The organism is Luteibacter sp. HAY1-4A, assembly GCF_056755355.1.
Window position 1 is genome coordinate 1 of sequence record NZ_JBNDHZ010000025.1, and the last position, 55641, is coordinate 55641.

Here is a 55641-nt window from a genome sequence, read left to right on the forward strand (position 1 = left end):
AGATGTGTATAAGAGACAGCTTCCCACACTTCCCACAGGGTCGCGTCTACCTTGCGACGATCTCGCGAGCGTTCCTCGCCGCCATGGCGGCTCCCACAGGGAGCGCGGCACGCACTCGCCGTGACTGCCCTACCGTAACGAAGACAGCGCGCATTCCCGGGCGTCCGTGAAGAACCAAAAAAAAGCCCCGGTCTGGGGCCGGGGCTTCGTGTGCTGTCGAGGTATCGCTGCCTACACCCTCGGCCCGCGACGCAAGCCGCCGAACAGCAGCGAAAGGATGAAGAGGATCAGGAAGACCACGAAAAGGATCTTCGCGATGCTGGCCGCGCCGGCGGCGATGCCGGTGAAGCCGAAGACCGCGGCGATAAGCGCGATCACGAAAAAGATGACGGCCCAATGAAGCATGGTGTTCTCCTTCTGCGAATAAGGGGTGGGGTCAGTGTTTCCGATCGTGCTGATCGTAGTGATCGCGGAATTCCTTCACCTGCCTTTCCGCTTCGTCCTTAGCCACGCCATAGCGCTCCTGGACCTTGCCTGCGAGGTATTCGCTGCTGCCTTCGGCAACCTTGAGGTCGTCGTCGGTGAGCTTGCCCCACTTTTCCTTCAGCTTGCCGCTCAACTGCTTCCATTGGCCCTTGAGGGTGTCTTCGTTCATGGCGTTTCCTCGATCGGTGTGGCCTGCACGGCGGCGATCGCCGTGCCGGGTCGGGGGCCATTCGAGCATCGGGGGGTTGAACGTCGTGTCTGTGACGGGTGAGGTGCCGGCTCACCGCGTCTTGCCGTCTCCTACACGGCCGGCGCCCGAATAGGCGCCCGAAAGGCAGTTGCGGACAGCGGCCGCATGATGGATCGTTCGCCTTTCCACCCTCCCAGGACACCCTTTGCATGAACGCTCAACGGTTCCGCGACCTGCATGCCGGATCGACCCTGCTCGTGTTGCCCAACGCCTGGGATGCCGCCAGTGCGGCGGTGGTGCAGCACGCTGGCGCCAGTGCGGTAGCGACCACCAGCGCCGGCGTAGCCTGGTCCTGCGGTTGGCCCGATGGCGACCATCTGCCGCCGGAGGAAATGCTGGCAGCGGTCCGCCGCATCGTGCGGGCGATCGACGTGCCCCTTACGGCGGACATCGAGGAAGGCTGCCATGACGATCCTTCCGAGGTTGCCTCGTTCGTTTCCGCTCTCGTCGATGCCGGCGTGGCCGGCATCAACATCGAAGACGGCACGAAGGACCCGGACGTACTGGCGGCGAAGCTTCGCGCCATCCGCGCGGCGCTGGGCTCGCGCGACCTTTACATCAACACTCGCACCGACGTGCTCCTGCGCGGGATGGCCTCGGGCGATGCGGGAGTGGAGGAGGTCCTTCGGCGCGCCGCTCTCTACAGGGAGGCCGGCGCCGACGGCCTGTTCGTCCCGGGGATCAAGGCGCTCGACGAGGTACGTCGCGTGGCCGGCGGCATCGCGCCCATGCCGCTCAACGTGATGCTGGTGCCGGGACTGCCTTCGCGCCAGGACCTGTTCGACGCGGGCGCGCGCCGGCTGAGCGCCGGCATCGCGTTGTCACTGGAAGCCTATGCCACCGCCGGACGCATGGCAGCCGAGCTGCTGGAACGGGAAGCGCCGGATGTCGGGTACGGCACGCTCAACGCGTGGCTTGCCCGCTAGCACGCTGCCGGGGAGGCATCGCTCCACGATGAGCATGCTTCCCGCCATCCGAAGCGTTCGAGAACGCGAACCCACGTATCGTCCAGGCCGGCGGCCAGGGTGAGCGGACGCCCGTCGGCCGGGTGGAAGAACGAGAGCGACGCCGCGTGCAGCAGCAAACGATGTGAGGCGAAGTGCTGCTTGAACAGGCGATTGTGATCCCCGCGACCGTGCTGGCTGTCGCCCACGATCGGATGGTGGATATGTGCGAAGTGCTTGCGGATCTGGCGGAAGCGGCCTGTTTGCGGCTCCACTGCCACGAGGGCGTAGCGCTGCTTCTCGTAGCGGCCCAGCGGGATGTCCACCTCGACGGTGGCAAGGCGGCGGTAGTCGGTACGGGCATCCTTGCGCGGCCCTGTTTCGCGTGATCCGGGAAGGGGATAGTCAACCGTCGCCTCCGCAGGCTCCGGCCAGCCGCGCACCACCGCGAGGTAACGCTTGCGCACGCTGCGCCCCATGAACTGCTCGCCCAGTTGCGCGGCGACCTCGGGCGATCGCGCCACCAGCAGCACGCCGGACGTGGCGCGATCGAGGCGGTGCGCGAGGTGCAGGCGTCCTTCCACCTGCTCCCGCAGGAGGTCGATGAGGAAGGCATCGTCCGGCCCTACGAACGCCGACCGGTGCACGGCGAGGTTCGCGGGCTTGTTGACGGCGACGATGTCGTCGTCCTGATAGAGGATCTCCAGCACGGGTCAGGGCAGGCGGCGGGGCCAGCCTGCGACGAAGGCGACGAGCCCCGCCACGGCGACCGCCGCGGCCGGCCACGCCGCGTGCGGTGCCAGCGTACCGATCAGCGCGGCGCAGACCAACAGGGCGGAGCCGAGCAGCCCGCACGCCACCAGGCGCCGCATGCGCCGCGCGTCCTCGCGCACGAGCGTCAGCGCCAATGGATCCGCTACCTGCACCTGCTGGCCGCTGGCTACCTGACGCAGGGCGTCGCGTACGAGATCCGGCACGCGGGGGGCGTTGTGCAGCCATTCGGGCAGGCGGCGGCGCACGTCGCGAAGCGTGGCGCGCACGCTGTAGCGCTCGCGCAGGATGCGCCGCAACACCGGATGCGCGACCGCCCAGATATCGATGTCCGGATCGAGCATGCGGCCGACGCCCTCGATGTTGAGCAGCGTCTTCTGCAACAGGATGAGCTGCGGTTGCAGCGTCAGTTCGAAACGGCGCGCGGTCTGGAACAGCTTCACCACCAGTTCCGCGATGGAGATCTGCGAAAGCGGACGGGTGAAGTACGGCTCGCACACGGTGCGCACGGCTGCTTCCAGTTCGTCGAGGCGGATGGTGGACGGCATCCACCCCGCGGCTACGTGCAACTGGGCGATGCGCGCGTAATCGCGTTCGAACAGCGCGATGAAGTTTTCCGCCAGCCAGTACTGGTCGGCCTCGGGCAGCGAACCCATGATGCCGAAGTCCAGCGCGATGAAACGCGGCTCGTCCACGCGCGACGTATCGACCCAGATGTTCCCCGGGTGCGCGTCGGCGTGGAAGAAGTTGTCGCGGAACACCTGTTCGTAGAAGAGCCTGACGCCTTTCTCCGCGAGGTGTTTGCGATCCAGGCCCGCGGCGTCGATCGCTTCGATGTCGTCGGCGCTCACGCCGCGCACGCGCTCGAGCGTCAGCACCCGTTCGGTGCTGTAGTCCCAGTGCACTTCCGGCACGTAGAGGTCGATGCCGCTGGCGAAATTTCGCCGCAGCAGGCTGGCGCTGGCGCCTTCCCGTTGCAGGTCGAGTTCGTTCGACAGCATCTTCTCGACTTCGGCGACGACGTCGAGTGGCCGGATCTTGTCGGCGTTGGGGTGCCAGCGCTGGGCGAGCCGGCCCAGCGCGTGCAGCAGGTCGATGTCGCGCGCGATGCGCCGGTCGATGCCGGGGCGCAGCACCTTGACCACCACCTCGCGGCCGTCGTGCAGCGTTGCGGCGTGCACCTGCGCAATGGAGGCGGAGGCGAGGGCGACCTCGTCGAACGACGCGTACAGGGTGCCGATGGGCGCACGCAGTTCGCGTTCGACGATGATGCGGGCTTCGCTGCCCGGAAAGGGCGGCACCTGGTCCTGCAGCAGGGCGAGTTCGTCGGCCACGTCGGTGGGCACGAGGTCGCGGCGCGTGGAGAGCACCTGTCCCGCTTTGACGAAGATGGGCCCTAGCTCGGTAAGCGCGAGGCGCAGGCGCGCGCCGCGTGGCAGCGCGCGCACCTCGACGGAAGGTCCTGGGAACAGCGGGCGTACGAGCTTCAGCGGGCGGAAGAGGTGCGCGCCATCCACGAGTTCGTCGAGCTGGTACTTGAGGAGGACGGCGGTGACGCGCAGCAGGCGCGGTGCGAGGCGCAACGGCGTCATGCGCCACGCTCCCTCAGTGCGCGCTCGAGCCGGGCCAGGCGTGCCTCCGCGCGCTCGGTGCGCTCGCGCACCGCGTCCACGCCGTCCAGGAAGCCGTCCATCTCACCTGGAGCGACCGCCACGCGGCCTTCGTCGCGCAGCCAGTCCGCCGTGTCTTCGCCGAGGTGCGCGAACGATTCCTTCGCATGCGCCAGTCCCTCGCGCAGCGCCTTCGCCAAGGGCACGCCGATGACATCGCCGAAGGTCCTGGCGAAGGCTTCCTCGACATCGGGAGCGTATTGCCGCGCGAGCCGTTCGAGACGGCGAGCCAGCTCGGCGTCGCCGGCAATCTCGACCTTGCCCGGGGCCACACCGTCCTCGTCGCGCCGAAGCGCCATGGCCAGCAGGCTGCCCGGTGAGGCATTCACCCGCAGGCTGCCGCCTTCTTCAGGCGGACCCACCCGGAGCCTGCCCTTGCCGACGGAGATGCGCAGCGCCAGCGCGGGGCCGTCCAGGTACACCTGGACGCTGCGGCCGTCGAGCGCGTCCAGGCGCGCGCGCGTGTCCGGATCGAGATCGACGGCGCGGTTGAGCGCGGCTTCCATGGCGCGTCCGGCAAGAACGCGCAGGGGGCGGGGCAGGAATCGGTTAGGGCCGGCAGGGGCCGCGGGGCGATCGGAGGTCATGCCCCGGATTGTAGCTTGGCCTTACGTGGCGGCGCCGTCGAATCCCGCCTGACGCCACGCCTCGAACACGGCGACCGCCACGGCGTTCGAAAGGTTGAGGCTGCGGTTGCCGGGCCGCATGGGCAGGCGGACGCGCTGCTCATCCGGGATCGCATCGAGCACGGCGTCCGGCAGGCCGGCGGTTTCGCACCCGAACAGCAAGGCGTCGTCATCGGCGTAGGCGACGTCGGTATGCAGGTGGCGGCCCCGGGTGGAGAACGCGAAGACACGCGGGTGGCCGATCGCGGCGAGGCAGGCCTCGAGGTGGTCGTGGACGGCGACGCGGGCGAACTCGTGGTAATCCAGTCCGGCGCGGCGCAAGCGGGTGTCGTCCAGCTCGAAGCCAAGCGGTCGCACGAGGTGCAAAGCCGCGCCGGTATTGGCGCAGAGGCGGATCACGTTGCCGGTATTGGGCGGAATCTCAGGTCGGAACAGGATGACGTGGGGCATGCGCCCATTATGAGGCCGCGAGGGGGCAGACGACGCCGTCCGGCGGAAGGGTGCAGGCCGTGGCGGTCGTGCTCAGGTTGGCGGCACCCAGGTGCGCGAGCTGGATCGGCTCGCCGGCGTAGGTGAGCATGTTGCCGAGGATCAGGCCGCAGACGAGCAGCGAGGCCACCAGCAGACTGCGCAGCATCAGGAGTTCGTGTTTCATGGTGTCGTTTCCTTGCGTCGTGGTATGCCTAGTAACGCAAACGCCGTGCCAGCCTTTAAGAGTGCGCAATCAGCTGATTCTCATGAGGTTTGTCAGGTCGCTTCGGCGCGCTTGGCTGTCCGCGGACACTGCCCGCACCCGAGCGGACACCGTCCGCGTCCCTGCCATGGGGCCGATTGCGCCCGACGGACGGTGCGGGCTAGCCTCGGCGGAGTCGAGGCCACGAAGGCCCTGAGGAGCCATAGATGAAGAAGCGCTACGCCCTGCTCGCCGCAGGGCTGATGTCCCTGGCCGGTGCCGTGTCCGCCACCCCCGCATCGTCAGACGCCATTCCCGATATCCCCTTTACCCGGTTCCAGCTGTCCAACGGCCTCACCGTGGTCGTCCACGAGGACCACAAGGCGCCCGTGGTCGCGGTCAGCATCTGGTACCACGTCGGATCAGCCGACGAACCCAACGGGAAGACGGGCTTCGCGCACCTCTTCGAGCACCTCATGTTCTCCGGTTCCGAGAACCGCAAGGGCACGTACTTCCAGCCCTTCGAGCTGGCTGGCGCCACGGACATGAACGGCACCACCTGGTTCGACCGCACGAACTACTTCGAGACCGTGCCCACCACGGCGCTCGACATGGCGCTGTGGATGGAATCCGACCGCATGGGCCACCTGCTCGGTGCCATCGGCCAGAAGGAACTCGACACGCAGCGCGGCGTGGTCCAGAACGAAAAACGCCAGGGCGAGAACCGTCCCTACGGCCGCGTCGACGAGAACATCCTGGTCAACACCTATCCGGCCGACCATCCCTACCACCACGACACCATCGGCTCGATGGCCGACCTGGACGCGGCCTCGCTCGCCGACGTCAAGAAGTGGTTCCACGATTACTACGGCGCCGCCAACACCACGCTGGTGCTTGCGGGCGACATCACGCCGGCACAGGCGAAGGCGAAGGCCGAGAAATACTTCGGCGACATTCCGGCCGGGCCGCCGGTACCGCGCCAGCAGCCTTGGATAACGCCGCTGCAGACGTCCACCCGCGGCGTGCAGCACGACCAGGTGGCGCAGGTTCGCATCCTGCGCACGTGGGTGGTGCCGCAGCTCGGCAGCGACGACGCCATCCAGCTCGATCTCGCCACCACCGTCCTCGGCGGCGGCAAGACCTCGCGCCTTTACCAGCGCCTCGTGTACCAGGACAAGCTCGCCGACGACGTCAGTGTGGGCATCGCCCCGTTCGCTCTCGCCAGCCAGGTGCAGCTCAGTGTCGACGTGAAGGACGGCGTGGACCCCAAGAAGGTCGAAGCCGCCGTCGCCGACGTGTGGAAGGACTTCCTCGCGAACGGTCCCACCGAAGACGAACTGGCCCGCGCGAAGGTGCTCAACAGCGCGGGCTTCATCCGCGGCATCGAGAAAGTGGGTGGTTCCGGCAAGGCCGCGATCCTCGCCGAAGGGCAGGTGTACCGCAACGATCCGGCCGCCTACAAGAAAGACCTCGAGCGCGCGCAGGCCGCCACGGTCGCGTCGGTGCTCAAGGCGTCGCAGACCTGGCTGGCCAAGGGCGACTACACGCTTACCGTCCTTCCCGCCGGTCCGGGCTTCGATCCCGCGGCGGAAGACAAGTCCGTGGCGGGCCTTGGACCTTCCGGCAAGAAGCCCGCGCCGGTGCTGCCGAAGCCGGGCCAGTACACGCTGGCCATGTCGGACGTGGATCGTTCGAAGGGCGTGCCCGCGGTCGACAGTTTCCCTGACCTCGTCTTCCCGGCCCTGCAGCGCGGCAAGCTGAAGAACGGGGTGGAAGTGGTGCTGGCCGAACGCCACACCGTACCGGTGACGCAGGTGCAACTGCTGTTCGACGCGGGCTACGCCGCCGACCAGGGCCGCAAGCTCGGCACCGCCAGCTTCACCTCGACCCTGCTGGAGGAAAGCACCACGTCGCTGGATTCGGTGGAGGTGGCGCGCCGCAAGGAACGCCTCGGTGCCTTCGTCGATGCCAACTGCTCGCTCGACACCTGCTCCGTCGGGCTCAACGCGCTCAACGCGCAGCTGAAGCCGTCGCTGGACCTGTTCGCCGACATCGTGCGTAATCCGGCGTTCAAGTCCGACGACATCGAACGCATCCGGGGCCAGTGGCTGGCCGGTATCGCGCAGGAAAAGACCGAGCCGACCGGCCTGGCGCTGCGCACGCTCCCGCCGCTGCTCTACGGACGCAACCATGCGTATGGCATCCCGTTCACCGGCAGCGGCACCGCGGAGGCCATCGCCTCGTTGAAGGCCGACGACCTGAAGGCCTTCCAGCGCGATTTCCTGCGCCCGGACAACATGCGCATCCTTGTGGCCGGCGACACCACGCTCGCGCAGATCCTGCCGCAACTGGACGCGGTATTCGGCGACTGGACGCCGCCCGCAACGGCGGTGCCGAAGAAGAACCTGGGCAAGGTGGCCGTGCAGCCGAAGCCGCGTGTCTTCCTCATCAACCGCACCGATGCGCCGCAGTCGCTCATCCTCGCCGGCCTCATCGCGCCGTCGACGAAGGCGAAGAACGCGCTCGACCTTGGCATCGCCAACGGCGCGTTCGGCGGCACCTTTACCTCGCGGCTCAACATGAACCTGCGCGAGGAGAAGCGCTGGGCGTACGGTGCCGGCAGCATGCTGTCGGATGCGCAGGGCCAGCGTCCGCTGCTCATGTATGCGCCGGTGCAGACGGACAAGACAGCCCAGTCGGCGGCCGAGATCCTCAAGGAAGCGAGGGAGGTCGTCGGCGCCAGGCCGCTGACCGACGACGAGATCGCGAAGATCCGCGCGCAGCGTATCCGCGCGCTGCCGGGCAGTTTCGAAACCACGGGCGCCGTGCTCGGCGCCATGACCGGCATCGTCGTGTACGACCGCCCGGACGATTACGTGCAGACGCTGAAGCCGCGTATCGAAGCCGTGGATCGACGTGCCGCGGAAACCGCATTGTCCGAAGTCGTGCACCCGGATGCGCTCACCTGGGTGATCGTGGGCGACCTGCGCAAGATCGAGGCCCCCATCCGGGCGCTGAACCTTGGCGAGGTGCATGTCGTCGACGCGGACGGCAACCCGGTGAAGGCGGCACAGGGCGGGCAGGGCAAGGCCAAGGCCGCCGCGGCGAAATGAACGGGAGCGAGGCGCGATCGCGGTTTGGATCGCGCCTCCACGCCCATCCCGCTAGCATACGTATCGATCGTTCTGCCGGAGCCACCCATGCGCAAGATCCTCTTCCTCCTCATCCCGCTCGCCCTTTCGGGCTGTGACTGGGGCATCAAGCTCGACGACAGCGCGCGCAACGTACGCACCGCGTGGAACGGCGACGTCGGCAGCTGCCGCGAGCAGGGCAAGGTCACCGTTTCGGTCACCAGCCGCATCGGCCCCGTCGATCGCAACGACCTGAAAGTTCGCGACGAACTCGAAGTCATGGCGCGAAACGAAGCCGCGAAGATGGGTGCCGACACGGTGAAGCCGCTCGGCGACCCGCACGATGGCTCGCAGGACTGGGGTGCCTACAGCTGCGGCAGCCGGACCGTCGCTCCCGCGCGCGGCAACAACACCCCACCGCCGGCGAGCACGACGCCGCAGGGTGGTTTCGAAACGGTTCCCCTTAAGAACTGACGCATTCTCTTACCGACGATAAAGGCCCGGGCCGATAGGGCGCCCGGGCCCCCGCACGTACCTTCCATGCTCCACCAGCATGGGAGTGTGTATGGAACTGTCAGCAGTCGGGCGCAATGCGGCACGGTTTCTCGTCGTCGCTTTTTTCGCCGGTAGCTGTGCCGGCGCTTCGGCCGGCGAGGTCGGTTACCGCAGGGTTCGCCTGCCGAACGGGCTCACCGTTATCGTGCACGAAGACCACAAGGCGCCCATCGTTTCGCTGAGCGTGTGGTATCGAACGGGCTCCGCCGATGAGCCAGCAGGCAAGAAGGGCTTCGCGCACTTGTTCGAACACCTCATGTCCTACGGGTCCGAACACCACGACGCGCCCCATCTGGACGCCATGGAAGCCATCGGCGGCACACGGGTCAACGCCCAGACGGGATTCGACTGGACGTCGTATTACCAGACAGTGCCGACGGCGTCCCTGGACCGGGCGCTCTGGTTGGAGTCCGATCGGATGGGCCACCTACTCGGTGCGCTGGGGGAGCACAAGCTGGAGGCCCAGCGGGGCGTCGTGCTCAACGAGCGTCTCGAGTTTCGCGACAGGGCCCATGGCAGGGCGCAGGCCAACGTCCTGCGAAACATTTTTCCGTCCAACCACCCTTATCACGTCGATGCCTTTGGCCTTCCAAACGACCTGAAGGGCGCGAGCCTGCACGATGTGCGGTCGTGGTTTCGAACGCACAACAGTGTCGCCAACGCCACGGTGGTCATGGCAGGCGACATCACGCCCGAGGTCGCTCGCGAGAAAGCCATGGCTTACTTTGCGGACATCGCACCCGGTCCGGACCGGGTGCGTCAGCAGCCATGGGTCGTTCCGCTGACAGCGCCCAGACGCGGCATCATGCATGACCACGTCGCCCGGCGGCGCATAGTCAGGGCCTGGCCGGTACCTGGGATCGCTTCGTCCACCACTGAGCGGCTCCAGCTCGCGGCATCCATCCTCGGCCATGGCGACAGCTCACGGCTCTATCGTCGACTCGTCGTGGCGAACGGCCTCGCCTCATCGATCGACGTGGAATTTTGGCCCTTCTCGTTGGCCGGTGGGTTTGAAATCGCGGTCGATGTCGCAGAGGGCGTCGATTTCGCCGCCGTCGAATCCGCCCTCGACGCGGAACTCACCACGTTCGCCACGCAGGGGCCGACCGAAGACGAACTGTCCCTGGCAAAGACACGTGCGGCGACCGATTTCCTCTTGGCGACGGAAACGAATTCCGGCAAGGGGAAGGCCCTTGCCAGGGGCCAGCTTCGTTTCGCGGACGCTTCGCGTGCCGACCCCACCGCCGAATGGGCGTTGCATGAGCGCATGGCGGACGTCAGCGTGACCCAGGTGCGTGAGGCGGTATCGTCTTGGTTGGACAAACCCGCCTATACCCTGACCGTTTTGCCAGCTCCTGAGGCGTTCGACGCCGAGGTGGAAGACGCGGCCGATGCCGGGCGAGGGGAGGCCGGGGGGAAGCCCACTCCGATCGTTCTCTCGACCCGCGATTTCGAAGCGACCGCCGGGTGGAGCGTGGACCGGAGCGCCGCCCCGGCGATCGGTACAGGCTTACCGGAATTGTCGTTCCCGCCATTGCAGCGCGGGCGCCTGGCCAACGGCGTCGAACTTGTGCTGGCGGAGAGAACGAACGACGAGTTCGTGCACATACGTTTCCATTTCGACGGCGGGACAGCATCCGATCAAGGGCGCCTGGCTGGTACGGCAAGCTTGGCCATCGCCGCGTTGCAGGGAGCCGGCGCATCCGACTTCGCCGAAAAAATCGACAGACTGGGCGGCACGGTCGACAGCGGATGCGAATCCGATGCGTGCTTCATCGACCTGTCGCTACCCCGTGGCCAGTGGACTGCCGGACTGGCGTCTGCTGCCGACGTTATCCGGCGCGCGGTACTTCGTCCGGATGACATCGAGCGTGTCCGCCTTCGACAGCGGGCCATCGCTGACGCGCGACAGGCCGACCCGTTCGTCATCTCGACCGGGCTCATGGCTCGTACTCTCTTTGGAAGTGAGCACCCCTACGCGCAGGCTGCATATGGCAGCGGCACGCGCGAGTCGATCGATGCCTTGGACGCCGGAACACTCCTCGCATACCGGGACGATTTCCTGCGCCCCGACAATCTCCGCGTCATCATGGTCGGGAACGTGGCCAAGGAAGACGGCATCGTGGCGCTGGACGCGGCGTTGGGTGACTGGCGCGCGCCAAACAAGCCCTTGTCGTTGCCGGCGGTCGATTCGACAGCAACCATGCAGGGCGAGGTTGCCTATCTGGTCGACCGCCCAGGAGCAGCACAGTCGATCATTTCCCTGGGTGTGCTCGCGCCACCTGCCATCGACACGCTGGATATCGAGCTTGCCAGCGACGCCGTTATTTCCAAACCGGGTTCACGCTTGGACGCGAATCTCCGTGACGCAAAAGGCTGGACTTATGGCATGCAGGAAATACTCGATGAGCATCGGGGACCGCGTATGTTGGCCGTCGGAACATCGGTGCAAGCCGAGCACACCGGGGACGCGGTGGCAGAAATTCGCCGGGAACTCGCCACAGTCGTCGACGGGAGTTCACCTCTTTCGGAAGCGGAAATCGATACGGTCAAGCAGGGCCTGACCCGTTCGCTGGCGGGTGATCTCGAGACAGGGGAATCAACCCTTCGCATGATCGCGAAATCGATGCGGCTGGGTCGCCGGGACGACTTCTGGCAGCGGTTGCCCGAAACACTCCGCCAGACTGATGCGTCGAGGGTAGGTCAGGTCTTCAAGGATCTGGTGCGGGAGGATCGTCGCGTCTGGGTCATCGTAGGCGACCGAAACCTCATCGAAGGACCGTTGCGCCGACAGTTCCCTGGTCTTCGCCTGCGCAATGCGGAAGGCCATGCCATCGAGTGACGGAGCCGATGGCGTCAGGGCATCCTGACGCCATCGCCGGCACGCGTCTTGAATGTCTCCGTCAGCCAGTCGATGAACACCCGTACGCGCGGCGACAATTGACGATTGTGCGGATAGAGCAGGGATACCGGTGAAGGGCTTGGAGGGAGGTCGGGCAGTACCTCGACGAGGATGCCCGCAGCAAGATCGGCGGCCACGTGGTACCGGGGCACCTGCGTAAGTCCCAGGCCCAGCCGAACCAGGGCCGTGTTGGTTTCCGCCCCGGTCACCGTCACCACCGACGGCAAGGTCACATGGCGCAACTCGCCGTCCTCCATGAATTCCAGGGGGAGGGTGCCGCCTGTCGCGGTCGACAGGAAGCCGATGGCCACATGGCCTTCGAGGTCCGCCAGCGACTGTGGTGTGCCGTGCCGCATGAGGTAGTCGGGGCTTGCGCACGTCACTTCGTCGAGCGTCGCGATGCGCCGGGCGACCATGCTGCTGTCGTTGAGGTCGCCTACGCGCAATACGCAATCCACGCCTTCACGCACAAGGTCCACCCAACGGTCGCCTTCGCCGATATGCAAGCGCAAGCCAGGATATCGCGCGAGGAAATCAGGGAGGTCGGGAAGCACGAACGTGCGAGCCAGAGTGCCCTGAACGTCGACACGCAACATGCCTGTAGGACGCGAGTCCCCGAACGCCGCCTCCGCGTCCTCGATGTCCGCCAGGATCGCCATGCAGCGGCGGTAGTAAGCCTCACCGTCCAGGGTCGGGCTCACCTGGCGGGTGGTTCGCTGGAGCAGGCGCACGCCAAGCCGGGCTTCCAGGCGCTTGATGGCCTGGGTGGCCGTCGACCGCGGCACATCGAAGTCGCTGGCGGCGAGGGTGAAGCTGCGCCGCTCCACGATCCTCACGAAGAGCCGCATGGTTTCGAAGCGGTCGAGGGCCACGACGTTTGTTCCGTTGGATGGAATAGTGTTCCCCGATTCTGCAAGATTATCCGGCGACGGACAACGAGCATGCTGTTCTCAGCCCGGCAATCGAGCCGGCACGGAGAACCGACATGAACGTGAATACCCAATCCAGGATCGCCATCGTCACCGGTGCCTCGCGCGGTATTGGCGCCGCGGTGGCGAAGCGCCTCGCCCGCGACGGCTTCACCGTGGTGGTGAATTACGCCGGCGGCACCCAGGCCGCGGAGAACGTCGTCCAGGAAATCGAAGCCGCGGGAGGCAAGGCCATCAGCGCGCAGGCCGATATTTCGAAGTCCGCCGACGTCCGCCGTCTCTTCGACACGGTGGAAGAGGTCTACGGCGGCATCGACGTGCTCGTGAACAACGCCGGTGTCATGGCCCTCTCCACGGTGGCCGAACTGAAGGATGAGGACTTCGACCGCCTCTTCGACATCAATGTGAAGGGAAGCTACAACACCATGCGCGAAGCGGCGCGGCGCCTGCGCCACGGCGGCCGCATCATCAATTTCTCTTCCAGCGTGGTCGGACTGCTGCAGCCCACCTACGCTCCGTATGCGGCAACCAAGGCCGCGATCGAAGCCACGACCATGGTGCTTGCCCGCGAACTTCGCGGCCGCGAGATCACGGTGAACGCCATCGCGCCGGGCCCTACCGCGACCGAGCTCTTCCTCAATGGCAAGTCCGATGAGCTGGTCGATCGCCTGGCCAAGCTCGCGCCGCTCGAGCGCCTCGGCACACCCGAAGACATCGCCGCCGCCGTCGCGTTCCTCGCCGGTCCGGATGGCGCCTGGATCAACGGACAAGTGCTGCGTGCCAACGGCGGCATCGTCTGATCCCCCTATAGATCGGAGCCATACCCATGAAACAGATCATCCTCATCACCGGCGCGTCCAGCGGCTTCGGTTTGCTGACGGCCCGCGCGCTGGCCGACGCCGGACATACCGTGTACGCGAGCATGCGCGACATCGCCGGACGCAACGCGGCCCAGGCCGAGGCCGTGCTGAAGGAAGCGAAGGAACGGAATGTCGATCTTCGCGTGGTCGAACTCGACGTAACCTCGGACGCCTCGGCGGAGCGCGCCATCCAGGACATCCTGAAGCGGGATGGCCGCCTGGACGTGCTTGTCCACAATGCGGGCCATATGGTGTTCGGCCCGGCGGAAGCCTTCTCGGCGGAGCAATACGCGCAGCTCTACGACGTCAACGTGTTGGGCACGCAGCGCGTGAACCGCGCCGCGTTGCCCGCCATGCGGCGTCAGGGTCGCGGCCTGCTGCTATGGGTGTCGTCGAGCAGCACACGCGGCGGCACCCCGCCGTTCCTCGCCCCGTACTTCGCGGCGAAGGCCGCGATGGACTCGTTGGCCGTGAGCTATGCGGGCGAACTGACCCGCTGGGGCATCGAAACGTCGATCATGGTGCCCGGCGCGTTCACCAAGGGTACGAACCACTTCGCTCATTCGGGCAAACCCGCCGACACGGCGCGTGAGGCCGAATACCTCGAAGGCCCATACGCCGGCATGCCCGACAAGATCCTCAAGGGCCTTGCGTCACTGGAACCTGCCGATGCCGACGCCGGCGACGTGGCAAGGAAGATCGTAGAAGTGGTGGACATGCCGTTCGGCAAGCGCCCCTTCCGCGTCCACGTCGACCCGTCGCAGGACGGCGCGGAGATCGTCAACGGCGTGGCCGACCGCGTGCGCCGCGAACTGTTCTGGCGTGCCGGCATCGAGGATCTACTGCTGCCGCGGTGAGTGCGCGTCAGGGAGCGCTGGCCGTCCGCAGTTTGGCCAGATCTTCCGCGGTAAGAGCGAGCGACGCGCTTTGCGCAATCTCGTCCAGTTGTTCGAGCGACGTGGCGCTGGCGATGGTGGCGGTGATGCCGGGTTGGGCCATCGTCCACGCCAGGGCCACCTGCGCGGGGGTGGCATTGTGCGCCGCGGCCACCTCGTCCAGGGCGGAAAGGACACGAGAGCCGCGGTCGCCAAGGTAGTTCTTCACCCGTGCGCCACGGGCCGCGCTCTTTCCGAGATCGGCCTCGCTCCGGTACTTGCCCGTGAGGAAGCCGCTGGCGAGCGAGTAGTAGCTGATGACGCCCACCTCTTGCTTCACGCAGAGCGCCTGCAACGCATCTTCGAAGCCGGCGCGATCCATGAGGTTATATTCGGGCTGCATCGATTCGTAGCGCGCGAGGCCTTTCGATGTGCTGGTACTGAGCGCATCGGCCAGACGGGTGGCCGCATAGTTGGATGCACCGATGACGCGCACCTTGCCCGCCGTCACCAGGTCGTCGAACGCGCGCAGCGTTTCTTCCAGCGGCACCTTCGGGTCGTCTTCGTGCGACTGGTAGAGGTCGATGCGATCGGTGCGAAGCCTGCGCAGGGAATCCTCCACGGCCTCGCGGATATTGGTCGGCGACAGGCCCGGATACCGCGCCCACTTGCCGACTTTGGTCGCGATCACGACTCTTTCGCGCTTGCCGCTGTGCGCAAGCCAGTTGCCGATGATCGTTTCCGACTCACCACCCTCGTTGCCGGGCACCCACGCCTCGTACACGTCCGCGGTGTCGATCAGGTTGAAGCCATGGTCGACGAAGGCATCGAGGAGTTCGAACGAGCGCTTCTCATCGATACTCCATCCGAACACGTTGCCCCCGAAGGCGAGCGGAGCCACCTGCAGGGGCGAACGGCCGAGTTGGCGAAGCTTCATGCGTCATCTCCCAAGGGGCGGAAACCCCCATGATGACGCGGAGCAGGTTGATGCCGCGTGTCCGTCAGCAGGTGACGCAGGCCGCGCCCAGGGGAGCTCGCGCAGGGGTTTCGCAGCACGGACGGGCCTTCGGCTCGGCGCCGCGCGCCGCGGCGGCGCTATCGGCATCCGCCCGGCCAAGGCGGAGCACCAGTTCGCGATCGACGATATGGCCGTGCATGAAAGCCAATCCGGTGAAAATCGATGCCATGACAACCCCTCCGGGAGAAACGCCGCGATGTCTTGCGACTACAGTGGAAGTAAAGGGTGCCCGTTCCGTGGGTGGCGAAAAAGCGATATGTTTGCAACTCGGTCTTGAGGATTTTTCACATGTCCCGCCTGCCGCTCGGTCTGCTTCAGGGGTTCGTCCTGGTCGCCCGGACGGGCAAGCTTTCCCGTGCCGCGGAGCAGCTGAACCTCACGGTCAGCGCGCTCAGCCACCAGATCCGCAACCTCGAGGAACGCCTGGGCCGTCCGTTGTTCGACCGGGGTCCCCGGGGCGTCACCCTCACCACCGAGGGCGCCAACCTCCTCGAAGCCATCGGGCACCACTACGAAGGCATCGAGCACGCGCTCGGCAAGTACGAAGGGCGGCACCAGGACGCGGTGACGGTGAGCGTGCTTCCGTCCGTGGCGTCGAGCTGGCTGGTGCCCCGCCTGCCGCGGCTCGTCGGCAAGCATCCTGAGCTGGAGCTCAGCCTGCATTCCTCGGTCTCCGTAATCGACTTCGACCGTGAGCCCACCGTCGACGTGGCCTTCCGCTACGGACTCGGTTCGTGGCCGCGCACGAAGGCGGAACGCCTGTTCGACGAATACATCGTGCCGATCGCCAGCCCCTCGCTGGTTCGCCGCATGGGCGGACTGCCTGGCACGTCGCTTTCCGGGTGGCCCCTGCTGGGTGATCCTTCCGGCCGCTGGAACGACTGGGCCGAAGCCTTCGGCATGCCCCTGCCGTCGCGCTACGTCGCCCGCTTCGACAACACGGAACACCTGCAACGCGCCGTGCTCGAGGGCATGGGCGTGGCGCTGGGCCGCCTGGTGATGGCGCGCTCGCTCATCGAATGCGGGGCGCTTACCGTGCTGTGCGAAGAGCGCCTGCGTGTCACCGAAGCCTATTACCTCGTCTATCCGAAACGCTCCGAGGCCCACAGCGGCGTATCGCGCTTCCGCGAATGGCTGCTGGCCGAGGCGAAGGAATACGAGGAAGGCCTCGGCGACGGCACGCGCCTGGGGGCATGGCGGTACCTCCCGTAGCATCGTGAACCGCGCGCAACGCGCGCCTCATGGCCGGTTCTTGCCCTTGACCGATCCACGCTGCGGCGCGACAATTTACCGGCTGCCTCGCTGCCTCGCTGCGTATCGCGTGGCGGCACCTTCCTTACCTTATCCAGGCATATGGACGTCTACCCTAGTCGACGCGCCGGCTCCCGCAAGCATCGGGTCCCGGCGCTGGCAAAACTCATCGCCCGCGGCGACCGCACCCGGTCGGCCGGCGCTTTCCTCCGCTAGGGAAAGTCCGGCTCTCCTCGTTCGGAAGCCGTGAGCTTCCGTTATTCGAGGATTGAGCCATGAACCTCCAGCTCGAAAAGACCGGTCCGCGCATGTTCGGCCGCCGTCTCGCCTTCGCACTCGCCCGCCGCCGCGCCAGCGGACCTGTGCCGGCCAAGCGCACGATCACCGTGCCGCGTTCGCTCGAAGCCGCCGAAAGCCAGGCGAAACCGGCGGATGGCAAACTCCCGCGGCCATGAACTGCGACATAGACACGACGGCGCGGCCCACGCCGCTCTCCGCCCGATCCCCTAGCGACACCGAACGTCGGCTCCGCGCCGGCGCGCCCGCTCTCGGCTGACACCGACGACCGCTCGCGCCCCGGACCTGCGTCCGGAAAGGCAGCGAGCCATGAAGATCCACACCTCGCAGGCGGCCGTAGCCGCCAGGACCAACAGCATCGCCAGTGCGGACGCCTATCGTCCCGCGGACGAACTGCTGCGTGCCCTCGACTCGCGTCTCGACGGCCTGGACGAAGCCGCCATCGCGGAACGGTTGGACCGCGACGGTATCAACGAGGTGGGCCACGAGAAGCCGCCGCACTGGTCCATGCAACTGCTGCACGCCTTCCGCAGCCCGTTCATCGTGGTGCTGCTCGCACTCGCGGTGGTGCAGATATTCACCGAGCCCGGCGACTACACCGGCCCGATCATCATCGCGGCGATGGTGGGCATCAGCGTGGTGCTGTCGTTCACCCAGGAGTTCCGCTCGTCGCGCGCCGCCGAGGCGCTGAAAGCCATGGTGCGCAACACGGCTACCGTGACGCGCCGCGCCGACGACGGACATGCCGAGCGCATCGAGGTGCCGGTGGAGGAGCTCGTCGCCGGCGACATCGTGCACCTGGGCGCCGGCGACATGGTACCGGCCGATCTGCGCCTGCTCGCCGCGAAGGACCTGTTCATCAGCCAGGCAATCCTCACCGGCGAATCCATTCCGGTGGAGAAGGCCGCCCCGAACGCGACGACGGCAGCGGGGAACGCCGGCCCGCTCGACCTGCCGACGGTGTGCTACATGGGCACGAACGTGGTGTCCGGTACGGCGACGGCAGTAGTGCTCGCTACCGGACCGCGCACCTACCTCGGGTCGCTGGCCCGCACCCTGTCCGGCGAGCGTGTGCAGACGAGCTTCGACCGCGGCATCTCCTCGGTGAGCTGGCTGCTGATCCGTTTCATGGCGGTGATGGTGCCGATCGTGTTCGTGATCAACGGGATCGACAAGCACGACTGGCTCGAGGCCTTCATGTTCGGCCTCTCGGTGGCCGTCGGCCTCACGCCGGAAATGCTGCCGCTCATCGTCACCGCGAACCTCGGCAAGGGCGCCATCGCGATGTCGAAGCGCAAGGTGGTGGTGAAGCGCCTGAACGCCATCCAGAACTTCGGCGCGATGGACGTGCTCTGCACAGACAAGACCGGCACCCTCACGCTGGACAAGATCGTGCTGGAGCGCCACGTCGACCTCGCCGGCGACGACAGCGACGAAGCGCTGGAATACGGCTACCTCAACAGCCGTTTCCAGACCGGCCTGCGCAACCTGATGGACAAGGCGGTGCTGGCCCACCGCGACCTGGAGCCTTCCGCGGGGCGCTACCGCATCGTCGACGAGATTCCGTTCGACTTCCAGCGCCGCCGCATGTCGGTGGTGGTGACGGACGGGCAGGGCGAGCAGCTCCTGGTCTGCAAGGGCGCCGTCGAGGAAATGCTGGCGATCTGCACGCAGGCACGCACCGGCGACGTGGTCGAGCCGATGACGGAGGAAAAGCGCCTCGCGATCCGTGCCATGACCAGTCGCCTGAACGAGGACGGCCTGCGCGTGCTGATCGTGGCGATCCGGCGCGATCCGTCCAGCGACCGCGCCTACGGCGTCGCCGACGAATCCGGCCTCACCGCCGTGGGATGCCTGGCCTTCCTCGATCCGCCGAAGGATTCCGCGGCGACGGCCATTCGCGCGCTGCACCACCACGGCGTGGCGGTGAAGGTGATCACCGGCGACAACGAAGCGGTGACGCGCAAGATCTGCACCGAGGTGGGCCTGGGCGTGGAAGCGTCCGCGCTGGGCCGTGACATCGAGCAGCTCGACGACGCAGCGCTGGACGCCATGGTGGAGCACACCACCGTGTTTGCGAAAATGTCGCCCGTGCAGAAGGCGCGGGTGGTGAAGTCGTTGCAGCGGCTTGGCCATACCGTGGGTTTCCTCGGTGACGGCATCAACGATGCGCCGGCGCTGCGCGATGCCGACGTCGGCATCTCGGTGGATACGGCCACGGATATCGCCAAGGAGTCGGCGGACATCATCCTGTTGGAGAAGAACCTGACGGTGCTCGAAGAAGGCGTGGTGGAAGGCCGCGTCACCTTTGGCAACATCATGAAGTACATCAAGATGACCGCCAGCTCCAACTTCGGCAACGTGTTCAGCGTGCTGGTGGCCAGTGCCTTCCTCCCGTTCCTGCCGATGCTGCCGTTGCAGATCCTGGTGCAGAACCTGCTGTACGACCTGTCGCAGCTGTCGATTCCCTTCGACCGCATGGACGAGGAATACCTGCGCCAGCCGCGCAAGTGGGACGCAGGCGACATCGGTCGCTTCATGGTCTGGATCGGGCCCGTAAGCTCCGTGTTCGACATCACCACGTTCTGGCTCATGTGGCATTACTTCGGGGCGAACGACGTGGCGCACCAGTCGCTGTTCCAGTCCGGCTGGTTCATCGAAGGACTGCTTTCGCAGACCCTCGTGGTGCACATGATCCGCACACGGCGCGTTCCCTTCCTGCGCAGCATGGCGTCGGCGCCGGTGTTGGCGCTGACCGGCGCGATCATGATCGTCGGCATGCTCATTCCGTACTCCGGCCTGGGGGCCCGCATCGGCATGCAGCCGCTGCCGGGCATCTACTTCGCCTGGCTTGCGCTCACCCTGGTGAGCTACTGCGCACTCACGCAGCTGGTGAAGACGCTTTACATCCGCCGCTACGGCCGCTGGCTATAGCGCGTAACGCTACGCGTCGACGCGGGCGTCTTGGGACAGACGCGGTGCCGCTGGCGAGAGTTCCATACGTGCTCCCCACACGGAGACACGTCCATGCGCTACGCCATCCTCGTCCTCGCTTCGTCCGTCGCTCCCGCCGCCTGCTTTGCGCAAGCGGCGGGAGAAGTGCCCGCGCGCTATGTCGATGCCATCGACTGGCCCACGAAGGAAGCGGGCCTGCAGAAGTTCGCCCTGGCCGAGGAGATGCTCGCCATGAGTTTCGACAGGCTCTGCAACGACACGTTCTGCGAAGGCCCGTATGCGAACCTGCGCCCCATGCAGATGACATGTTCGGTGGACACGGGCAACGGCACGTTGAAGCGCTGCCTATGGATATTTGCCGGCAGCGACACATCGGTGGATCCGTCGACCGGTGCCGTGCGCGTGTCCGCCAAATTCTATAGGTGCAACCTGCGGCTGGCGCGTAACACGCCGGTGGATGCGTTTTACGAAGTGATGCACGGCGGGCACCTGCTCAGCGAAAAGATGCCGATGACACGCCACACGGTGTATGACAGCCTCGTCGGATGCCTGCCATGATGCAACGGACTACAAAAGACCGTGGGCCGCGTCGGGCAGACCGGCTCGAGCGTTGAGGGTTTCATACCTGCTCCCCCAACTGGAGCAACACGCATGATCCGAAAGACTCTCGCCGCCAGCTTTTTCGCCGTCACCGCGGCCGGCTTCGCAAGCGCTGCTTTCGCAGCCGAACCCGTGGCGGATCGCTACGTCGACGCCGCCAACTGGCCGGCCCACGAAGCCGGCATCGACCGCTTCGCGAATGCCGAGGCGAAGCTCGTCGCGGGCTTCGACCGCATCTGTGGCGACACGTTCTGCGAAGGCGAATACGCCAACCTCCGCCCGATGGAACTGCGCTGTTCGGTCGATGCCACGAAGTCCACGCTGAAGCAGTGCCTCTGGACCTTCTCCGGAAGCAGTTCCAGCGTGAACGGGAAAACCGGCGCGGTGAGCACCAATGCGCGGTTGTTCAAGTGCAAGCTCATGCTCGCCAAGAACACGCCGATCGAGGCGTTCTACGAGATGATCGACGGCGAAGACCCGCTGGACGCGAAGCTCCCGATGTCCCGTCATTCCGTGTACGACAGCATCAACAGCTGCCTGTACTGATACTGGGCCGGGCCTTCCGTGCACGGGGGCCCGGCCTTCGGGTAGCTTTCAGGAGCGGGCCAGCCCGAGCGGGCCCGCTGCCATGGACGCTACTGGCGCCGGTGCCTTGCTTGCCTCCGACGGCGTCACGGCCACGACCACCCGGTCGCGGCCCGCCGACTTGCCCTCGTAGAGCGCTTCGTCGGCAACCACGAGCAGACGATCCAGATCGGCGCCATGGCGCCGCGTGCAGGCCATGCCGAAACTCGCCGTGACGCGTGCGCTCGACGGGCCCCCCGCCGGCGGCGATGCGATGGCGGCGCGAATAAGTTCGGCGCGCTTCGCGCCCTCCACTTCATCGGCGCCTGGCAACAGGATTCCGAACTCCTCACCGCCAAGCCGGCCGAAGACGTCGTCCTGCAGCAGGTGGTCTCGACATTCGGCCACAACGCGCAAGAGCACCCAGTCGCCCTCCGAGTGACCGTACGTGTCGTTCACCAGCTTGAAGTGGTCGAGGTCGAACAGGATCAGGCACGACGGCTTGCCGGCTTTCTGGCAGGCGAGCAGCGACTGTTGCGCCTGGTCCACGAAGTGCTGGCGATTGGAGATGCCGGTGAGGCTGTCGCGGCGCGCCATGCGCATGAAGCGCAGCTGGGCGCGCTTCGTTCTTATCAGCCACAGCGCAATGCCCGCGGCGATGGTCAGCAGCAGCACGATGTACAGGCGGCTCGTTTCGATGGAGCGCCTGTCCACCTCGCGCTGCAGGTGCAGGATCTGGTTCTGCCGGTCGAGCGCGTCTGCCTCCATGCGGCTGGAGACGACCTGTTGTTTCACCATCTGATAGGCGAGGGCGCGCGCGCTCACGTCATCGAGATAACCCTTGTCCGCCTGCATGTATCGTTCGAGCCATTGCGTCGCGGCTTGGTAATCGCCGCGCTGCCGCGCGATGAGGTACAGGGTGCGCAGTGCGGCCGCGAAGGGTTCCGAATAGTCGCCGCCCGGTGCGCTTTTCACCGCGGCGTTGGCGTACTTGCCCGCGGCGTCTATGTTTTCCGCGTCCCAGTAAGCCTGTGCCAGCAGCGATTCGACTTGCGAGGTCAGGCTGGGATAGCTGTCGTTGAGTACTTCCGCGTAATGCTTTTCCAATACCTCGATGGCGTCCTTCGGACGTCCACTGCGTATAGCCGTATCGGCGACATCGGCGCGCAAGGCGTTGGCGATGAGGTTCTCGCCGGCCGCTTCGCAATCCGCGATGCCCCGCCCGTAGCGCCTGTCGTTTCCATCGATGCGCTTGCCGCGGAACAGCGCATGGAGCTTTATGAAAGTGCCCTTGCAGGCGCTGTCGCCGGCCGGCGTGCTCTGGATCATGCGATCCGCGTAGTCGGCGGCCAGGTCGTACTGGCCCGCCGTGGCCAGCATCTGCGCGGCTTCTCCCAGGCCCTGCAGCCGGGCCTGCGGATCCGTGACCCCCGGAAGCATATCGGTGAGTTCCGTCAGCCGGGAGAACGCCTCCTGGTAACGGTGCGCGATACCGAGGATGTTGATCAGCGTGGCCGTGGCGCGGAACCGCAGCACCTTGTCTGGCGAACTGCCGGCGACCGTCTCCAGCAAGGGCGTGGCGGCATCGTAATCGCCGGCGTACGCCACCTGCCACGCTTCGAGATAGCGAAGGTGGGCCAACTGTTTTTCGGTCAGGTGCGCCGAGCCGTCGCCCAGGCGGGTCAGCGTTGCCAGGAATTTCGGATGGTCGGCCGTCTTGTTCGCGTCGGCCCAGGCGAGGGCGGCCGACGCGTCCTCGCCGCTTCGCAGCTGCGCGACAGCCGTGCCGGCCTGGCCGGCGAGGGCAAGCAGCACGACCGCCACGCGGCAACCATGCGCAAGGCGGCCTGCGATGCCCATCGCACGGGACTCCTTACGCCTTGCGCTGCGCGAAGCGGATCGATGCTTCGTCTTCCTCGGGCTCCTGTTCCTGCTTTTCCGGCTGCTCTTCGAGCTGGATGCCGTAGAACTTGCCCGGCGCGAGCCTGACGCGCAGCGAGGTATCGTCGCCGGCGAGGATGGCGGCAGCCAGTTCGGCATCGACCGAAGCGGCGGTCAGTTCCTTGGCGAGCTGGTCCGGGTTTGCGGTGCGCAAGGCCGAGCTGGCGCCCATGCGCTCGAGAAAATCGATAACGTTCGACATCTGTGTCCCCTGGTTTGGTGGCGCCGTACACCTCCCCGGTGGCCGCACGCCTTTCGATCATAGCGCGACCGGAACGCCAGCCGGTTAAGAGGTTTCGTTCAGGTTTCGGCATCCAACGCGGCCAGGCGCCTGCGAACCTCGGGGTCGGGCTGCAGGGGGCGGCATGGCGGCACCGCCAGCGTATCCGCCATGCCAAGGGGCACCCCGGGCAGGGCAGCAAGCGTCACGCGATCGATCCGTGCTTCCTGGAAGGGAAGGGTGGCCGCCCGGTACACCACCACTTCGTGCTCAGGCGCATAGTGCCGGGACAGCACGTCGACAAGCACGGCTATGCGGCGCGCATCGGTTTCGAACCGTCCACCGCTGAGGTCGCCGGCGATGCCGACCTGCCAGAGGATCAGCCACGCGGACGGATCGACCGCGCGGCGGTTGAGCATGAACTGCGTGGCCTCGAAGTGCTGGCAGCCGACCCGGCCCGGATCGACGCCCAGGTCGGCGTACAGGCAATCCTCGGAAGACACCCCCGGTTCCATGCGCGCGGCATAACCCTCTTCGCGCGCGCGTGCGACCGCCTCGTGCGGCGCCTGGGCGAAGACACCCGGATGGCCGTAGAACACGCCGCAGACCCGGCGTCCGGCACGGACCTCGGCGAGCATGGCATCCACCATCTCGCGGTACGTGGCCTGGCGCGGCTTGCCGTCGGCGTAGAAGGCCTGCAGGCTGCGCACGTCGCCATGCATTCGTCGCACCCATTGTTCCACCAAGCCGTCGGAGACGCCGACGAAGACCACGTCGGCCGACTCGATATGGCTGCGCGCCAACGGCGTGAGGTGGGAGCCGAGGGTCATCCCGACGCCCACACAAGTGAGCGAGCCACGCACCGCGTCCGTCATTGTCATACCCCCGCGATTCCCTCCCGGGATCTTACCGGTTCGCGGAGAGACGGACGCATTGCCCGGAAAACGCCACGATCCGCGCCTTGGCGTGTCCCCAGGAGGGCCGAACATCGCGCCACCGACAGGGGAGGACACCGATGCGCAGGACACCAGGACTGGACACGCTCCGCGCCATCGCGATCGTGTGGGTGATGCTGTTCCACAGCGTCTACGTCGGTGGGCTCGGCGACGGGTTCGGTGCCCTCGAGCGATCGGGATGGATGGGCGTGGACCTGTTCTTCGTGCTCAGCGGTTACCTGATCGGTTCGCAAGTGATGAAGTCGCTGCGCGACACGGGCCGCATCGGCGTCGCCGATTTCTATCGACGACGCGTCGTGCGCATCCTGCCGGCGTTCTTCGTCGTGTTCGCGATCTATGCCCTGGCGCCGGACTGGCGCGAAACACCCGGCATGCAGCCGTTGTGGCAATTCCCGACCTTCACCTTCAACCTCCTGTTCGACAACAGCGACAACTACGCCTTCTCGCACGTGTGGTCGCTATGCGTCGAAGAGCATTTCTACCTTGCGTTCCCGTTCCTTGCCTTTGTCCTCATGCGGCGTCCTTCGGCATGGACGTTTGCCGCCGTGTGCGCCGTCGTGGTCGTCGGCGGCATGCTGCTGCGGGCCTGGCTGTGGACGCACGCCGTCGCTCCTGTCCGGGCGAGCGGCGGCAACGATGGGCTGGCATACCTACGGCATCTCTATTACCCGACGTGGTCGCGCCTCGATGGCCTGATGGCCGGCATCGTCCTCGCGGCATGCCGGGTGTACCGGCCGGCGGCGATGGCATGGATGCAGGCACGCGCGGCCGCCGTGCTGGCGATCGGATCGATCCTGCTGGTCGCGTCGCTCGTGCTGTTCGACGGAGCGCGCACGGCATTCTGGCCGTGCGTGATCGGCTACCCGCTGCTCTCGCTGGCGATGGCCGCGTTCGTGGTGGCGGGCAGCGGCGGTACCTGGCTGACGCGGCTCGACATTCCCGGTGCCGGCTGGCTGGCGCGTGCCTCTTACAGCCTCTATCTCAGCCATAAGCTCGTCTTCGCCCTGGTGGAAAGACATCTGGACGGCTATCTGCTGGACCACCGCTACCTGCGTTTCGGCATCTTCGCCGCAGCGACCCTCGCCGGGGGTGCGCTGCTGCACTACACCGTGGAGCGCACGTTCCTGCGGTGGCGTGACCGCCGCGCCCCCGCTTCGGCTACACTGTCGCCGCCCAAGGTGATCCAAGGCGTCAGCGCCGCGGATTGAAACGGGAATCCGGTGACGCGCGCGGTCTCCATGCCGCCGCCATTCCGGAGCTGCCCCCGCAACGGTAGGCGAGCAAGAGGTCGGCATCCAGCCACTGTGCCCATGGGCATGGGAAGGCGCCGTCCGGCAGGCAATCCCTGCGCTCGCAAGCCCGGAGACCGGCCTCGAGGTACACCGGACAGGCGGAGGGCCATGTCGTGGGTGGCCGTCGCCTCTCGCCGCCGGCATCCCGCGTTTCCCTGCACCCGTCCCTCGCCATTCATGCCGCGCGGGTTGGCGCGGTCAGCAGGGAGTCACCACGTGTCGTTTCGTTCTTCCATCCTCGCGGTCGCCATCGCGACGGTTTTCCTCGTGCCGGCCGTGTCGTTCGCGGACGCCACTTCCACCGACATGGATTCGGTAGTGGTTACCGCCAGCCGCACGGAGCAGTCCCTGAACCAGGTACTTGCCGCCTCGACGGTGATCGACCGCGCCGAGATCGAGCGCCTGCAGCCGCGCTCGCTGGCCGACCTGCTGGGCCGCACGCCCGGCGTCTCGATCGCCAACAACGGCGGCCCCGGCAAGGCCACCTCCGTGTTCATGCGCGGCACCGAAGCCGACCACGTACTCGTGCTGGTCGATGGCGTGAAGGTAGGTTCGGCAACGTCCGGGACCGCCGCTTTCCAGGACATCCCCGTCGACCAGATCGAGCGCATCGAGATCGTGCGCGGTCCGTACTCCAGCCTGTACGGCTCCGATGCACTCGGTGGCGTCATCCAGATCTTCACGCGTCACCCGCAAGGCGCCTTCGTGCCGAACTTCTCCGTAGGTGTGGGCAGTTACGACACCTTGCGCGGTTCCGCAGGTTTCGCGGGCCGTGGTACACAGGGCTGGTATTCGGTGGAAGCCAGCCACGACCAGACCGACGGCATCAATGCCTGTCGCGGCAAACCCAGTCCACGTGGCGGCGGTTGCTTCACGTACGAACCGGACAAGGACGGCTACCGCAACAACGCGTTGTCCCTGAAGGGCGGCTGGCGCTTCGACGAGCAATGGGACGCCGACGCGAGCGCCACGCGCACCGAAGGCCGCAATCATTACGACGGCACCAGCAGCAACTTCGCCGAATCGGCAACGCAGGTACTCGGCGGGCGGGTGCGTTACAAGCCGGCACAGGATGTGGTGGTCACAGCCAACCTGGGTCGCAGCGAAGATCTCTCCACGGATTACGAAGACGGCACCTACGCCGATACCTTCAACACGCACCGCGATGTCGCCTCGGTCCAGGCGGACATCGGCCGCGTGTCCGGTGGCGCCGGGCTCACCACGTTGGGCTTCGACTGGCAGCGTGACCGCGTGGTCGGCAATACCGACTACCTCGTCGACGCGCGCCGCAACCACGCGCTGTTCGCGCAGTGGCAGGGCGAATTCGGCGACAGCTCCGTGCAAGGCAGCCTGCGTCGCGACGAGAACAGCCAGTTCGGCGGCAAGACCACCGGCAGCCTCCAGTACGGCTACGCGCTGACGAAGACCCTCCGCGTAACCGGCAGCTACGGCACGGCATTCAAGGCACCCACGTTCAACGACCTGTATTACCCCGAGTACGGCAATCCGGAACTTGGCCCCGAGACCTCGCGCAACTGGGAACTCGGGCTGCGCGGCACGCCGGGCTGGGGCAGCTGGTCGGTCAATGCTTTCCAGAACAAGATCGACAACCTGATCGTCTTCGATTCGAGCCTCAGCGGCCCGCTTTTCCCTTTTGGCGGTGCGAACAACATCGCGCAATCGCGCATCCGTGGCGTCGAACTGGCGGGGGATACGACGCTGGGCGACTGGCGCCTGTCGGGCAACGCCACATGGCTGCAACCGGAGGACGAGAGCGACGGCCCGACGCACGGCAACCTGCTTCCGCGCCGCGCGCGCCGCACGGCGCACATCGATGTGGACCGCAGTTTCGGTCCTTTGAGTCTCGGTGCGAGCGTGTCGGGCTTCAGCTATCGCTACGACGACACCGCGAATGCGAATCGCCTCGGCGGTTACGCCCTCACCGACCTGCGCGCCGCCTATGCCTTCGCGGATGCCTGGAAGGTGGAGCTGTCGGCGAACAACGTGTTCGACCGCCACTACGAGACCGCCCGCTACTTCAACCAGCCCGGCCGCAACTGGCTGCTGACGCTGCGCTACCAGCCGCGTTCCTGATCCGCCCACCCTGGGAGATTCCGCCATGAAACCTCTGTCCCGCCCGATGTTCACCGCCGTCGCCGCGATCTTCGCCATGATCATGATCGCGACCCGTTTCAACCACTTCGGCGATGCCCTGCACCTGCCGGATGCCTCCATGGCGCTGTTCTTCCTCGGCGGTATTTATCTGCGCAAGCACCTGGCCTTCCTTGGCTTCGTCGTCCTTGCGGTGCTGATCGACTGGTATTCGGTGAGCTATGCAGGGGTGAGCGACTTCTGCATCACGATCGCGTATTCGTTCCTGCCTCTCGCCTATGCCGTGCTCTGGTACGCCGGACGCTTGCTTGCGCCGCGCTATGACGGAAGCCTCGCATCGCATGTCTTGGTGTTCGCCGGATTGCTGGTGAGTGCCACGCTGTCGTACGCGGTGTCGAACGGTGCTTTCTATTGGCTGGGCGGGCGTTACACGGATCCCAACGTGACGCAATACGTGCAACGCTTCGCCCAGTGGGCGCCGTTGTTCGTCCGTGCCGCGGCGGGCTATGTCCTCGTTGCGCAGGTGGTCCAGGCTCTGGTGTTCCGTTTCGCGCCTCGTGCAGACGATCGGACCGCGCGGGCATGACCGGCACCACGCCGTGGCAGGATATGGACGAGGACGCGCGTCATCGCGACCGCATGCGCCGCAAGAAGGAGTTGATCGACCGCCGCATCGCGCGGGCCACGATCGATCGCGGCGTACTGGTCGTGAATACCGGCAACGGCAAGGGCAAGAGTTCGTCGGGCTTCGGTATGCTGGCGCGGTCGCTCGGTCACGGCTTCCGCTGCGGCGTGGTGCAGTTCATCAAGGGCAGTTTCTCCACCGGCGAGGAGGCGTTTTTCCGCATGTTCGAGGACGGTCCGCTGGACTACCACGTGATGGGCGAGGGCTATACCTGGGAAACCCAGGACAAGGCGCGCGACATCGAAGCGGCCATGGCCGCGTGGCGGCAGGCGGAGCGCATGCTGGGGGATGCGTCATATGACTTCGTGCTGCTCGACGAACTGAATATCGCCCTCGTGAAAAACTACATACCGCTCGACCGTGTGCTGCATGCGCTCGCCACGCGACCCGAACGACAGCACGTGGTGGTCACCGGCCGCGGCGCGCCCGATGCCCTCGTCGAGGCGGCCGATACGGTTACCGAGATGCGCGTGGTCAAGCACGCCTACCAGGCGGGCATTCGTGCACAGAAGGGCGTGGAGCTGTGATCCGCCATTGCCCCGCGCTGCTCGTTTCCGCTCCCGCCTCGGGGCAGGGCAAGACGAGTGTCACAGCGGCGCTGGCACGCGCGCATTCGCGACAGGGACGCCGCGTCCGCGTGTTCAAGACGGGTCCCGATTTCCTCGATCCGATGGTCCTCGAGCGTGCGAGCGGTGCACCGGTGTACCAGCTCGATCCCTGGATGGGCGGCCAGGATGACGTGCGCCTCAGGCTGTATGAGGCCGCCGGCGAAGCGGACCTCATCCTGGTCGAGGGCGTCATGGGCCTGTTCGACGGATCGCCGTCGAGTGCCGATCTCGCGGTCACGCACGGCCTTCCGGTGCTGGCCGTGATCGATGGCAGCGCCATGGCGCAGACCTTCGGCGCGCTCGCCTATGGGCTCGCCGGCTATCGCACGGATGTGTCGCTGAGCGGAGTCCTCGCCAATCGCGTTGGCAGCACGTATCACGCCGGCCTGCTCCGCGACAGCCTGCCCCCGGGCATCGACTGGTATGGGGCGCTGCCGCGCGATACCGCCATGGCGTTGCCGGAACGGTACCTCGGCCTGGTCGCGGCGGGCGAACTGGTAGATATCGACGCTCGCCTGGACGCACTTGCGAATGCGTGGATCGCGCAAGGCGTGAGGGTGCTTCCGCCGGCCGTGGCGTTCGCCGCACCGCCGGTCGCGACGTCCCAGCGCCTGCTTGAAGGAGTACGCATCGCCATAGCACGCGATGCGGCGTTCGCCTTCATCTATCCGGCCAACCTCGACACTCTGCGCGCGGCTGGCGCGTCGCTGGCGTTCTTCTCGCCGGTCGCCGGTGAGTCCTTGCCTGCATGCGATGCCGTGTGGCTGCCAGGCGGCTATCCTGAACTGCACATCGGCGCACTCGAGAACGGCCAGGGGCTGCGCCGCGACCTGCACGCGCATGTCGCGGCCGGGAAACCCTTGCTAGCCGAATGCGGCGGTTTGCTCTATGCGCTGGACAGCCTGGCCGATCGCGACGGCCGCCAGGGCGCGATGGCCGGTCTGCTGCCGGGCAACGCGAAGATGCAACCGCGCATGGCCGCGCTAGGCATGCAGGAAGTACGGCTTCCCGAAGGCACACTGCGGGGCCACTCTTTCCACTACGCAAAAGCCGACGTGCATGCCGAGCCCCTGGCCGTGGCCACGAATCCGCACGGCGGACCCACGGCGGAAAGCGTGTATCGGCGCGGTCGCATGACGGCGAGCTTCGTGCACTTCTACTTTCCATCGAACGCAGACGCCGCCTCGCGCCTCTTCCTGCCATGACGATAGCGCTGGGAATGCTCGCGGCGCTCTTGCTGGACGCGATCCTGGGCGAACCGCGCCGTTACCACCCGCTGATCGGATTCGGTCGTTTCGCCATTGCGCTGGAACAACGGCTTTACGCCGATGCGCGCGGTGCCGGTGTCCTTGCATGGGGTGTGGCCGTACTCGTTCCCGTGACGTTGTTCTGCCTGCTGCGCTCTGCATTGCCCGCGGCCGCGGTCTTTGCGATCGACGTACTGGCGGCCTATTTCGCCCTCGGCCGGCGCAGCCTCGGCGATCATGCGCGGCCGGTGGCGCAAGCGCTGGCCGATGGTGACCTCGATGCCGCGCGGTGTGCGGTGGGTCGTATGGTGAGTCGCGATACCGAAGCGCTCGATGTCACGAAGGTCGCCGCCGCCGCGACGGAATCCGTGCTCGAAAACGGACACGATGCGGTATTCGGCGCGTTGTTCTGGTTCGCGCTGCTGGGCGGCCCCGGCGTGCTGCTTTTTCGGCTGGCCAACACTTTGGATGCGATGTGGGGTTACCGCACGCCACGCTATGAGCGCTTCGGTTGGGCGGCCGCGCGCGCGGACGATGTGCTCGGTTATGTGCCGGCGCGTCTTACGGCATTCACCTATGCGTGCATGGGCCACTTCACGACAGGCATTCGTTGCTGGCGCAAGCAGGCACCATCGTGGGACAGCCCCAATGCCGGCCCGGTGATGGCGGCGGGCGCGGGTGCGCTCGACGTGCGGCTGGGTGGCGCCGCGCCGTACCACGGCCGGTGGGAAGCACGGCCCGACCTTGGCGAAGGCGATCCACCCGATGGAAACGATATCGTGCGGGCGCTAAGGCTCGTGGACCGCGGCGTCGTTGCGTGGGTTGCGGTTGCGGCTGCGATCGCCGGCGGAGTGGCGGCCCATGCTTGAGCACGGCGGTCGGCTCGGCCGCGCGGTTCGCGAATATGGCATCCCGCGCGAGGCATGGCTGGATCTCTCCACCGGAGTGAGCCCGCATGCGTGGCCCGTGCCGTCGATCCCCGCCTCGGCCTGGCATCGCTTGCCGGAAGACGACGATGCCCTGGCCGAATCGGCACGCGCCTACTACGGCGCGCGACATGTCTTGCCCGTCGCCGGTTCGCAGGCGGCCCTTGCCGCGCTGCCGCGCCTGCGGGGGCGATCGCGCGTGGCAGTGGTCGAGCCGGGATACGCCGAACATGCACACGCATGGCGGCTGGCAGGGCATGACGTGACGACGTTGCCGATGGACGGCCTGCTGGCTCGCGTGGACGAATTCGATGTCGTGGTGCTGATCCGTCCGAACAACCCGACGGGTGACTCCGCGGACATTGCATCCCTCCTGGCACTGCAAGCCCCCATCGCCGCTGAAGCGGCTCCCACAGAAAGGCCGTGGCTCGTCGTGGACGAGGCGTTCATCGACGTGCGGCCGGAGCAGAGTCTCGCACCCCACGTGTGCGACGGAATCATCGTGCTGCGTTCGGTCGGAAAGTTCTTCGGGCTGGCCGGCGCGCGGGCCGGCTTCGTCGTCGCGTGGCCCGGTTTGCTCGACGCATTGGCGGAAACGCTTGGGCCCTGGACGCTGACGGGTCCCACACGCCATGTCGTGGCGCAGGCGCTGTCCGACCACGCGTGGCATGCGTCGGCGCGCGCGTGGCTGTGCGAGGCTTCGTCGCGACTGGCGAAACTCCTGACGAAGCATGGCCTGTCGCCTGCCGGTGGCTGCGAGTTCTTCCATTACTGCGTGCATGCCGAGGCACGCGCGCTGCAGCGCGCACTGGCCGAGCAGGCTATCCTCGTACGCCACTTCGATTACCCGCAAGCCCTTCGCTTCGGCCTGCCTGGCGATGACGCCGCCTTCTCGCGCCTCGACCGCGCCCTCGCGGAGGTGCTGGGATGAGCGCGCGCGTCGTCATGGTTCAGGGCTGTACCTCGGACGCCGGCAAGAGCACCGTCGTGGCCGCTCTCTGCCGGTGGCTGCGCCGCCGTGGCGTGGCCGTCGCTCCGTTCAAGCCGCAGAACATGGCGCTCAATTCCGCCGTGACCGTCGACGGCGGCGAAATCGGCCGCGCGCAGGCCGTGCAGGCGCACGCGGCGGGCGTCGCCCCGCACACCGATTTCAATCCCGTGCTGTTGAAGCCCAACAGCGACACGGGCGCGCAAGTGATCGTGCATGGCCACGCGGTAGGGAACATGGATGCCGTGGGCTACCACGCGTACAAGCGCGTGGCGATGGACGCCGTGCTGGCCTCACACGCCCGCCTGGTCGAGCGGTATGACGCCGTCGTGGTCGAGGGCGCGGGCAGCCCCGCGGAAATCAACCTGCGCGACCGCGACATCGCCAACATGGGTTATGCGGAGGCGGTCGACTGTCCGGTGATCCTCGTCGCCGACATCGATCGCGGCGGTGTTTTCGCTCACCTGGTCGGCACGCTGGCCCTGCTGTCGGAGAGCGAGAGGGCGCGGATCGTCGGCTTCGTCGTCAATCGCTTCCGCGGCGACATCGCGCTGCTGCAGCCGGGACTCGACTGGCTCGAACGGGAGACCGGGAAGCCGGTACTCGGCGTGCTTCCCTACCTGCACGGACTGGTGCTCGAGGCGGAGGATGCGCTGCCACGGTCCCGCGAAGCGAAAGAAGGCGCGCGCCTGCGCGTGGCCGTCCCGGCGCTGCCGCGCATCAGCAATCACACCGACCTCGACGCGCTGCGCCTGCATCCGGATGTGGACTGTCTGTTCGTTGGCCCCGGAGAGACGTTTCCCGCCTGCGACCTCGTGGTGCTGCCGGGTTCCAAGTCGACGCGCGCGGATCTCGCATGGCTTCGCGCCCAAGGCTGGGACAAGGCGATCCTTCGCCACGTTCGTTACGGCGGCAGGGTGATAGGCATCTGTGGCGGCATGCAGATGCTCGGCCGCGCCGTGCACGATCCCGAGGGCATCGAAGGCGCTGCCGGTTCGGAGGAAGGCCTGGGCCTGCTCGAGCTTGAGACGACGCTGGCGCCGACGAAACAACTGCGCAACGTCCGAGGCCGCCTTGCATCCGGTGGGGCGGAGGTCTCCGGTTACGAAATCCATTGCGGCGTGAGCACCGGGACGGGCATGGGTTGCCCTGCGGTGCAACTGGACGACGGCCGCAGCGACGGCGCGCGGTCCGAGGACGGCCGCGTGCTCGGCACGTACCTGCACGGCCTCTTCGACCGACCGGAAGCGCTTGCAGCCCTGCTCGGCGAAGCCGGCCTCGACCGCGCGGCACCGCTGGACATCCACGCCCTGCGCGAGGCCACCCTCGATCGTCTCGCCGACACCGTCGACGCCCATATGGACACCGCGATGCTCGCCACGCTCTTCGGACTGTCGGCATGCTGAGCCTGATCCTCGGCGGCGCACGCTCGGGAAAAAGCGCCCTGGCCGAACGTCTCGCCATCGAGAGCGGCCGTGACGTGCTCTACATCGCCACCGCGCAGGCGCTCGACGGCGAGATGGACGCGCGCATCGCGCACCACCGATCGCGCCGTCCGGTGGCATGGGGCCTTGTCGAAGAACCGCTCGCGCTCGCCGACACGCTGATCCGCCACGCGCGCGACGATTGCTTCCTCCTTGTCGATTGCCTCACCTTGTGGCTTTCCAATCTCCTCGGCATGCGGGAGTCATCGCGCTTCGACGCGGAGCGCGACGCGCTGCTGAGTGCGATCGCGACGCTTCCCGGCGAGATCTGCTTCGTAAGCAACGAAGTCGGCCTCGGCATCACGCCGCTGGGCGAACTCACGCGCCGCTTCGTCGACGAAGCGGGACGTCTCCACCAAGCCCTCGCGCAGCGGTGCGACCGCGTCGTGTTCGTCGCCGCGGGCTTGCCCCTCACCCTCAAAGGAACGCTTCCATGAACGACTGGCTCGCGGCGCCTTGCCGCGTACCGGACCAGGCCGCCGCCGATGCCGCCGCGGCACGGCAGGGAACGCTCACTAAGCCGCCGGGCTCCCTCGGCAGGCTCGAGACGCTGGCGATCCAGCTCGCTGGCCTGCAAGGCAGCGTGCGGCCATGGGCCACGCGAGTGCGCATCGCCGTGTTCGCGGCAGACCATGGCGTGGCGGCGGAAGGCATCTCGGCATTCCCGCAGGCGGTAACGGGCGAGATGCTGCGCAACTTCGCGGGAGGCGGTGCGGCGATCGCCGTCCTTGCGCGCGAACTGCAAGCCACGCTCGAGGTGGTGAACCTCGGCACGGTGAACGATCCGGGCGAGATACCTGGGGTACGCCGCCATGTCGTCGCCGCTTCCACCGCCAACTTCTGCATCGAACCTGCGATGACCGAGGTGCAACTCGATGCCGCATTGGCCGCGGGTGTCGCAAGCGTCGCCGATGCGGTCGCCGCGGGTACGGACATCTACATCGGCGGCGAAATGGGCATCGGCAATACGACCGCCGCCGCCGCGCTTGCGTGTGCGCTGCTCGGCGAGGCGCCGGAGGCCTTGAGCGGGGCGGGTACGGGTCTCGATGCCGATGGCATTGCGCACAAGTCGCGCGTGATTGCCCGGGCCCTGGAGCAGCATGTGGACGCCGCCACACCGCGCGAACGGCTGCGCCGGTTGGGTGGATTCGAGATCGCGGCTCTCGTTGGTGCGTTCGTCGCCGCCGCGCAGCGCGGCTTGCCGGTCGTCGTCGACGGCTTCATTGCCAGCGTGGCGGCTCTCGCCGCGGTGGCGCTGCGTCCCGACGCGCGACCATGGCTGATCTTCGCGCACCGCTCGCACGAGCGTGGCCATGCGCGCGTGCTCGAGGCATTGGCGGCCGAGCCCCTGCTCGACCTGCAGCTACGCCTCGGGGAAGCCAGTGGCGCGGCAATGGCGGTTCCGCTGCTGCGGCTCGCCTGCGCCCTGCACGGTTCGATGGCGACGTTTGCCGAAGCGGGAGTGTCCCAAGCATGAGCATCCACCTGTTGCGGCATGGTGACACGGCCCAGCGCAGCTATCGCGGACAACTGGACGATCCGCTGTCGGAACTCGGCTGGCGGCAGTTGCGCGATGCGGTGGAAGGGACGACATGGGACCGCGTGGTGTCGTCGTCGCTTTCGCGTTGCGCGGCTTTCGCGACGGAGTTGTCGGAACGGCGCGGCCTGCCGTTGCGCGTGGATACCCGACTCGTCGAATACCATTTCGGCGTATGGCAAGGCGTGCCCATCGAGACCATCGCGGAACGCGACGGCGAGGCACTGGGGCATTTCTGGCGTGACCCGGTCGCCTGTCCACCGCCGGGCGGCGAAACGTTCGCGGCGTTTCGCGCACGGCTCTCGGAAGCGCTCGACGACATTGCCCTGGAAGCGGCGACGGCGCGCGTGCTGGTCGTGACGCACGGTGGCGCAATCCGCCTGCTGCGCTGCGTCGCCGAAGGGCGCGATTTCGGCGACATGGCGGGCATCGACGTGCCGCATGCCTCGCTGCATCCGCTCGCATGGCGGTCCGTCGCCACCGCGCCTGAAGCGTCGGCCACGTAATGCGGGGCCTCGCCATCGCCTTCGGTTTCCTGACGCGCCTCCCGGTCCCCCGGATCGAAACCCTGCCGGGTACGCTGGCCGGTTCGCTCAAGTGGTACCCCCTGGTGGGTCTCGTGCTTGGCATGCTGTTGGTGGGAGCCGCAACACTGCTGTCGGGCGTGCTTCACGCGCTTCCGGCGGCGGCCGTCGTGCTCGTTGCCTGGGTCGCCCTGACCGGCGCGCTGCATCTCGACGGCCTGGCCGACAGCGCAGACGCCTGGATCGGCGGCCTCGGCGATCGTGCACGCACGCTGGCGATCATGAAGGACCCGCGCAGCGGACCGGCCGGCGTCGTCTCGCTCGTGCTGGTGTTGCTGCTGAAGTTCTCGGCACTCGCGACGCTGGCCGATCCGTGGCTGCTGTTGTTGCCGCCGTTGCTGGGCCGTACCGCGATCGTCGCGTGGTTCCTGACGACGCCTTACGTGCGCGCCGGCGGTCTCGGCGATCCCTTGCGAGGCGCGCCCGCGGCCGGCTGCCGTGTGGCGATCGTGCTGGCCGCGTCGACGTCGCTCATTTTCGGCGCGGCCGGCATCTTTGCACTCGCCGCCGCCGTCGCCATGGGCTGGCTATGGCGACGTGCCGTCGTGCGCAGGCTCGGAGGCTTTACCGGCGACACGGCCGGCGCCCTGGTCGAACTCGTGGAAGCCGCTACCCTGATCGTCCTCGTCTCGCGGCAATGACCGAAAGCGCCATCGGCCATCCTGCCGATGGGCACGCGTGCGGGACAGGCGTACATTCCAACGTTCCGCGGGCACGCGACGCCCATCAAACGGAGTCTGGCATGACCGGTTTCCTGCGCATCCTCGCCGTATCGCTACTCGTGGCATCTGCCGCCCAGGCCCAGGAGATGCACGACCATGGCGTCCCCGAGAAGCTGGGCGACGTGTCGTTTCCCATCACCTGCGCACCCTCGGTGCAGAAGCCCTTCGATCGCGGCGTCGCCCTCCTGCACTCCTTCGCCTATGCCGCGGCCGGCCAAGCCTTCGAGGACGTCGTGGCGAAGGATCCGGCATGCGCCATGGGTCATTGGGGCATCGCGATGGTTTTCTTCCATCCGGTGTGGTCGCCCGCTCTTCCGCCGGAAACCTTCGCTCGCGGACAGGCGGAAGCCAAGACGGCGGCGCGCCTGGCGGCGAATGCGTCGCCGCGCGAGCGGGCATACATCCAGGCGCTCGGACAGCTCTATGCAGGCGGCAACGTCAAGGCCGCGCAGCGCACGCTCGCCTACGAACAGGCGATGGCCGGTGTCGCGCGCCACAATCCCAAGGACGTCGAGGCGCAGGTGTTCTACGCGGTGGCCCTGCTGTCCAACGCTTCGATGACCGACAAGACGCACGCGAAGCAGAAGCAGGCCATCGCCATTCTCGACCCGCTGTTCCGCGCGCATCCCGATCATCCCGGCATCGCGCACTACCTGATTCATGCCTGTGACAGCGCCGAGCTGGCGCAACGCGGTCTGCCAGCGGCGAGAAAATACGCGGGCATCGCGCCGTCGGCGCCGCATGCGTTGCACATGCCGTCGCACATCTTCACCCGGCTCGGACTGTGGGACGATTCGATCCGGTCCAACCTTGCTTCGAAGAAGGCTGCGCACGAGCGAGGCGACACCATGGGCCAGGTGCACGCCATGGATTACCTCGTTTACGCCTATATGCAGACCGGCCGCGACCGTGAGGCGCGAGAAGTCATCGGCGAACTGAAGACCATGCGCGGCCTGGACATGGACGACTTCGGGGTCGCCTATCCGGTGACCGCCATGCCGATTCGCGAAGTGGTCGAGCAAGGGCGATGGAACGAAGCGGCAGAGATAGCACCACCCACGGGCGCTCCGTCGTCCGTCGTCGCCATTGCGGTATGGGCCAAGGGGATCGGCCTCGCGCGCACCGGCCATCCCGACGAGGCCCGCTCCCAGGCAACCCGCCTCGACCAGATCGAGGCCCAACTCAAGACATCGGGCGACGACTACTGGTCAGTACAGACCGGCGTCCTCGCCTCCGAGGTGAAGGCATGGGCCGCGCAAGCCAGCGGCGACGCCTCGGCGGCTGTGGCCCTGATGACCGACGCCGCCGAGCGGGAAGACAGGGTCGAGAAACGTCCGGTAACGCCGGGACCTATCGTCCCGGCGCGCGAACAACTCGGCGAACTGCTGCTGGCGCAGAAGCTGCCGGGGCCGGCGCTTGCGGCGTTCAAGAGCGCGCTCACCCAGTCCCCCGGCCGCGCCGGTGGCCTGCGCGGTGAGAAAGCGGCGGAGGCCGTACGGTAGCGGAGGGTGGGCGCTTACGCGCCTACTTCGCGCATCCACGCATCCATGCCGCCTTCGACATTGAACAGCTGCGTGAAGCCGTGCGCCGCGAAACGCTCGGCCGCGGCGCGGCTGGAGGCGCCGACGTTGCAGATGAAGGCGATGGGCGTGTCCTTCGGCAACTGGGCCAGGGCCTCGTAGCCTTCGTTCTCCAGGATGCGCGCACCGTCGATGGGTGCGACCACCGCGCGGTGGTGTGCCTGGCGCGTGTCGACCAGCACCACATCACCGGCATCGAGCTTGGCCTTCAACTCGTGCACGCTCAGCGAGCCGATCTCGACGGCACCGGGGAACTTGAGGCTGAGGCCTTCGCCCTGCACGGTGGAAACCCAGTCGATGACGATGCCCTTGGCGCGCGCCGCGCTGCCCGGGTCGAAATGCACTTCGATGCCGCTTGCGACGGTCACGATGTCGTGGTCGCCGGCGGGAGCGAGCTGGAAACCCGCGCTGTGGTCCGGGCCGATCTCCAGGTGCAGTGCCATGCCCTGCGCGTTCGCCATGCCGCCGCGGATGGCCTCGGCGGCCTTCTCGGTGATGGTGATTTCCGGCGGAGTGCGGTCCGGCGCCGGGGCGCCGAACAGGGTGTAGAGCTCACCGCTGGTGTACATCTGGCGGATGATGTCCGAGCCGCCCACGAGTTCGCCCTTCACATAGAGCTGCGGAATGGTGGGCCACTGGCCAAATTCCTTGATGCCCTCGCGGATCTCGGGATCTTCCAGCACGTTCACCGTGTGGTAGGTGGGAACCACGTCGTTCAGGGTGTTGATCGCCGCGGCGGAGAATCCGCACATCGGCTGCTGGCGCGTGCCCTTCATGAACAGCACGACGTCGTGCTGGCCGAGCAGGGCTTCAATGCGCTCGCGGGTAGGTGTATCGAGGGCCATGGGGTTCACCGCGGGAGGGAAAGGGGCCATTTTACCGGCATCCCTCGCACATGGGCCCGTTCCCCCGGGATTCAACCGGGCACGGGCACCCGGGCGCCCCGCAGTCCCGACAGGTCGGCCCGGCAGTCGGCCAGCGGGGCGAAGCCCAGCACGGCCTCGGGCGAGGGCAGCACAGTCTCCCGGCTGGCGCGTCCCAGGGGCGTCACGCGGTCGGTCCAATGGATGAGTTCCATGGCGCCTGTGAAGTCCTCGACGAGCGCGGTGCAATGCTCCACCCAGTCGCCGTCGTTCAGGTACAGGATGCCGTCCATCGGCCGCACGTGGCCGAAGTGAATGTGCCCGCAGATGTGACCGTCCAGCCCGCGCTCGACCGCGTCGCGGGCCACGCGCTGCTCGTAGTCGCGGATGTACGCCAACGCGGCGCCCACATGGGACTTCAGGATGATCGACAGCGGCAGGTAGGGCAGCTCCAGGCGCGAGCGCACGGCATGCACGCGGCGGTTGGCCCAGCAGATGAAGCGGTGCAGGGTGTCGCCCAGCCAGGCGATCCAGCGCCGGCCCACGTGTTCGGGGTCGAACTCGTCGCCGTGGCTCACCCGGTAGCGGCGGCCGTCCGCGCCCTCGTGGATGGCGTCCAGTTCAACCCGGACGCCCGCGATACTGGAGCCGACGAGGCCGCGCATCTGGCAATCGTGGTTGCCGGGGATGTAGACCACTTCGACACCGCGTGCCGCCATCGCGACGAATTCCGCGAGAACGGCGGTGTGGTCCGGATGCCACCAGTGACGTTTGGCGAGCGCTTCCAGGTCGACGATGTCGCCGACGAGGTAAAGCCGCTCGCAATCGACGCTGCGAAGGAAGTCGAGGAGGTATGCAGCCTTGCAATCGGGCGTGCCGAGGTGCACGTCGGAGATGAAGGCGCTGCGGCAGGTGAGCTTCGCCATGGCGTCGGTTCCCGGGGTTGTCCCGGGTCGTCAGTGTCGGGACGCGAGGTAACCGCGTCATGGCGCGCGCATTGCAAAGATATTGCGAAGCCGCCCTGTAGGAGCCGCTATAGCGGCGAGGGTTTTGCCTCGGGCTAACTAGCGGCTACACCGCTTCGTGGGCTTCTCGCCGCTATAGCGGCTCCTACGGGAGCGTGGACAGCGCGGCCTCGGCTTCGGGCAGGATGGTATCCGTCCAGTTGGCATACTGCGCGGCAGAGGGATGAAGCCCGTCGTCCACCAGCATCCCGGGCTTCGCGCCGGCTTCGCGCGAGGCCGGCGTCACGTCCGCCCAGCGCGCTCGCATGCGCAGGGTTTCGTCGTGGGCGACCGCGTTGAACGCGTCGATGTCGCGGGCGATCGCTGTCCGGTCGCGGCCTTCCGCGAAGGCCGTGACGCCCCAGTCGGGAATGGAGACGACCACCACGCGCTGCGGACCGCCGGCAAGCGCCACGGCGCGGTGGAGCAGGGCGACGAACTGCTCGCGGTACTCCGCCGCCGATCGCCCGCGATACTGGTTGTTCACACCGATCAGCAGGGTGACGAGGTCGTAGCGGGGAAGCAGCGCGGCGGCATCCATCGCCGCCGAGAGTTCGTCGGTGGTCCAGCCGGTGGTGGCGACGATCGACGGCGTTTCCACGGCGACGCCGTGCTGGCGCAGCCGCGCCGCGAGTTGCATGGGCCAGCGGCCTTCTTCCGCCACGCCTTCGCCGATGGTGTACGAGTCGCCCAGGGCAAGGAACGTCGCCGCCATGGATCAGGCGACCGCGCTGGCGGCAGGAGCCGTTTCCGCGGCCATGCGGCCGAGCACGCGATCGATACGGACGAACACTTCCCTGAGCTGCGCGGGCTCCGGCAGCAGCGTAAGGCGCAGGTGCCGGCTGGCGGACAGGTTGAAGCTGGTGCCGGGAACGAGCAGCACGCTTTCCTCCTCCAGCAGGCGCAGCGCGAAGGCGGTGTCGTCGAACTGCGCGATGGCGTCCGCCCGCACCTGCGGGAACGCGTAGATGGCACCGCCCGGCGCCACCACGTCGAGGAACGGACTTGCCGCCACGCCTTCCAGTACGATACGGCGGGCTTCATGCAGGCGGCCGCCGGGTGCCGTGAGTTCGCCGATGGTCGGCTTGTCGAGCAGGGCGGGGCGCACGGCCCACTGTGCGGTGACGTTCGCGCACAGGCGCAGCGCGGCAAGCAGCTGCAACGCGTCGCGGTATTCGGCGGTGCGTGCGGGGTCGCCGGAAAGGCTCATCCAGCCCACGCGATAACCGCAGGCCCTGTGCACCTTGGACAAGCCGCCGAAGCTTACGCACGGATGGTCGCCGGCGACGGCGGCAAGCGGCTGGAACGGAGCGCCGTCGTAGAGGATCTCGTCGTAGATCTCGTCGCAGAGCAGCAACAGGCCGTGCCGGCGCGCGACCTCCACGATGCGTTCCAGGAGCGCCGCCGGATAGACGGCACCGGTGGGATTGTTCGGATTGATGAGCACGAGGGCGCGCGTGCGCGGTCCGACGAGGGCGTCGATTTCATCGGGATCGGGAAGGTGGCCGTTCGCCGCGGGGCAGCGGTAGTAGCGCGGGCTGCCGTCGTTGAGGATCGTCGCCGCGCTCCACAGGGGGTAGTCAGGGCTGGGGAGCAGCACTTCGTCGCCCGGCTGGAGCAAGGCGCGCAGCGAGATGTCGATCAGCTCGCTGACGCCATTGCCGATGAAAACGCGCTCGGCGTCCACGTGGCTGGCCCCACGCGCGCGCTGCTGGGCCACGATGGCTTCGCGGGCTTCTTCCAGGCCTTGTTCGTGGCCGTAAGCCTCGCTGTCGATCAGGTGCGCGCCGATGGCCTCGCGCAGGTGCGGCGGCGTGGTGAAGCCGTAACGGCCGGGATTGCCGATGTTGAGCTTGATGATGGGCTGGCCGGCCGCTTCCATGTCGCGTGCGCGGCGGGTGAGCGCCCCGCGGATTTCGTAGCGCACTTCCGCGAGATGCGCGCTGGGCTTGATCGGTGACACGTCGTGCATCCACTGGCTGCGCCGGGCCCTTCCCGGCGTTCGTGCCCCGATCCTAGCAGCGTCACCACGAGGCCGCGACCGGGCATAATCGCGTCATGAGCCTCCCATGTTGACCGACACCCCCGACCTGGCGCGCCTGCGCCACATCGGCTGGCGCGACGCTGCCTTGCCTGACGATCCACGCCGCCTCGCGCGCGTGGTGGCCCAGCATCGCGCCGGCTACGAGGTGCATGACGGGTCGACGGCCTTCAACGCACAGCCCGCGGGCCCGTTCCTCAAGCGGGGGCTCGACCCATCGCTGCGGCCGGCGGTGGGCGACTTCGTCTTCCTCGACCACGCTAGCCATCCGGTGATCGAAGCCGTGCTGCCGCGTCGCTCGGTGCTCACCCGCGCCGCGGCCGGCGAGCGCTACGAGCGGCAGATCATCGCCACGAACATCGACTACGTGCTGGTGCTGACCGGCCTGGACGGCGACTTCAATCCGTCGCGCATCGAGCGCTACCTCACCCTGGTGGAAGGATCGGGCGCAAGGCCGGTGGTGCTGCTGGGGAAGGCGGACACCGACGTGGACATCGACGGCGCGATCGCCGCGCTCGTTCCACGTTTGCCAACGGACGCCGCGGTTCATGCCATCAACGCGAAAGACCCCGCCACGGTCGCCCTCCTCGCGCCTTACCTCGGCCCCGGCATGAGTGCCGTGCTGGTCGGTTCGTCCGGCGCGGGCAAGTCCACGCTCACCAACACGCTGCTGGGCGAGGAGCGCATGGCCACCGGTGCGGTGCGCACGCACGACAGCCGCGGCCGCCATACCACCACCCACCGTGCGTTGCTCAGCCTGCCGTCCGGCGGCTGCCTCATCGACACGCCGGGCATGCGCGAACTGAAACTCACCGGTGAGGAAAACCTCGACCTGTTCGCCGACATCGAGGCGCTCGCCGCGCAATGCCGCTTCGCCGATTGCAGCCACGGCAACGAGCCCGGTTGCGCGATCCAGGCGGCACTCGCATCCGGGGAACTGTCGCCGCAGCGCTGGCGCAATTACCTCAAGCTGCACGACGAGCGCGAGGAGCAGGCAGCCACGCTCGAGGCGCGCCTGAAGCGCAAGGCCGGGCCCAAACCCGGCGGCAAGCCGAAGCGCGGCGGCTGGTCTCGCGACGAGGATTGATTCCTTCGTCCGACATACGCGTTCTGCGGCCGTGGCTAACGTTTCCTGCTCCAATCGCAGAGCAAGGAACGCGGCATGGTCACGACTACCCCGGCATGCGGCGCGATCGCCATGGCGATCGCCGCCGTCCTGGCGACACCTGCCTTCGCTTCATCGCATTCCGCGCGTCTTCTCGTAGAAAGCGAAACTGCTGAATCGCTCGATCCTGGCGACACCTTGCGCGCGGCGGGCCCTGGCACGATGGCCGTACACGTGGAGGCGCATGCGACGCTCGATGCCGAAGGTTCCCGTTTCCTCAACGACGGCGGCGGCACGCGCGGCCAGCGCGCATACGGCGTGTTCGTTTCGGACGGTGGCGGGCTTTCGCTCGATACCAGCGAGGTGAGGGTGAGCGGGCTCTGGGGTATCGGCGTGCAAGCACAGGGCAAGGCCCGTGTCGACCTGACGGCCACCCGCGTGGAGGTATCGGACGGGCCGGGCATTGCGATCATGGCGCGGCGCGAGAGCGAGTTCGCATTCGACGGCGCGCGCCTGCGGAGCGAAGGCCGCCACGGCACGACACTGTCTCTCGCCGGCGACTCGCGCATCTCGGCCGTGCGCAGCCACGTGCTCGCGGCGGACGGTGCGACAGCGCTCGCTATCGACAGTGGCCAGGCGAGCTTGCGCGAGAGCCTGCTCGAAGCAACGGGCGGCTACGCCATCCGCACGCCTGCGCGAGGCGAAGGCGCCGCCGTCGTCCGCCTGGAGCACTCGCGTGTCCATGGCCGGATCGAGACTGGCGCATCCGGCCTGACGATCGATGCCACCGGCGGCCGCATCGACGGCGATATCGTGCGCGGCGGCACCGGCAGCCTGGACCTGCGCTTCGTGGACGCTGCATGGCGCGGTCGGGCCGATCGATTGGGCACGCTGGCGCTTGAAAGGTCGACATGGGCACTCACGGGCGACAGCGACGTGGACTCCATTCGGCTCGAGCGTGGCGGGCACATCGATGTCGGTGGCGGGCATTCCGCCTTCGGCACACTGCGCGTCGGTTCCTGGCACGCGGACACCGGTGCCGCCGGTGTGTCCCTGGGTACCCGCCTGGACGCGGGCGGCGCACTGCGGCGACAGGCGACGGATCGCCTGCTCGTCAGTGGCGACGCCACAGGACGCACCACGCTGCATGTGTTCCATGCGGGCGGACAAGGCGCCGACACCGCCGGCCGCGGCGGCGTGAACGGGCCGCGCGACGGCATCAGTGTCGTGCAGGTTGGTGGAACGGCGGACGTCGGATCCTTCCATCTCGCTGGCGACTACGTCGCCGTGGGTCCGTGGCAATATCGGCTGCACGCCTACGGGCCGGGAGAGAGCGACCCGGCGCAACGGCTCGTCGAGGGAAACGGCGGATTCTGGGACTACCGGCTGCAAAGCGTGCGCAACGCCGCGGCGACACGCGCCGCGCTGGTGCCGCAGGTACCCGCCTATCTCGTGCTCGGCCACGCGCTGTTCGGCTATGGTCGCGCCGCCATCGAGGCGTTGCATCCCGTCGATGTCTCTCCCTCGGACGCGCCGGCCCTTCGCGTACGTGCTTTCGGCGGCGACGCCACGTACCGCAGCGGCATGCCGCACGCCGCCTACGGTATCGATTACCGCCGCGCCGATCGCGGGCTGCAGGTGGCGGGCGACCTGCTCGTTCACCGCACCGGCGATACGACGCTGCGTACCGGCGCCGCACTTTCCACGGGCACGACGCGGGCCACGCCGCGGGCCGTGGACGGTCGGAGCGACCTGCGCGCGGTGGCGCGAGGCGCCGCATGGCACGCATCGCTCGCCAGCGAAGGGGGATGGAACATCGCATCGTCGTATGCCCATACCCGCTATCGCGTCGATGTGCATACGCCATCGCGGGGACAGGTGCTGCCGCGCATGCGCGCGACCACCGACGAGGCGATGGTGTCTTCCGCGTTTCGCTGGCGGCCAGCGGCGAGCGTGCTCATCGAACCTGGCGCCTCGATCCTGTGGCAACGCCTCCGCGCCGCACGCATGCGAGACGGCGACGGCATCGACGTGTCGATGGGCACACCTCGCCGCATCACGCTCCGTGCCGGAGCCAGGGCATCCGTATCGTTCCGCCCCGAGGGTCGCATGCTTCGCGCATGGTCTCCCTATCTGGATGTTCGCTATGGCATGGCTCGCGATGCCAGCGCGCACGTGCGCTCGGGTGGACAGCGCCTTCCCACGGCGCGAGCCGGGCGTTCTGTGGCGGCCGCTGCCGGGGCCTTCTTCGAGCTGGGTTCGCGCTGGACCGCGCATGCCGACACCACGATCGACCTGGGCAGGGGAAAGGGCGCAGAGTCAGGGCGCAGCGCGCGCCTCGGGGTGGCGAAAACGTTCTAATGCGATGTAAAGGACGCTTGACATAAGCGGCAGCCTGCCCCAGGATGATGTAAAGCGAGCTTGACATGGCTCGCTCAGGCTCAATCACAGGGGTGGTCATGCGTACCGTGCACAAGCGCTACCTGCGCGAATTCTTTCCGGCGATGTTCGCCTATGTCGTCCTGATCGTCCTGTCGGTCAGCTGGTTGAAGACCCTGGAAGGCACCATGGTGCGCACGATCGTCACGCTGTTGCCGATCCTGCCTATCGCTTTTGTCATCCGGGCGATGGTGCGCGTGATCCGCGACCAGGACGAGTTCGAGCGGCGTATCGATCTCGAAGCCATCGCCATCGGCGGTGCCGTCGGCGGCTTTGGCTTCTTCACCTACGGGATGTTGCTCAATGCGAAGGTGATCGCGCCACCTTCGGCGGAATCCGTCGCGATCTGGGTACTCCCGGCGCTCATGGCCAGCTTCGGCGTGGCCAAGTGCGCGCTCCGCTGGTACTACCGCGCACGATGAACAACCGAGTCCGCGAATTGCGTACCTTGCTGGGATGGTCGCAGGCCGACCTGGGCGACAAGCTCGATGTCTCCCGGCAGACCGTCAATGCGATCGAGACAGGGAAGTACGATCCCAGCCTGCCGCTGGCCTTCAAGATCGCCAGGTTGTTCGAACTGCCTATCGAATCCATCTTCACTCCCGGGGAGCAGGCATGAAACGAATGCCACGGATCGCCATCATTGTCGTCATCCTGGCTGCCGGCTTCGCCGCGCGGCAGTGGACACGGCATGGCGGCGAAGACACCGCGACGGCCGCACCGCCCCTCGCCGCAACGAAGCCGGCACCGCCGCGCGTCTGGAAGCTGGGCTCGCTCGAACTTCGCCCCTGCGAACTCACGCAGCCACATTCCGGCCTCTCGACCGCCGCCTGGTGCGCGCCGTTCGAGGTACCGGAGGACAGGGCGCAGCCGAACGGACGCAAGCTGTCCCTTCGCCTGGCGGTGTTGCGCAGCAGCGCGCAGGTAGCCGCATCCGACATGGTCGCTTTCATTGCCGGTGGCCCGGGGCAGTCCGCGGCGGAGAGCTATCCGTCGATCGCTCCCGCGCTGGCCCCGCTGCTCGCGCATCGCCATGTGCTGTTGCTCGACCAGCGCGGCACGGGCGGATCGCATCCGCTGAGTTGCCGCGACGACGAGCCGGGCGCGCCCGGTGGCGTCGAGGACGAAAGCGGCTTCGACGCCGGGGCGGTGCGGAAGGAAACCCAGGCCTGCCTGGATCGTCTCTCGAAAGATGCCGACGTCCGCTTCTACACCACCACTGACGCTGTCGCCGATCTCGAGGACGCCCGGCGCGCGCTGGGCTCGCCACGCTTCGACCTGCTGAGTGTGTCTTACGGCACGCGCGTGGCGCAGCAATACGCCATGCGTCATCCGGATGGCCTGCGCACGCTCGTGCTCGACGGTATCGCGCCGAACAGCCTGATCCTCGGCGAGGACTTCGCGGTAAACCTAGACGCCGCGCTCAAGGCGCAGTTCGCCCGTTGCCATGCCGACGAGACCTGCCGCGCCCGTTTCAGCGATCCCTACCAGACCCTCTACCAGCTTCGCGACGCGCTGCGTGCCAATCCGCACAAGGTCAGCTTCCGCGATCCGCAGAACTACGCCTCGGTGCAGCGCGTGCTCAGCGAATACTCCCTGGCGACCGTGGTGCGGATGTTCGCGTACTCGCCGGAAACCGCGGCGCTGCTGCCGTTGTCCATCGACGCCGCCGCGCATGGCGACGTGGGCCCGTTGCTCGGCCAGGCCAAGCTGCTCACCGGCGACCTGGGCGACACCATGGACGGCGGCATGCAGTATTCGGTGATCTGTTCGGAAGACGCGGACCTGCTGCGGTCGCGGCCGGAAGACAAGGACACCATCCTCGGCGACACCATGATCGAGGCGTTCCGCACGGCCTGTTCGGTCTGGCCGCACGGCGCGCGTCCCGCGGACTTCCACCAGCCGCTGAAGAGCGACGTACCCGCGCTGCTCATGTCCGGCGAGTTCGATCCCGTGACCCCGCCGCGCTATGGCGACGAGGTTCTGAAAGGCCTGCCCAACGGGCGCCACTTCGTGCTGAAGGGGCAAGGCCACAACGTGGTGGCGCGCGGCTGCATGCCGCGCCTGCTGGACCATTTCATCGACAAGGCCGACGCGAAGGGGCTGGACGCAAGCTGTCTGGACCGCCTCGCGCCGCTGCCTGTCTTCGTCGGATTCAACGGAGCCACCCCATGATCGAGGTCAGGGATCTGCACAAGGCCTTCGGCGACGTGCGCGCCGTGAACGGCGTGAGCTTCACCGCGCGCGACGGCGAGATCACCGGGCTGCTCGGGCCCAACGGCGCCGGCAAGACCACCACGTTGCGCATGCTGTACACGCTGATGACACCCGATACGGGCCAGGTGCTCGTCGACGGCGTGGACGCCGCCGCCGATCCCCTCGCCGTGCGGCGGCAGCTCGGCGTGCTGCCGGATGCGCGCGGCCTCTACAAGCGGCTGACCGCGGCGGAGAACATCGACTACTTCGGCCGGCTGCACGGCGTGCCCGCCGGCTTGCTGCGCGAGCGTCGCGAAGCGCTGATCGACGCGCTGGAGATGCGCGACATCGCCGGCCGCCGCACCGAGGGTTTCTCGCAGGGACAGCGGGTGAAGACGGCTATCGCCCGTGCGCTGGTGCACGACCCGCGCAACGTGCTGCTGGACGAGCCGACCAACGGCCTGGACGTGATGGCTACCCGCGCGATGCGCCATTTCATGCGCCGCCTGAAGGACGAGGGCCGCTGCGTGCTGTTCTCCAGCCACATCATGCAGGAGGTGGCGGCGCTGTGCGATCGCATCGTGGTGATCGCCCACGGCCGCGTCGTGGCGGACGAGGCACCGGATGCGCTCCTGGCGCAGACGGGCGAAACCACGCTCGAGGACGCCTTCGTGAAAATCATCGGAACCGACGAGGGCCTCGCCGCATGAGCGCGTTCAGCACCGTCTACTGGAAGGAAGTGCGCGAGAACCTGCGTGACCGGCGCACGCTGATCAACGCGTTGATCACCGGTCCGCTGCTGGGGCCGGTGATGTTCATCATGCTGATGAACATCATGATCAACCAGCAGCTGGCGAAGTCGGACAGGCCGCTGTCCGTGCCCGTCATCGGGGCCGAACTGGCACCCAACCTCGTCGGCGCGCTGCGCAGCGCCGGCATCGATGCGGCGCCGGCGCTCGCCGATGCGGAAACGGCGGTGCGCGAGCAACGCGCCGACGTGGTCGTGCGCATCTCGCCCGACTACGCCACGGCGTGGAGCAAGGGTCAGGCCGTCCAGGTGGAGCTGATCTACGACTCGTCGCGGCGCGATGCATCGACCCCGATCATGCGTGTGCGCAACGCGGTCGAAGGGTACGGCAAGCGCGAGGGCGCCATGCGGCTCATCGCGCGCGGCATGTCGCCCACCACGGCGTGGCCGGTGCAGGTGGCCGAGCGCGACCAGGCCACGTCGCAGTCGCGCTCCGCGCTGATGTTCTCGTTCCTGCCTTACTTCTTCGTGCTCACCGTGTTCCTCGGCGGCATGTACCTCGCCATCGACCTCACGGCAGGCGAGCGCGAACGGCAGTCGCTGGAGCCCCTGTTCGTGAATCCGGTGTCGCGTTGGAAGATCCTCGCCGGCAAGCTCGGCGCCATCTGCAGCTTTTCGGTGGTGAGCCTGCTGCTCAGCGTGGCCGCCTTCGCCACCGCGCCCTGGTTCATTCCCACGGACAAGCTGGGCATCGCGCTCGACCTCGGCTTTCGCTTCGGGGCGCAGGTGGTGTTGCTGATGCTGCCACTGATCCTGCTGCTTGCCGCGTTGCAGTCGCTGGTATCCGCCTTCGCGAAGAGCTATCGCGAGGCACAGACCTACCTGTCGATCCTGATGATCGTGCCGGTGCTGCCCAGCGCGCTGCTTTCCGTCATTCCTGTGCGTGCCGAGCCGTGGATGTACGCGGTGCCGCTGCTGGGGCAGAACCTCGGCATCGTGCAGTTGCTGCGTGGCGACGGCGTACCCGGCTGGCAGATGGGCCTCTGCCTTGCCGGCGGTTTCGTGGCCGCGGTGCTGGCGGTGTGGGCCACCGCGTGGATGTACCGCTCGGAACGCCTGGCCATCTCGGGCTGATCTGTGGGAGCCGCTTCAGCGGCGATGGGTGCTCGCGGCAACGTTGCCCGCTGCCGCGGGATCGCCGCTGAAGCGGCTCCCACACTTACCTCGCCTCACCGCCAGCGGACATCGACACCGACGAGGAAGCTTCGCCCCGGCGCGGGTTCGTAATATCGCCCGTTCCCGTCGTTGACGATCACCGAGCCCACGACGTGCCGGTCGGCGAGGTTGTCCACGCGCGCGAACGTATTCACGCGCCAGGGACCGTCGTCGAACACGTAGCCGCCCGAAAGTCCGAACAACGCGTAGCCCGGCGCGGATTCGGTACCGAGGTCGTTCACCGACGTCGCACCCATCGCGCTCACGTCGACGCCCGCCTGCCATCCCTTCGTGGCGCCGTAACGTAGCGCGGCATAGCCGATGGAACGCGGGACGCCGGGAATGCGGGTGCCGGCCTGCACCGGGGTGTCCGGCGCGGGGCAACCCGCCGAGACGCAGGTCAGGAAGGGCGTGCGGAAGCTGGCCTGCAAATGGGTGTACGACGCGATCAGGTTCAGGCCCTTCGCCAGCTCGTCCTTGAACGACGCCTCGATGCCCTGGCGGCGCGAGCGCGCAATGTTCTGGTAGGTGGTACGGCCGCCGAGGTTTGTCGCCACGGCCAGTTCGTCGTCGCTGTCGGCGCGGAAGACGGCAAGGCCCGCCTCCATCCCTTCGGAGGGCCGCAGCTTCAGGCCGGCTTCCGCGTTGTGCGAATGCGACGGCTTGAGGTCGAAGGCAAGGCCTGGGCCGCGATCCGCCCGGTATCCCAACTCGGAGAACGTCGGCGTCTCGAAGCCGCGTCCCCAGTTCGCGTAGACGTGCATCCACGGTGCCGCGCGCCACAGCACGCCGAAGACGGGCGTCGTGGCCGAATACCGCACCGTGCCGCTGTCGTCTGGATTTCCCCGCGCGACGTAGCGGTCGCTCGAACGGAAACGGACTTCACTGTGCCGCGCACCACCCATCAGGGTCCAGTCCTCGGCCACGCGCCAGGTGGCTTGCGCGTACTGGTCGAAGTCGAACACACGGTCGATTTCGTCGCGGCGCTTCGCGCCACGCACGCCCAGCGTGTCGCCCACGAAGTTCTCGTAGCCCTGCCGATGCTGTTCCTGGTTGTCGTACGCAACACCGGCGGCCAGTTCGAACGGACGTCCTGCGAGCGTGTCGCGCCATGTCCAACGGACATCGCCTCCACCGTATTCGTTCGCCAGGTCCACCACGCCACCGGAATTGCCGGCCTGGGAGACCTGCGTGGAGACAGGGATCGACAAATACTGGGTAATGCCGCGCTGGCCGTAGTAACCCATCACACGGAGGCTGTTGGCGTCGTCGATACGCTGGTCGTAAATGAGGCCGGCCTGCTGCTGGTCCGCCGACTTGCGCGTGTCGAACGTGTTCGCCGCGCTGGCTACCTGGCGTGGGTCGGCCTTGTATTGCGCGCGCGTGAGGCCGAGCGGGTCCTGTGCATCCGGCACGTCGAGGGTGTTCACCACCAGGGTCAGCTTCGCATCGTCGTCGATCTTCCAGCCGATCTTGGCGTTGCCCGATTCCCGCCGTGCGGCGCTGTGGTCGCGGTAGCCGCTGGTCCGGAAGTGAGTGAAGTCGACGTTGTAATCGACAGGGCCATCCACGCCCCTGGCGTTCACCGAGGCCCTCAAGTTGCCGTTGCTGCCGCCGGCGACGCCGAAACGGAGTTCCGGCGGCTCGGTGCCGTCGGCGGTGAACACCTGCACGACACCGCCGGAGGCATTGCCGTAGAGCGCTGAAAATGGCCCGCGGAGCACTTCCACCCGATCGGCCGAATCCAGGTTGAAGTGCGACACCTGGCCCTGTCCGTCGGGCATGCTGGCAGGGATGCCGTCGGTGTAGAGCCGCACACCGCGGATGCCGAAGGTGGAGCGCGCCCCGAACCCGCGGATCGACACCTGCGCATCCTGGGCATAGTTCTGCCTGTCGCGCGCCACGATGCCCGGGATGGCCTGCACCCGCTCCGAGAGGTTCACGTCGAGGGAGCCGTCCGGCGGGGTGGCCGCTACGTCGATGGCGGCGGGGATGTCGTAGGGCGACTGCTCGGTGCGCGTTGCCGTTACGACAACGGGTGCCAGTCGAGCATCCTGCGCCGCGGCCGGTGCGCAAAAAAGCACGAGACAAATGGCGCCGGCCAGTGGACGGGCTTGGCTCAGGAACATGGAGGGCTTCCCTGGGGACGTGGGGCAACGATGATGCTCAAGGAAGTGTATGCGTTATCTCAAGATGGGGCGGGCCATCGTGCTAGCCTTCCCGTCCATCCCCCCATCGGAAGCGGCGTCGCCATGAAGAAGTTCATGCAGAAGTTCATCGTTGCCAACCTGGTCGGCCTCGTGGCCTCCGTCGCGGCCGTCGCGTACGACATCGACCAGCCGGCGCAGGCCACGCCGCCCGCCAGTGCCGGGCAGGTGGCATCGGCCCAGCTCCAGCAGGCGGTGGACGGCAGCTGGCGCTCGGAAAAGAACAAGGCCCGCGACCCGTACCGCCATCCGGCACAGACGCTCACCTTCTTCGGCATCCGTCCCGACATGACCGTGATCGAGATCTGGCCGTCGGGCGGCTGGTTCACCGAGATCCTCGCCCCGTTCCTCAATGCCAACGGCCAGTACATCGCCGCGGTTCCTCCGGGTTCGAAGAGCGCCGTGGCCCTGAAGAACAAGTTCGGTTTCGACCAGGCGCATTACGGCAAGGCGAAATTCGTCGAGTTCGACGACAAGAAGCCGAACCTCGGCCCCGATGGCTCCGCCGACATGGTGCTGACCTTCCGCAACGTGCACAACTGGGCGGCCGACGGCAACGCCGAAGCCATGTTCAAGGCGTTCTACAAGGTGTTGAAGCCCGGCGGCGTACTGGGCGTGGAAGACCATCGCGCCGACAAGGGCAAGACGCTCGACCAGGTGGTGAACACGGGTTACCTGCCGACGGACTACGTGATCAAGCTGGCGACCGACGCGGGCTTCAAGCTCGACGGGCAGAGCGAGGTCAACGCCAACCCGAAGGACAACCACGATCATCCGAAGGGCGTCTGGACCCTCCCACCCTCGTATGAACTGGGCGAGCAGGACAAGGCGAAGTACGCGGCCATCGGCGAATCCGACCGCATGACCCTTCGCTTCGTGAAGCCCGCCGCCGCGAAGTGATGCGAACGTCGCTGGGCCGCGTCGCGCCTTGGCGCGGCGCGGAGAGGTGTCGCTGAATGCTGGTCGCGTTGAACAAGCCCTTCGGTGTGCTGTGCCAGTTCACCGGTGAGGCCGGCCGGCGCACGCTCGCCGATGTCGTACCGCAGAAGGGCGTTTACGCGGCCGGCCGCCTCGACCAGGACAGCGAGGGGCTGTTGCTGCTGACTGACGACGGCGCGTTGCAGCACCGGCTTGCCGATCCGAAGCACAAGCAACCGAAGACGTATGTGGTGCAGGTCGAAGGCACGCCCACTGAGGAAGCCCTCGAGCGCCTGCGTCGCGGTGTACTGCTCAAGGATGGGCCGACACTGCCGGCGGGCGTCGAGGCGATCGACGAGCCCGACTGGCTATGGCCACGCGATCCGCCGGTGCGCTTCCGCAAGACGGTGCCCGACGCGTGGCTGCGTATCGTGCTGCGCGAAGGCCGGAACCGGCAGGTGCGGCGGATGACGGCAGCGGTGGGTTTGCCCACGCTGCGCCTGATCCGCGAGGCGATCGGTGAGTACCGACTGGATGGACTGGAACCGGGCGAAGTGCGGGTTATCGCCTGACCGGATCGCCGCTGAAGCGGCTCCCACACAAAGCTTGCGACTCCCCTGTGGGAGCCGCTTCAGCGGCGATCCCGCGGCAGCGGGCAAGGTGCCGGATCACCACTCGGCGACAGAACCATCCGGATGCCGCCACAGCGGATTTCGCCAATCCGCCGCGTCGCGGCTGCGTTCGATCACCAGTTCCTCGTTCACCTCGATGCCGAGGCCGGGCGCGGTGAACGGCTTCGCGTAGCCGCCATCGTCCAGCGCCAGCGCTTCCTTGTTGAGCAGGTAATCCAGCACCTCGCCGCCGCGGTTGTAGTGGATGCCCATGCTCTGTTCCTGCAGCGTGGCATTCCAGCTGACGAAGTCCACGTGCAGGCACGACGCGAGCGCGATCGGGCCGAGCGGGCAATGCGGGGCAAAGGCCACGTCGTAGGCTTCCGCCATGGCCGCGATCCGCACGCATTCGGTGATGCCGCCGGCGTGCGACAGGTCGGGCTGCACGATGGCGATGCCGCCGCGCTCAAGCACATGCTTGAACTCGAAGCGGGAGTACATGCGCTCGCCGGCCGCGAGGGGAATGGACGTCTGGGCAGCGATGCGTGGGTAATACTCGGCCTGTTCCGCGAGCACCGGCTCCTCGATGAAGAGCGGCCGGAACGGTTCCAGCTCCTTCACCAGCACCTTGGCCATGGGGGCGGAAACACGCCCGTGGAAATCGAGGCCGAACTCGATGGTGTTGCCGAAGGCCTCGCGGATTTCCGCAACGCGCGCCACGGCATCGTCCACCGCCTTGCTCGAGCCGATCATGCCCATCTCTTCGCAACCGTTCATCTTGAACGTGTCGAAGCCATGCGCGAGTCGCTCGCGGATCTGTGCGATGACGTCGGCGGGACGGTCCCCGCCCACCCAGCAATAGGTTTTCATGCGGTCGCGCACACGGCCGCCGAGCAGTTCGAACACCGGCGCGCCGAGCACCTTGCCCTTGATGTCCCACAGGGCCTGGTCGATTCCGGCCATGGCGCTCATGAATACGGCGCCCCCGCGATAGAAGCCACCGCGGTACATGGTCTGCCAGAGGTCGTTGATGCGGGAGGGATCCTTGCCGATCACGTATTCGGATAACTCGTGCACCGCCGCCTCCACGGTGCGCGCGCGGCCTTCGATCACGGGCTCGCCCCAGCCGACGACGCCCTCGTCGGTCTCCATCTTCAGGAACATCCAGCGAGGCGGGACGCGGTAGGTGGTGATGCGGGTGATCTTCATGCTTATACCGAGCGATAGGCTTTGACGAAGGCCTGCGCACGCTCACGCGTGCGCGATACGGGCTGTCCCGCTTTATACAGGTCGCCGCCCAGCCCTGCACCGATGCAGCCAGCGTCGAGGAACTGGCCGATGTTCTCTGGCGTGACGCCGCCGACCGCCAGCAGGGGTACGTCGGGCGGCAGGACGGCGCGGATTGCCTTCACGTAGCCCGGCCCCCACTGCGACGCCGGGAACAGCTTCAGCGATTGCGCTCCTGCCGCGAGGGCCGCGAAGGCCTCGCTGGGTGTGGTGAATCCGATGGAGGTGTACATGTCGCGCTGGCGGCCGCGGCGGATCACGGCTGCGTCGGTATTCGGTGTGACCAACAGGTGCCCTCCGAGGTCGGCCACGGCGTCCACGGCCTCCGGGGTGAGCACGGTGCCGGCACCGACCAGGGCACGGTCGCCGGCCGCCTCGAGCGCCAGCGGGATGCTGCGCTGCCAGTCGGGCGAGTTGAGCGGTACCTCGATCGCGTCGAATCCGGCTTCGAGCAGCGCCTCGACATGGGCGACCACCTCGTCCGGCGTGATGCCGCGGAGGATGGCGATGAGGGGTAGGGCGGTCGGCCAGGCCATGGCATTCACTCGTGGTAGAGCTGGGAACGGCCGCCATCGATACGGATGTCGGCAGCGTTGATGTAGCGGGCTTCGTCGGAAGCGAGGAAGAGCGCGGTATACGCGATTTCCTCCGGTTCGCCGATGCGCTTGTTCGGCAGGATTTCCGTCTGCTTCCGCCGTTCGGCCTCGGGGTCCGGCGCGGCGGCGAAGCCGGCCTCGGCGATCGCGGTCAGCACGAGGCCGGGCGAAA

53 protein-coding genes, 1 pseudogene and 1 riboswitch (1 of these 55 only partly in view) are annotated in these 55641 nt (G+C 67.3%); of the genes and pseudogenes, 33 read left to right on the forward strand and 21 right to left on the reverse strand.

The window, feature by feature from the left end; genetic code table 11:
- Positions 1-231: 231 nt before the first annotated feature.
- Positions 232-405 carry a DUF1328 domain-containing protein gene (locus tag ACPYOD_RS10175; protein ID WP_167028689.1) on the reverse strand — a complete coding sequence of 58 codons (174 nt, stop codon included), beginning with the start codon at positions 403-405 and terminating at the stop codon, positions 232-234.
- 31 nt (positions 406-436) lie between these two features.
- On the reverse strand, positions 437-655 hold the full coding sequence (locus ACPYOD_RS10180) for a CsbD family protein (RefSeq protein ID WP_481301627.1): 219 nt from the start codon (positions 653-655) through the stop codon (positions 437-439).
- Between the two features lie 230 nt (positions 656-885).
- Here ACPYOD_RS10180 and ACPYOD_RS10185 point away from each other — a divergent pair, with 230 nt between their 5' ends.
- Positions 886-1662: an isocitrate lyase/PEP mutase family protein gene (locus ACPYOD_RS10185; protein ID WP_481301628.1), complete on the forward strand. Its 777-nt coding sequence runs from the start codon at positions 886-888 to the stop codon at positions 1660-1662.
- Here the strand turns inward: ACPYOD_RS10185 and ACPYOD_RS10190 are convergent.
- From ACPYOD_RS10190 to ACPYOD_RS10210, 5 genes are read right to left on the reverse strand one after another with little or no spacing between them, the layout of a single operon-like run.
- Positions 1659-2390 (reverse strand): pseudouridine synthase, encoded by a 732-nt coding sequence (locus ACPYOD_RS10190; protein ID WP_481301629.1) that lies wholly within the window; start codon positions 2388-2390, stop codon positions 1659-1661. The genes ACPYOD_RS10185 and ACPYOD_RS10190 overlap by 4 nt on opposite strands.
- Before the next feature lie 3 nt (positions 2391-2393).
- Positions 2394-4043, reverse strand: coding sequence for a ubiquinone biosynthesis regulatory protein kinase UbiB (gene ubiB, locus ACPYOD_RS10195; RefSeq protein WP_481301630.1), 1650 nt, complete (start codon positions 4041-4043; stop codon positions 2394-2396).
- Positions 4040-4708, reverse strand: coding sequence for a ubiquinone biosynthesis accessory factor UbiJ (locus ACPYOD_RS10200; RefSeq protein WP_481301631.1), 669 nt, complete (start codon positions 4706-4708; stop codon positions 4040-4042). Before ACPYOD_RS10200 ends, ubiB begins: the two co-directional genes overlap by 4 nt.
- 21 nt (positions 4709-4729) lie before the next feature.
- On the reverse strand, positions 4730-5197 hold the full coding sequence (locus ACPYOD_RS10205; protein WP_481301632.1) for a tRNA (cytidine(34)-2'-O)-methyltransferase: 468 nt from the start codon (positions 5195-5197) through the stop codon (positions 4730-4732).
- A gap of 7 nt (positions 5198-5204) precedes the next feature.
- Entirely contained in the window at positions 5205-5402 is a 198-nt protein-coding gene (locus tag ACPYOD_RS10210; RefSeq protein WP_481301633.1) for a hypothetical protein, read from the reverse strand.
- Positions 5403-5647: 245 nt separating this feature from the next.
- Here ACPYOD_RS10210 and ACPYOD_RS10215 point away from each other — a divergent pair, with 245 nt between their 5' ends.
- The 3 genes from ACPYOD_RS10215 (at position 5648) to ACPYOD_RS10225 (ending at position 11948) form a co-directional block, all read left to right on the forward strand.
- A complete protein-coding gene (locus tag ACPYOD_RS10215; protein WP_481301634.1) occupies positions 5648-8533 on the forward strand; it encodes a M16 family metallopeptidase in 2886 nt (961 codons plus the stop codon).
- A gap of 87 nt (positions 8534-8620) precedes the next feature.
- Positions 8621-9025, forward strand: a complete 405-nt coding sequence (locus tag ACPYOD_RS10220; RefSeq protein ID WP_481301635.1) for a DUF4156 domain-containing protein — start codon at positions 8621-8623, stop codon at positions 9023-9025.
- A 91-nt stretch (positions 9026-9116) separates the two neighbouring features.
- Complete coding sequence (locus ACPYOD_RS10225) at positions 9117-11948, forward strand: M16 family metallopeptidase (protein ID WP_481301636.1); 2832 nt, start codon at positions 9117-9119, stop codon at positions 11946-11948.
- Between the two features lie 14 nt (positions 11949-11962).
- Here the strand turns inward: ACPYOD_RS10225 and ACPYOD_RS10230 are convergent, their stop codons facing one another.
- Entirely contained in the window at positions 11963-12856 is an 894-nt protein-coding gene (locus ACPYOD_RS10230; protein ID WP_481301682.1) for a LysR family transcriptional regulator, read from the reverse strand.
- A gap of 143 nt (positions 12857-12999) precedes the next feature.
- Here ACPYOD_RS10230 and ACPYOD_RS10235 point away from each other — a divergent pair, with 143 nt between their 5' ends.
- Both ACPYOD_RS10235 and ACPYOD_RS10240 read left to right on the forward strand, forming a co-directional pair.
- Positions 13000-13737, forward strand: a complete 738-nt coding sequence (locus ACPYOD_RS10235; protein WP_481301683.1) for an SDR family oxidoreductase — start codon at positions 13000-13002, stop codon at positions 13735-13737.
- Positions 13738-13763: 26 nt separating this feature from the next.
- Complete coding sequence (locus ACPYOD_RS10240) at positions 13764-14654, forward strand: SDR family oxidoreductase (protein WP_481301637.1); 891 nt, start codon at positions 13764-13766, stop codon at positions 14652-14654.
- A gap of 7 nt (positions 14655-14661) precedes the next feature.
- Here the strand turns inward: ACPYOD_RS10240 and ACPYOD_RS10245 are convergent, their stop codons facing one another.
- Together ACPYOD_RS10245 and ACPYOD_RS10250 are read right to left on the reverse strand one after the other, a co-directional pair.
- A complete protein-coding gene (locus ACPYOD_RS10245; protein WP_481301638.1) occupies positions 14662-15609 on the reverse strand; it encodes an aldo/keto reductase in 948 nt (315 codons plus the stop codon).
- Positions 15610-15673: 64 nt separating this feature from the next.
- Positions 15674-15859 carry a hypothetical protein gene (locus ACPYOD_RS10250; RefSeq protein WP_481301639.1) on the reverse strand — a complete coding sequence of 62 codons (186 nt, stop codon included), beginning with the start codon at positions 15857-15859 and terminating at the stop codon, positions 15674-15676.
- A gap of 119 nt (positions 15860-15978) precedes the next feature.
- Here ACPYOD_RS10250 and ACPYOD_RS10255 point away from each other — a divergent pair, with 119 nt between their 5' ends.
- From ACPYOD_RS10255 to ACPYOD_RS10275, 5 genes are all read left to right on the forward strand, one after another.
- Positions 15979-16902, forward strand: coding sequence for a LysR substrate-binding domain-containing protein (locus ACPYOD_RS10255; RefSeq protein ID WP_481301640.1), 924 nt, complete (start codon positions 15979-15981; stop codon positions 16900-16902).
- 314 nt (positions 16903-17216) lie between these two features.
- Entirely contained in the window at positions 17217-17396 is a 180-nt protein-coding gene (locus ACPYOD_RS10260; RefSeq protein WP_481301641.1) for a hypothetical protein, read from the forward strand.
- A gap of 151 nt (positions 17397-17547) precedes the next feature.
- The gene (gene mgtA, locus ACPYOD_RS10265) at positions 17548-20172 is read left to right on the forward strand and encodes a magnesium-translocating P-type ATPase (RefSeq protein WP_481301642.1); all 2625 of its coding nucleotides are present in this window, start codon (positions 17548-17550) and stop codon (positions 20170-20172) included.
- 93 nt (positions 20173-20265) lie between these two features.
- On the forward strand, positions 20266-20751 hold the full coding sequence (locus tag ACPYOD_RS10270; RefSeq protein ID WP_481301643.1) for a hypothetical protein: 486 nt from the start codon (positions 20266-20268) through the stop codon (positions 20749-20751).
- Positions 20752-20844: 93 nt separating this feature from the next.
- Entirely contained in the window at positions 20845-21339 is a 495-nt protein-coding gene (locus tag ACPYOD_RS10275; RefSeq protein WP_481301644.1) for a hypothetical protein, read from the forward strand.
- A 48-nt stretch (positions 21340-21387) separates the two neighbouring features.
- On the opposite strand, the gene ACPYOD_RS10280 is transcribed toward ACPYOD_RS10275, so the two are convergent.
- The 3 genes from ACPYOD_RS10280 to ACPYOD_RS10290 all read right to left on the reverse strand — a co-directional run bounded on the left by ACPYOD_RS10280 (position 21388) and on the right by ACPYOD_RS10290 (position 24399).
- Positions 21388-23217, reverse strand: a complete 1830-nt coding sequence (locus tag ACPYOD_RS10280) for a tetratricopeptide repeat-containing diguanylate cyclase (protein ID WP_481301645.1) — start codon at positions 23215-23217, stop codon at positions 21388-21390.
- 13 nt (positions 23218-23230) lie between these two features.
- Positions 23231-23500, reverse strand: a complete 270-nt coding sequence (locus ACPYOD_RS10285) for a hypothetical protein (RefSeq protein ID WP_481301646.1) — start codon at positions 23498-23500, stop codon at positions 23231-23233.
- 98 nt (positions 23501-23598) lie between these two features.
- Positions 23599-24399: an SAM-dependent methyltransferase gene (locus ACPYOD_RS10290; RefSeq protein ID WP_481301647.1), complete on the reverse strand. Its 801-nt coding sequence runs from the start codon at positions 24397-24399 to the stop codon at positions 23599-23601.
- 134 nt (positions 24400-24533) lie between these two features.
- Between ACPYOD_RS10290 and ACPYOD_RS10295 the strand changes: the two are divergent.
- The 13 genes and pseudogenes from ACPYOD_RS10295 to ACPYOD_RS10355 form a co-directional block, all read left to right on the forward strand.
- Positions 24534-25610: pseudogene (locus ACPYOD_RS10295) on the forward strand (acyltransferase family protein); the annotation flags it as partial.
- Between the two features lie 23 nt (positions 25611-25633).
- Positions 25634-25863, forward strand: a riboswitch (cobalamin riboswitch).
- 80 nt (positions 25864-25943) lie between these two features.
- Entirely contained in the window at positions 25944-27860 is a 1917-nt protein-coding gene (btuB, locus tag ACPYOD_RS10300; protein ID WP_481301684.1) for a TonB-dependent vitamin B12 receptor, read from the forward strand.
- Between the two features lie 25 nt (positions 27861-27885).
- Positions 27886-28464: a hypothetical protein gene (locus tag ACPYOD_RS10305; protein ID WP_481301648.1), complete on the forward strand. Its 579-nt coding sequence runs from the start codon at positions 27886-27888 to the stop codon at positions 28462-28464.
- The gene (cobO, locus tag ACPYOD_RS10310) at positions 28461-29090 is read left to right on the forward strand and encodes a cob(I)yrinic acid a,c-diamide adenosyltransferase (RefSeq protein ID WP_481301649.1); all 630 of its coding nucleotides are present in this window, start codon (positions 28461-28463) and stop codon (positions 29088-29090) included. Before ACPYOD_RS10305 ends, cobO begins: the two co-directional genes overlap by 4 nt.
- Positions 29087-30376 (forward strand): cobyrinic acid a,c-diamide synthase CobB, encoded by a 1290-nt coding sequence (locus ACPYOD_RS10315; protein WP_481301650.1) that lies wholly within the window; start codon positions 29087-29089, stop codon positions 30374-30376. The genes cobO and ACPYOD_RS10315 overlap by 4 nt, the downstream gene beginning before the upstream one ends.
- A 14-nt stretch (positions 30377-30390) precedes the next feature.
- Entirely contained in the window at positions 30391-31287 is an 897-nt protein-coding gene (cbiB, locus tag ACPYOD_RS10320; protein WP_481301651.1) for an adenosylcobinamide-phosphate synthase CbiB, read from the forward strand.
- Complete coding sequence (gene cobD, locus ACPYOD_RS10325; RefSeq protein ID WP_481301652.1) at positions 31280-32275, forward strand: threonine-phosphate decarboxylase CobD; 996 nt, start codon at positions 31280-31282, stop codon at positions 32273-32275. Before cbiB ends, cobD begins: the two co-directional genes overlap by 8 nt.
- Positions 32272-33738, forward strand: a complete 1467-nt coding sequence (locus ACPYOD_RS10330; RefSeq protein WP_481301653.1) for a cobyric acid synthase — start codon at positions 32272-32274, stop codon at positions 33736-33738. Before cobD ends, ACPYOD_RS10330 begins: the two co-directional genes overlap by 4 nt.
- A complete protein-coding gene (cobU, locus tag ACPYOD_RS10335; RefSeq protein ID WP_481301654.1) occupies positions 33732-34253 on the forward strand; it encodes a bifunctional adenosylcobinamide kinase/adenosylcobinamide-phosphate guanylyltransferase in 522 nt (173 codons plus the stop codon). Before ACPYOD_RS10330 ends, cobU begins: the two co-directional genes overlap by 7 nt.
- A complete protein-coding gene (gene cobT, locus ACPYOD_RS10340) occupies positions 34250-35293 on the forward strand; it encodes a nicotinate-nucleotide--dimethylbenzimidazole phosphoribosyltransferase (RefSeq protein WP_481301655.1) in 1044 nt (347 codons plus the stop codon). Before cobU ends, cobT begins: the two co-directional genes overlap by 4 nt.
- Positions 35290-35859: a histidine phosphatase family protein gene (locus ACPYOD_RS10345; RefSeq protein ID WP_481301656.1), complete on the forward strand. Its 570-nt coding sequence runs from the start codon at positions 35290-35292 to the stop codon at positions 35857-35859. Before cobT ends, ACPYOD_RS10345 begins: the two co-directional genes overlap by 4 nt.
- Positions 35859-36578 (forward strand): adenosylcobinamide-GDP ribazoletransferase, encoded by a 720-nt coding sequence (locus ACPYOD_RS10350; RefSeq protein ID WP_481301657.1) that lies wholly within the window; start codon positions 35859-35861, stop codon positions 36576-36578. The genes ACPYOD_RS10345 and ACPYOD_RS10350 overlap by 1 nt, the downstream gene beginning before the upstream one ends.
- A gap of 101 nt (positions 36579-36679) precedes the next feature.
- Positions 36680-38161: a tetratricopeptide repeat protein gene (locus tag ACPYOD_RS10355; protein ID WP_481301658.1), complete on the forward strand. Its 1482-nt coding sequence runs from the start codon at positions 36680-36682 to the stop codon at positions 38159-38161.
- Between the two features lie 14 nt (positions 38162-38175).
- Here ACPYOD_RS10355 and grxD read toward each other — a convergent pair whose 3' ends face one another.
- The 4 genes from grxD to ACPYOD_RS10375 form a co-directional block, all read right to left on the reverse strand.
- On the reverse strand, positions 38176-39084 hold the full coding sequence (grxD, locus tag ACPYOD_RS10360; RefSeq protein WP_481301685.1) for a Grx4 family monothiol glutaredoxin: 909 nt from the start codon (positions 39082-39084) through the stop codon (positions 38176-38178).
- Positions 39085-39155: 71 nt separating this feature from the next.
- The gene (locus ACPYOD_RS10365; RefSeq protein ID WP_481301659.1) at positions 39156-40028 is read right to left on the reverse strand and encodes a UDP-2,3-diacylglucosamine diphosphatase; all 873 of its coding nucleotides are present in this window, start codon (positions 40026-40028) and stop codon (positions 39156-39158) included.
- Positions 40029-40212: 184 nt separating this feature from the next.
- The gene (locus ACPYOD_RS10370; protein WP_481301660.1) at positions 40213-40821 is read right to left on the reverse strand and encodes an SGNH/GDSL hydrolase family protein; all 609 of its coding nucleotides are present in this window, start codon (positions 40819-40821) and stop codon (positions 40213-40215) included.
- Between the two features lie 3 nt (positions 40822-40824).
- A complete protein-coding gene (locus tag ACPYOD_RS10375) occupies positions 40825-42078 on the reverse strand; it encodes an aminotransferase class I/II-fold pyridoxal phosphate-dependent enzyme (RefSeq protein ID WP_481301661.1) in 1254 nt (417 codons plus the stop codon).
- 100 nt (positions 42079-42178) lie between these two features.
- Between ACPYOD_RS10375 and rsgA the strand changes: the two genes are divergently transcribed.
- From rsgA to ACPYOD_RS10410, 7 genes are all read left to right on the forward strand, one after another.
- Positions 42179-43234 (forward strand): ribosome small subunit-dependent GTPase A, encoded by a 1056-nt coding sequence (rsgA, locus tag ACPYOD_RS10380; RefSeq protein ID WP_481301686.1) that lies wholly within the window; start codon positions 42179-42181, stop codon positions 43232-43234.
- Positions 43235-43309: 75 nt separating this feature from the next.
- A complete protein-coding gene (locus tag ACPYOD_RS10385; RefSeq protein ID WP_481301662.1) occupies positions 43310-45613 on the forward strand; it encodes an autotransporter outer membrane beta-barrel domain-containing protein in 2304 nt (767 codons plus the stop codon).
- Positions 45614-45711: 98 nt separating this feature from the next.
- Entirely contained in the window at positions 45712-46113 is a 402-nt protein-coding gene (locus ACPYOD_RS10390; protein ID WP_481301663.1) for a hypothetical protein, read from the forward strand.
- Positions 46110-46310, forward strand: a complete 201-nt coding sequence (locus ACPYOD_RS10395; RefSeq protein ID WP_481301664.1) for a helix-turn-helix transcriptional regulator — start codon at positions 46110-46112, stop codon at positions 46308-46310. The genes ACPYOD_RS10390 and ACPYOD_RS10395 overlap by 4 nt, the downstream gene beginning before the upstream one ends.
- Positions 46307-47866, forward strand: a complete 1560-nt coding sequence (locus ACPYOD_RS10400; RefSeq protein WP_481301665.1) for an alpha/beta hydrolase — start codon at positions 46307-46309, stop codon at positions 47864-47866. Before ACPYOD_RS10395 ends, ACPYOD_RS10400 begins: the two co-directional genes overlap by 4 nt.
- Positions 47863-48597: an ABC transporter ATP-binding protein gene (locus ACPYOD_RS10405; protein WP_481301666.1), complete on the forward strand. Its 735-nt coding sequence runs from the start codon at positions 47863-47865 to the stop codon at positions 48595-48597. Before ACPYOD_RS10400 ends, ACPYOD_RS10405 begins: the two co-directional genes overlap by 4 nt.
- Positions 48594-49769 (forward strand): ABC transporter permease, encoded by a 1176-nt coding sequence (locus ACPYOD_RS10410; RefSeq protein ID WP_481301667.1) that lies wholly within the window; start codon positions 48594-48596, stop codon positions 49767-49769. Before ACPYOD_RS10405 ends, ACPYOD_RS10410 begins: the two co-directional genes overlap by 4 nt.
- A gap of 95 nt (positions 49770-49864) precedes the next feature.
- Here ACPYOD_RS10410 and ACPYOD_RS10415 read toward each other — a convergent pair whose 3' ends face one another.
- Positions 49865-51979, reverse strand: a complete 2115-nt coding sequence (locus ACPYOD_RS10415; protein WP_481301668.1) for a TonB-dependent receptor family protein — start codon at positions 51977-51979, stop codon at positions 49865-49867.
- 123 nt (positions 51980-52102) lie between these two features.
- Between ACPYOD_RS10415 and ACPYOD_RS10420 the strand changes: the two genes are divergently transcribed.
- Positions 52103-52957, forward strand: coding sequence for a class I SAM-dependent methyltransferase (locus ACPYOD_RS10420; protein ID WP_481301669.1), 855 nt, complete (start codon positions 52103-52105; stop codon positions 52955-52957).
- A gap of 56 nt (positions 52958-53013) precedes the next feature.
- The gene (locus ACPYOD_RS10425; protein WP_481301670.1) at positions 53014-53547 is read left to right on the forward strand and encodes a pseudouridine synthase; all 534 of its coding nucleotides are present in this window, start codon (positions 53014-53016) and stop codon (positions 53545-53547) included.
- A 96-nt stretch (positions 53548-53643) separates the two neighbouring features.
- On the opposite strand, the gene dgoD is transcribed toward ACPYOD_RS10425, so the two are convergent.
- The 3 genes in view from dgoD to ACPYOD_RS10440 are tightly spaced (at most 5 nt apart) and all read right to left on the reverse strand, a layout consistent with a single transcriptional unit that may run on beyond the window.
- Entirely contained in the window at positions 53644-54795 is a 1152-nt protein-coding gene (gene dgoD, locus ACPYOD_RS10430) for a galactonate dehydratase (RefSeq protein WP_481301671.1), read from the reverse strand.
- Between the two features lie 2 nt (positions 54796-54797).
- Positions 54798-55409, reverse strand: coding sequence for a 2-dehydro-3-deoxy-6-phosphogalactonate aldolase (locus ACPYOD_RS10435; RefSeq protein ID WP_481301672.1), 612 nt, complete (start codon positions 55407-55409; stop codon positions 54798-54800).
- Between the two features lie 5 nt (positions 55410-55414).
- On the reverse strand, positions 55415-55641 hold the 3' portion of the coding sequence (locus ACPYOD_RS10440; protein WP_481301673.1) for an SDR family oxidoreductase. It continues 577 nt past the right edge of the window; the window shows 227 of its 804 coding nt (coding positions 578-804); the start codon falls outside the window, past its right edge — the gene reads right to left on this strand; its stop codon occupies positions 55415-55417.

Coding starts and splice junctions, on each gene's coding strand:
- ACPYOD_RS10175 (WP_167028689.1), bottom strand. CDS start 405: ATGCTTCATTGGGCCGTCATCTTTTTCGTGATCGCGCTTATCGCCGCG.
- ACPYOD_RS10180 (WP_481301627.1), bottom strand. CDS start 655: ATGAACGAAGACACCCTCAAGGGCCAATGGAAGCAGTTGAGCGGCAAG.
- ACPYOD_RS10185 (WP_481301628.1), top strand. CDS start 886: ATGAACGCTCAACGGTTCCGCGACCTGCATGCCGGATCGACCCTGCTC.
- ubiB (WP_481301630.1), bottom strand. CDS start 4,043: ATGACGCCGTTGCGCCTCGCACCGCGCCTGCTGCGCGTCACCGCCGTC.
- ACPYOD_RS10200 (WP_481301631.1), bottom strand. CDS start 4,708: ATGACCTCCGATCGCCCCGCGGCCCCTGCCGGCCCTAACCGATTCCTG.
- ACPYOD_RS10205 (WP_481301632.1), bottom strand. CDS start 5,197: ATGCCCCACGTCATCCTGTTCCGACCTGAGATTCCGCCCAATACCGGC.
- ACPYOD_RS10210 (WP_481301633.1), bottom strand. CDS start 5,402: ATGAAACACGAACTCCTGATGCTGCGCAGTCTGCTGGTGGCCTCGCTG.
- ACPYOD_RS10215 (WP_481301634.1), top strand. CDS start 5,648: ATGAAGAAGCGCTACGCCCTGCTCGCCGCAGGGCTGATGTCCCTGGCC.
- ACPYOD_RS10220 (WP_481301635.1), top strand. CDS start 8,621: ATGCGCAAGATCCTCTTCCTCCTCATCCCGCTCGCCCTTTCGGGCTGT.
- ACPYOD_RS10225 (WP_481301636.1), top strand. CDS start 9,117: ATGGAACTGTCAGCAGTCGGGCGCAATGCGGCACGGTTTCTCGTCGTC.
- ACPYOD_RS10230 (WP_481301682.1), bottom strand. CDS start 12,856: ATGCGGCTCTTCGTGAGGATCGTGGAGCGGCGCAGCTTCACCCTCGCC.
- ACPYOD_RS10240 (WP_481301637.1), top strand. CDS start 13,764: ATGAAACAGATCATCCTCATCACCGGCGCGTCCAGCGGCTTCGGTTTG.
- ACPYOD_RS10245 (WP_481301638.1), bottom strand. CDS start 15,609: ATGAAGCTTCGCCAACTCGGCCGTTCGCCCCTGCAGGTGGCTCCGCTC.
- ACPYOD_RS10250 (WP_481301639.1), bottom strand. CDS start 15,859: ATGGCATCGATTTTCACCGGATTGGCTTTCATGCACGGCCATATCGTC.
- ACPYOD_RS10255 (WP_481301640.1), top strand. CDS start 15,979: ATGTCCCGCCTGCCGCTCGGTCTGCTTCAGGGGTTCGTCCTGGTCGCC.
- ACPYOD_RS10260 (WP_481301641.1), top strand. CDS start 17,217: ATGAACCTCCAGCTCGAAAAGACCGGTCCGCGCATGTTCGGCCGCCGT.
- mgtA (WP_481301642.1), top strand. CDS start 17,548: ATGAAGATCCACACCTCGCAGGCGGCCGTAGCCGCCAGGACCAACAGC.
- ACPYOD_RS10270 (WP_481301643.1), top strand. CDS start 20,266: ATGCGCTACGCCATCCTCGTCCTCGCTTCGTCCGTCGCTCCCGCCGCC.
- ACPYOD_RS10275 (WP_481301644.1), top strand. CDS start 20,845: ATGATCCGAAAGACTCTCGCCGCCAGCTTTTTCGCCGTCACCGCGGCC.
- ACPYOD_RS10280 (WP_481301645.1), bottom strand. CDS start 23,217: ATGGGCATCGCAGGCCGCCTTGCGCATGGTTGCCGCGTGGCGGTCGTG.
- ACPYOD_RS10285 (WP_481301646.1), bottom strand. CDS start 23,500: ATGTCGAACGTTATCGATTTTCTCGAGCGCATGGGCGCCAGCTCGGCC.
- ACPYOD_RS10290 (WP_481301647.1), bottom strand. CDS start 24,399: ATGACAATGACGGACGCGGTGCGTGGCTCGCTCACTTGTGTGGGCGTC.
- btuB (WP_481301684.1), top strand. CDS start 25,944: ATGCCGCGCGGGTTGGCGCGGTCAGCAGGGAGTCACCACGTGTCGTTT.
- ACPYOD_RS10305 (WP_481301648.1), top strand. CDS start 27,886: ATGAAACCTCTGTCCCGCCCGATGTTCACCGCCGTCGCCGCGATCTTC.
- cobO (WP_481301649.1), top strand. CDS start 28,461: ATGACCGGCACCACGCCGTGGCAGGATATGGACGAGGACGCGCGTCAT.
- cbiB (WP_481301651.1), top strand. CDS start 30,391: ATGCTCGCGGCGCTCTTGCTGGACGCGATCCTGGGCGAACCGCGCCGT.
- cobD (WP_481301652.1), top strand. CDS start 31,280: ATGCTTGAGCACGGCGGTCGGCTCGGCCGCGCGGTTCGCGAATATGGC.
- ACPYOD_RS10330 (WP_481301653.1), top strand. CDS start 32,272: ATGAGCGCGCGCGTCGTCATGGTTCAGGGCTGTACCTCGGACGCCGGC.
- cobU (WP_481301654.1), top strand. CDS start 33,732: ATGCTGAGCCTGATCCTCGGCGGCGCACGCTCGGGAAAAAGCGCCCTG.
- cobT (WP_481301655.1), top strand. CDS start 34,250: ATGAACGACTGGCTCGCGGCGCCTTGCCGCGTACCGGACCAGGCCGCC.
- ACPYOD_RS10345 (WP_481301656.1), top strand. CDS start 35,290: ATGAGCATCCACCTGTTGCGGCATGGTGACACGGCCCAGCGCAGCTAT.
- ACPYOD_RS10350 (WP_481301657.1), top strand. CDS start 35,859: ATGCGGGGCCTCGCCATCGCCTTCGGTTTCCTGACGCGCCTCCCGGTC.
- ACPYOD_RS10355 (WP_481301658.1), top strand. CDS start 36,680: ATGACCGGTTTCCTGCGCATCCTCGCCGTATCGCTACTCGTGGCATCT.
- grxD (WP_481301685.1), bottom strand. CDS start 39,084: ATGGCCCTCGATACACCTACCCGCGAGCGCATTGAAGCCCTGCTCGGC.
- ACPYOD_RS10365 (WP_481301659.1), bottom strand. CDS start 40,028: ATGGCGAAGCTCACCTGCCGCAGCGCCTTCATCTCCGACGTGCACCTC.
- ACPYOD_RS10370 (WP_481301660.1), bottom strand. CDS start 40,821: ATGGCGGCGACGTTCCTTGCCCTGGGCGACTCGTACACCATCGGCGAA.
- ACPYOD_RS10375 (WP_481301661.1), bottom strand. CDS start 42,078: ATGCACGACGTGTCACCGATCAAGCCCAGCGCGCATCTCGCGGAAGTG.
- ACPYOD_RS10385 (WP_481301662.1), top strand. CDS start 43,310: ATGGTCACGACTACCCCGGCATGCGGCGCGATCGCCATGGCGATCGCC.
- ACPYOD_RS10390 (WP_481301663.1), top strand. CDS start 45,712: ATGCGTACCGTGCACAAGCGCTACCTGCGCGAATTCTTTCCGGCGATG.
- ACPYOD_RS10395 (WP_481301664.1), top strand. CDS start 46,110: ATGAACAACCGAGTCCGCGAATTGCGTACCTTGCTGGGATGGTCGCAG.
- ACPYOD_RS10400 (WP_481301665.1), top strand. CDS start 46,307: ATGAAACGAATGCCACGGATCGCCATCATTGTCGTCATCCTGGCTGCC.
- ACPYOD_RS10405 (WP_481301666.1), top strand. CDS start 47,863: ATGATCGAGGTCAGGGATCTGCACAAGGCCTTCGGCGACGTGCGCGCC.
- ACPYOD_RS10410 (WP_481301667.1), top strand. CDS start 48,594: ATGAGCGCGTTCAGCACCGTCTACTGGAAGGAAGTGCGCGAGAACCTG.
- ACPYOD_RS10415 (WP_481301668.1), bottom strand. CDS start 51,979: ATGTTCCTGAGCCAAGCCCGTCCACTGGCCGGCGCCATTTGTCTCGTG.
- ACPYOD_RS10420 (WP_481301669.1), top strand. CDS start 52,103: ATGAAGAAGTTCATGCAGAAGTTCATCGTTGCCAACCTGGTCGGCCTC.
- ACPYOD_RS10425 (WP_481301670.1), top strand. CDS start 53,014: ATGCTGGTCGCGTTGAACAAGCCCTTCGGTGTGCTGTGCCAGTTCACC.
- dgoD (WP_481301671.1), bottom strand. CDS start 54,795: ATGAAGATCACCCGCATCACCACCTACCGCGTCCCGCCTCGCTGGATG.
- ACPYOD_RS10435 (WP_481301672.1), bottom strand. CDS start 55,409: ATGGCCTGGCCGACCGCCCTACCCCTCATCGCCATCCTCCGCGGCATC.